Source organism: Sphingomonas sp. BT-65, assembly GCF_026107375.2.
GTDB lineage: Bacteria > Pseudomonadota > Alphaproteobacteria > Sphingomonadales > Sphingomonadaceae > Sphingomonas.
The window spans coordinates 1,638,756-1,696,178 of the sequence record NZ_JAPCIA010000001.1; the positions used below are offsets into that span (position 1 = coordinate 1,638,756).

The 57,423-nt window shown below is 68.4% G+C and carries 51 protein-coding genes (2 of these 51 running past the window's edge); 33 read left to right on the plus strand and 18 right to left on the minus strand.

From position 1 onward, the window contains the following. Positions 1-21: the 3' end of a trimeric intracellular cation channel family protein gene (locus OK349_RS07825; protein WP_265117254.1), read on the plus strand. It extends 624 nt beyond the left edge of the window; only the last 21 of its 645 coding nucleotides appear in the window; its start codon lies beyond the left edge, outside the window; the stop codon is at positions 19-21. Positions 22-23: 2 nt separating this feature from the next. On the opposite strand, the gene OK349_RS07830 is transcribed toward OK349_RS07825, so the two are convergent. The 3 genes from OK349_RS07830 to sppA form a co-directional block, all read right to left on the minus strand. Next, positions 24-410: a hypothetical protein gene (locus OK349_RS07830; protein ID WP_265117255.1), complete on the minus strand. Its 387-nt coding sequence runs from the start codon at positions 408-410 to the stop codon at positions 24-26. 70 nt (positions 411-480) lie between these two features. Next, complete coding sequence (locus OK349_RS07835; protein WP_265117256.1) at positions 481-1,038, minus strand: GNAT family N-acetyltransferase; 558 nt, start codon at positions 1,036-1,038, stop codon at positions 481-483. Next, the gene (gene sppA / locus OK349_RS07840) at positions 1,035-2,936 is read right to left on the minus strand and encodes a signal peptide peptidase SppA (RefSeq protein ID WP_265117257.1); all 1,902 of its coding nucleotides are present in this window, start codon (positions 2,934-2,936) and stop codon (positions 1,035-1,037) included. Before sppA ends, OK349_RS07835 begins: the two co-directional genes overlap by 4 nt. Positions 2,937-3,187: 251 nt before the next feature. Here sppA and groES point away from each other — a divergent pair, with 251 nt between their 5' ends. From groES to OK349_RS07870, 6 genes are all read left to right on the plus strand, one after another. Then, positions 3,188-3,475 (plus strand): co-chaperone GroES, encoded by a 288-nt coding sequence (gene groES / locus OK349_RS07845; protein ID WP_265117258.1) that lies wholly within the window; start codon positions 3,188-3,190, stop codon positions 3,473-3,475. A 62-nt stretch (positions 3,476-3,537) separates the two neighbouring features. After that, complete coding sequence (gene groL, locus OK349_RS07850; protein ID WP_265117259.1) at positions 3,538-5,175, plus strand: chaperonin GroEL; 1,638 nt, start codon at positions 3,538-3,540, stop codon at positions 5,173-5,175. Between the two features lie 121 nt (positions 5,176-5,296). Then, positions 5,297-6,484, plus strand: coding sequence for a GNAT family N-acetyltransferase (locus tag OK349_RS07855; RefSeq protein ID WP_265117260.1), 1,188 nt, complete (start codon positions 5,297-5,299; stop codon positions 6,482-6,484). Next, entirely contained in the window at positions 6,481-7,371 is an 891-nt protein-coding gene (locus OK349_RS07860; protein WP_265117261.1) for a cupin-like domain-containing protein, read from the plus strand. Before OK349_RS07855 ends, OK349_RS07860 begins: the two co-directional genes overlap by 4 nt. Continuing rightward, on the plus strand, positions 7,368-8,420 hold the full coding sequence (locus tag OK349_RS07865) for a GNAT family N-acetyltransferase (RefSeq protein ID WP_265117262.1): 1,053 nt from the start codon (positions 7,368-7,370) through the stop codon (positions 8,418-8,420). The genes OK349_RS07860 and OK349_RS07865 overlap by 4 nt, the downstream gene beginning before the upstream one ends. Before the next feature lie 197 nt (positions 8,421-8,617). After that, the gene (locus OK349_RS07870) at positions 8,618-10,258 is read left to right on the plus strand and encodes a DUF6311 domain-containing protein (RefSeq protein WP_265117263.1); all 1,641 of its coding nucleotides are present in this window, start codon (positions 8,618-8,620) and stop codon (positions 10,256-10,258) included. Here the strand turns inward: OK349_RS07870 and OK349_RS07875 are convergent. Next, positions 10,255-11,319 carry a mannose-1-phosphate guanylyltransferase/mannose-6-phosphate isomerase gene (locus OK349_RS07875; RefSeq protein WP_265117264.1) on the minus strand — a complete coding sequence of 355 codons (1,065 nt, stop codon included), beginning with the start codon at positions 11,317-11,319 and terminating at the stop codon, positions 10,255-10,257. The genes OK349_RS07870 and OK349_RS07875 overlap by 4 nt on opposite strands. Before the next feature lie 160 nt (positions 11,320-11,479). Here OK349_RS07875 and OK349_RS07880 point away from each other — a divergent pair, with 160 nt between their 5' ends. The 4 genes from OK349_RS07880 to OK349_RS07895 all read left to right on the plus strand — a co-directional run bounded on the left by OK349_RS07880 (position 11,480) and on the right by OK349_RS07895 (position 18,473). Further along, a complete protein-coding gene (locus OK349_RS07880) occupies positions 11,480-12,868 on the plus strand; it encodes a TIGR03013 family XrtA/PEP-CTERM system glycosyltransferase (RefSeq protein WP_265117265.1) in 1,389 nt (462 codons plus the stop codon). Between the two features lie 121 nt (positions 12,869-12,989). Beyond that, the gene (prsK, locus tag OK349_RS07885) at positions 12,990-15,026 is read left to right on the plus strand and encodes an XrtA/PEP-CTERM system histidine kinase PrsK (protein WP_265117266.1); all 2,037 of its coding nucleotides are present in this window, start codon (positions 12,990-12,992) and stop codon (positions 15,024-15,026) included. Then, positions 15,023-16,375 carry a PEP-CTERM-box response regulator transcription factor gene (gene prsR, locus OK349_RS07890; protein WP_265117267.1) on the plus strand — a complete coding sequence of 451 codons (1,353 nt, stop codon included), beginning with the start codon at positions 15,023-15,025 and terminating at the stop codon, positions 16,373-16,375. The genes prsK and prsR overlap by 4 nt, the downstream gene beginning before the upstream one ends. Positions 16,376-16,424: 49 nt before the next feature. Further along, a complete protein-coding gene (locus tag OK349_RS07895) occupies positions 16,425-18,473 on the plus strand; it encodes a tetratricopeptide repeat protein (RefSeq protein WP_265117268.1) in 2,049 nt (682 codons plus the stop codon). 7 nt (positions 18,474-18,480) lie between these two features. On the opposite strand, the gene OK349_RS07900 is transcribed toward OK349_RS07895, so the two are convergent. Then, positions 18,481-18,921 carry a hypothetical protein gene (locus OK349_RS07900; RefSeq protein WP_265117269.1) on the minus strand — a complete coding sequence of 147 codons (441 nt, stop codon included), beginning with the start codon at positions 18,919-18,921 and terminating at the stop codon, positions 18,481-18,483. A gap of 88 nt (positions 18,922-19,009) precedes the next feature. Here OK349_RS07900 and OK349_RS07905 point away from each other — a divergent pair, with 88 nt between their 5' ends. Both OK349_RS07905 and OK349_RS07910 read left to right on the plus strand, forming a co-directional pair. After that, entirely contained in the window at positions 19,010-19,819 is an 810-nt protein-coding gene (locus OK349_RS07905) for an ATP-binding protein (protein ID WP_265117270.1), read from the plus strand. A 30-nt stretch (positions 19,820-19,849) separates the two neighbouring features. Further along, positions 19,850-20,743, plus strand: coding sequence for a diacylglycerol/lipid kinase family protein (locus tag OK349_RS07910; RefSeq protein ID WP_265117271.1), 894 nt, complete (start codon positions 19,850-19,852; stop codon positions 20,741-20,743). Positions 20,744-20,886: 143 nt separating this feature from the next. On the opposite strand, the gene OK349_RS07915 is transcribed toward OK349_RS07910, so the two are convergent. After that, the gene (locus tag OK349_RS07915) at positions 20,887-22,665 is read right to left on the minus strand and encodes an ABC-F family ATP-binding cassette domain-containing protein (protein ID WP_265117272.1); all 1,779 of its coding nucleotides are present in this window, start codon (positions 22,663-22,665) and stop codon (positions 20,887-20,889) included. Positions 22,666-22,783: 118 nt separating this feature from the next. On the opposite strand from OK349_RS07915, the gene OK349_RS07920 reads away from it, so the two are divergent. The 3 genes from OK349_RS07920 (at position 22,784) to OK349_RS07930 (ending at position 25,236) form a co-directional block, all read left to right on the plus strand. Next, positions 22,784-23,092, plus strand: a complete 309-nt coding sequence (locus tag OK349_RS07920; protein ID WP_265118561.1) for a hypothetical protein — start codon at positions 22,784-22,786, stop codon at positions 23,090-23,092. A gap of 25 nt (positions 23,093-23,117) precedes the next feature. After that, the gene (locus OK349_RS07925; protein ID WP_265117273.1) at positions 23,118-23,792 is read left to right on the plus strand and encodes a response regulator transcription factor; all 675 of its coding nucleotides are present in this window, start codon (positions 23,118-23,120) and stop codon (positions 23,790-23,792) included. Between the two features lie 136 nt (positions 23,793-23,928). Next, complete coding sequence (locus OK349_RS07930) at positions 23,929-25,236, plus strand: sensor histidine kinase (RefSeq protein WP_265118562.1); 1,308 nt, start codon at positions 23,929-23,931, stop codon at positions 25,234-25,236. A 430-nt stretch (positions 25,237-25,666) separates the two neighbouring features. Here OK349_RS07930 and OK349_RS07935 read toward each other — a convergent pair whose 3' ends face one another. Next, complete coding sequence (locus OK349_RS07935) at positions 25,667-26,656, minus strand: LLM class flavin-dependent oxidoreductase (protein WP_265117274.1); 990 nt, start codon at positions 26,654-26,656, stop codon at positions 25,667-25,669. 257 nt (positions 26,657-26,913) lie between these two features. Between OK349_RS07935 and OK349_RS07940 the strand changes: the two genes are divergently transcribed. Together OK349_RS07940 and dapD are read left to right on the plus strand one after the other, a co-directional pair. Beyond that, the gene (locus OK349_RS07940) at positions 26,914-27,579 is read left to right on the plus strand and encodes a pyrimidine 5'-nucleotidase (RefSeq protein ID WP_265117275.1); all 666 of its coding nucleotides are present in this window, start codon (positions 26,914-26,916) and stop codon (positions 27,577-27,579) included. Continuing rightward, the gene (gene dapD, locus OK349_RS07945) at positions 27,576-28,394 is read left to right on the plus strand and encodes a 2,3,4,5-tetrahydropyridine-2,6-dicarboxylate N-succinyltransferase (RefSeq protein ID WP_265117276.1); all 819 of its coding nucleotides are present in this window, start codon (positions 27,576-27,578) and stop codon (positions 28,392-28,394) included. The genes OK349_RS07940 and dapD overlap by 4 nt, the downstream gene beginning before the upstream one ends. 9 nt (positions 28,395-28,403) lie before the next feature. Here dapD and OK349_RS07950 read toward each other — a convergent pair whose 3' ends face one another. Then, positions 28,404-28,769 (minus strand): winged helix-turn-helix transcriptional regulator, encoded by a 366-nt coding sequence (locus OK349_RS07950; RefSeq protein ID WP_265117277.1) that lies wholly within the window; start codon positions 28,767-28,769, stop codon positions 28,404-28,406. Between the two features lie 137 nt (positions 28,770-28,906). Between OK349_RS07950 and OK349_RS07955 the strand changes: the two genes are divergently transcribed. From OK349_RS07955 to OK349_RS07970, 4 genes are all read left to right on the plus strand, one after another. Continuing rightward, positions 28,907-29,896 carry a zinc-dependent alcohol dehydrogenase family protein gene (locus OK349_RS07955; RefSeq protein WP_265117278.1) on the plus strand — a complete coding sequence of 330 codons (990 nt, stop codon included), beginning with the start codon at positions 28,907-28,909 and terminating at the stop codon, positions 29,894-29,896. Positions 29,897-29,977: 81 nt separating this feature from the next. Next, positions 29,978-31,348, plus strand: a complete 1,371-nt coding sequence (locus OK349_RS07960) for an amidohydrolase family protein (protein ID WP_265117279.1) — start codon at positions 29,978-29,980, stop codon at positions 31,346-31,348. Between the two features lie 78 nt (positions 31,349-31,426). Beyond that, entirely contained in the window at positions 31,427-32,191 is a 765-nt protein-coding gene (locus OK349_RS07965; RefSeq protein ID WP_265117280.1) for a tryptophan 2,3-dioxygenase, read from the plus strand. Beyond that, entirely contained in the window at positions 32,188-33,327 is a 1,140-nt protein-coding gene (locus OK349_RS07970; RefSeq protein WP_265117281.1) for an aminotransferase class V-fold PLP-dependent enzyme, read from the plus strand. The genes OK349_RS07965 and OK349_RS07970 overlap by 4 nt, the downstream gene beginning before the upstream one ends. 34 nt (positions 33,328-33,361) lie before the next feature. Here the strand turns inward: OK349_RS07970 and OK349_RS07975 are convergent, their stop codons facing one another. Both OK349_RS07975 and OK349_RS07980 read right to left on the minus strand, forming a co-directional pair. Continuing rightward, the gene (locus tag OK349_RS07975) at positions 33,362-33,811 is read right to left on the minus strand and encodes a CoA-binding protein (protein WP_265117282.1); all 450 of its coding nucleotides are present in this window, start codon (positions 33,809-33,811) and stop codon (positions 33,362-33,364) included. Positions 33,812-33,814: 3 nt separating this feature from the next. After that, positions 33,815-34,777, minus strand: a complete 963-nt coding sequence (locus tag OK349_RS07980; protein ID WP_265117283.1) for a P-loop NTPase — start codon at positions 34,775-34,777, stop codon at positions 33,815-33,817. 70 nt (positions 34,778-34,847) lie between these two features. Here OK349_RS07980 and hflK point away from each other — a divergent pair, with 70 nt between their 5' ends. From hflK to OK349_RS08005, 5 genes are all read left to right on the plus strand, one after another. After that, complete coding sequence (hflK, locus tag OK349_RS07985) at positions 34,848-35,999, plus strand: protease modulator HflK (protein ID WP_265117284.1); 1,152 nt, start codon at positions 34,848-34,850, stop codon at positions 35,997-35,999. Next, positions 35,996-36,859 carry a protease modulator HflC gene (gene hflC, locus OK349_RS07990; protein ID WP_265117285.1) on the plus strand — a complete coding sequence of 288 codons (864 nt, stop codon included), beginning with the start codon at positions 35,996-35,998 and terminating at the stop codon, positions 36,857-36,859. Before hflK ends, hflC begins: the two co-directional genes overlap by 4 nt. Before the next feature lie 213 nt (positions 36,860-37,072). Then, positions 37,073-38,596, plus strand: a complete 1,524-nt coding sequence (locus OK349_RS07995) for a Do family serine endopeptidase (protein WP_265117286.1) — start codon at positions 37,073-37,075, stop codon at positions 38,594-38,596. A gap of 62 nt (positions 38,597-38,658) precedes the next feature. Beyond that, positions 38,659-40,323: a DUF853 domain-containing protein gene (locus OK349_RS08000; protein WP_265117287.1), complete on the plus strand. Its 1,665-nt coding sequence runs from the start codon at positions 38,659-38,661 to the stop codon at positions 40,321-40,323. Positions 40,324-40,443: 120 nt separating this feature from the next. Next, a complete protein-coding gene (locus OK349_RS08005; protein WP_265117288.1) occupies positions 40,444-40,674 on the plus strand; it encodes a hypothetical protein in 231 nt (76 codons plus the stop codon). A 44-nt stretch (positions 40,675-40,718) separates the two neighbouring features. Here the strand turns inward: OK349_RS08005 and OK349_RS08010 are convergent, their stop codons facing one another. From OK349_RS08010 to queF, 3 genes are all read right to left on the minus strand, one after another. Then, positions 40,719-41,999, minus strand: coding sequence for a glycoside hydrolase family 130 protein (locus tag OK349_RS08010; RefSeq protein ID WP_265117289.1), 1,281 nt, complete (start codon positions 41,997-41,999; stop codon positions 40,719-40,721). Positions 42,000-42,037: 38 nt separating this feature from the next. Continuing rightward, a complete protein-coding gene (locus OK349_RS08015) occupies positions 42,038-44,317 on the minus strand; it encodes a glycosyltransferase family 4 protein (protein WP_265117290.1) in 2,280 nt (759 codons plus the stop codon). Positions 44,318-44,460: 143 nt separating this feature from the next. Then, a complete protein-coding gene (gene queF / locus OK349_RS08020) occupies positions 44,461-44,907 on the minus strand; it encodes a preQ(1) synthase (RefSeq protein ID WP_265117291.1) in 447 nt (148 codons plus the stop codon). A gap of 72 nt (positions 44,908-44,979) precedes the next feature. On the opposite strand from queF, the gene sseA reads away from it, so the two are divergent. From sseA to OK349_RS08040, 4 genes are read left to right on the plus strand one after another with little or no spacing between them, the layout of a single operon-like run. After that, positions 44,980-45,816: a 3-mercaptopyruvate sulfurtransferase gene (gene sseA, locus OK349_RS08025; RefSeq protein WP_265117292.1), complete on the plus strand. Its 837-nt coding sequence runs from the start codon at positions 44,980-44,982 to the stop codon at positions 45,814-45,816. Then, positions 45,771-47,006, plus strand: a complete 1,236-nt coding sequence (gene metC, locus OK349_RS08030; protein WP_372340542.1) for a cystathionine beta-lyase — start codon at positions 45,771-45,773, stop codon at positions 47,004-47,006. Before sseA ends, metC begins: the two co-directional genes overlap by 46 nt. Then, entirely contained in the window at positions 47,003-48,334 is a 1,332-nt protein-coding gene (locus tag OK349_RS08035) for a mechanosensitive ion channel family protein (protein WP_265117294.1), read from the plus strand. Before metC ends, OK349_RS08035 begins: the two co-directional genes overlap by 4 nt. 5 nt (positions 48,335-48,339) lie before the next feature. Beyond that, complete coding sequence (locus tag OK349_RS08040; protein WP_265117295.1) at positions 48,340-49,473, plus strand: GNAT family N-acetyltransferase; 1,134 nt, start codon at positions 48,340-48,342, stop codon at positions 49,471-49,473. A gap of 3 nt (positions 49,474-49,476) precedes the next feature. Here OK349_RS08040 and OK349_RS08045 read toward each other — a convergent pair whose 3' ends face one another. The 3 genes from OK349_RS08045 to OK349_RS08055 form a co-directional block, all read right to left on the minus strand. Next, entirely contained in the window at positions 49,477-51,177 is a 1,701-nt protein-coding gene (locus tag OK349_RS08045; RefSeq protein ID WP_265117296.1) for a hypothetical protein, read from the minus strand. 86 nt (positions 51,178-51,263) lie between these two features. Continuing rightward, a complete protein-coding gene (locus tag OK349_RS08050) occupies positions 51,264-53,021 on the minus strand; it encodes a hypothetical protein (protein WP_265117297.1) in 1,758 nt (585 codons plus the stop codon). Between the two features lie 28 nt (positions 53,022-53,049). Beyond that, complete coding sequence (locus tag OK349_RS08055; protein WP_265117298.1) at positions 53,050-53,649, minus strand: class I SAM-dependent methyltransferase; 600 nt, start codon at positions 53,647-53,649, stop codon at positions 53,050-53,052. Between the two features lie 169 nt (positions 53,650-53,818). Between OK349_RS08055 and OK349_RS08060 the strand changes: the two genes are divergently transcribed. Further along, on the plus strand, positions 53,819-55,027 hold the full coding sequence (locus OK349_RS08060) for a glycosyltransferase family 2 protein (RefSeq protein ID WP_265117299.1): 1,209 nt from the start codon (positions 53,819-53,821) through the stop codon (positions 55,025-55,027). On the opposite strand, the gene OK349_RS08065 is transcribed toward OK349_RS08060, so the two are convergent. Beyond that, a complete protein-coding gene (locus OK349_RS08065) occupies positions 55,024-56,268 on the minus strand; it encodes an argininosuccinate synthase (protein WP_265117300.1) in 1,245 nt (414 codons plus the stop codon). The two genes, OK349_RS08060 and OK349_RS08065, sit on opposite strands and share 4 nt — an antisense overlap. Before the next feature lie 119 nt (positions 56,269-56,387). Between OK349_RS08065 and OK349_RS08070 the strand changes: the two genes are divergently transcribed. Then, entirely contained in the window at positions 56,388-57,344 is a 957-nt protein-coding gene (locus OK349_RS08070) for a phosphatase PAP2 family protein (protein ID WP_265117301.1), read from the plus strand. Here the strand turns inward: OK349_RS08070 and OK349_RS08075 are convergent. Beyond that, a protein-coding gene (locus OK349_RS08075) for an MATE family efflux transporter (protein ID WP_265117302.1) crosses the window boundary here: on the minus strand, positions 57,341-57,423 show its 3' end. It continues 1,252 nt past the right edge of the window; the window shows 83 of its 1,335 coding nt (coding positions 1,253-1,335); its start codon lies off the right edge, out of view — the gene reads right to left on this strand; the stop codon is at positions 57,341-57,343. The genes OK349_RS08070 and OK349_RS08075 overlap by 4 nt on opposite strands.

The following is a 57,423-nucleotide window of genomic DNA, read 5'->3' on the forward strand; positions in this document are numbered from 1 at the left end:
GCCTATCGCGGCAAGCGCTAGGTCTAGGGCTCCAGCAGCCACGCGACCGCTTCCTCGCGTACCCCGAAGATGCCGAAATCGGGCCGCACCTTCTGGAGGCGCTTGACCTGCATCCGTCCCGTCGCATTCGTCACGACGAACGCGACCTTGCGCGCCCAGAGCGCGCGCACCGCCGGATTGTCGAAGGTATGCATCAGCATGTCGATCGTCGCCGTCGGCACCGCCGCCACGCCGCTCACGTCATACAGCGTCACATGCTGGCCGACCTCGTCCCCGAACGTCCGGATCGCGGCGCGCAATTCCTCGCCCACCCAACCGGCATCCTCTGGCGAGAGGATCGCATGCACCTCGACGATCACCAGCTTGCGCGGGCGGTCAACCACGATCCGGTGCGTGAGGGGAGTCTGCATGGCGCGCCAAGCTTAGCGCGCTACCGCTACCAAGTCATTCTTAACGTGGAAAGAATGGCGATGCGCGCCGTCAGTCGCGCACCACGCCGACTTCGCTGAACGGCTTGGGCTCGACCGGCGGCGTCACCGCATCGTTGAGCTCGCACTGCCAGATGCCGATGTCGATCCAGCGCCCCTCCTTGAACCCGATCTCGCGCAGCTGGCCGGCGCGGCGGAAGCCGACCTGTTCGTGCGCGCGGATCGAATTGTCGTTGGGCAGCGAGATTACGCTGACCGCCTGGGTGAAGCCCTGCGCACGCAGCGTGTCGACCAGCGCCTCGTACAGCAGCCGCCCGATCCCCTGCCCCTGCACCGCGCCGGCGACATAGACCGAAGTCTCGACGACATAGCGATAGGCGGCGCGCTCGCGGAAGCGCGTGGCATAGGCATAGCCGAGCACGCCCTTGCCCTCGCCATTGGTCGCCACGATCCACGGATAGAGGCCGTCGGAGGACTCCATCCGGCTGCGCATCTGCCGCGCGTCGGGCGGATCGAACTCGAAGCTCACCGTGCCGGTCAGCACATAGGGTGCATAGATCGCGGCGATCGCTGCGGCGTCGGCGGGCTCGGCGGCGCGAAGCTGGATCACAGGCCGATCCTCGCGAGCACGAGGTCGATCAGCCGGGCATCCGCGCGCATCGTCGCTGCCGCCGGGCCGAACGCCCCGCATTCCAGGCAGCGCGCCTGCATCGACGAGCCCGTCGCCAGCCGCTTGGCGTCGCCCAGCGCCTGGCCGAACACCGCGCGCCGCTCGGCCGCGATGCGGGCATAGATGTCGCCGCCGCTCTCGGCCGGAGCCGCCTCCTCGTCCTCTTCCTCGCCGCTGCCCGCGGCAAAGCCCGCCAGCAGCTGCTCGAACCAGCTCGGCTGCTTCTCGAGATACACCGCATGGACCTTGGCGGGATCGAGCTTGGCGCGCTTCGCCGCCTCCGCGACCGCATCGGAGAGATTGCCGAACCGGTCGACCAGCCCGAGCTGGCGCGCGGTGCCGCCGTCCCACACCCGGCCCTGGCCGATCTCGTCCACCCGCTGCGGCGTCAGCTTGCGCGACTGCGACACGAGGCCGACGAAGCGGCGATAGCCCTGCTCGATGCCCGATTGCAGGATGCGGTCGGTCACCTCGTTCGTGCCGGCGTAGAAATCGGGCTGGCTGGTCAGCGGCGTGGTCTTCACCCCGTCGCTGGTCACGCCGATCTTGGCGAGCGTGTTCTCGAAGGTCGGTATGATGCCGAAGATGCCGATCGATCCGGTGATCGTGTTGGGCTCGGCGAAGATCACGTCGCCCGGGGTCGACACCCAATAGCCGCCCGACGCGGCGAGGCTGCCCATCGAGACCACCACCGGCAGCCCCTGCGCCTTGGCCTGGAGGATCGCCTGGCGGATGCGCTCGGATGCCAGCGCCGAACCGCCCGGCGAGTCGACGCGCACGACCAGCGCTTTCAATTTCTTCTCGGCCAGCCCCTTGAGCAGCAGCGCCGAGACGGTGTCGCCGCCCGCGGTGCCCGGGCCAGCCTTGCCGTCGACGATCTCGCCCGCGACAGTGATCACGCCGACCGCGTCGCCAGTCTTGGGCGCGGGGTTGGCCTCGAGCCAGTTGGCGAGCTTGATCGCCTTGAAGTTGCCCGCCGGCTTGCCCGCATCGGCGCCTGCGATCTCGGCGACGCGCTTGCCGAACGCCAGCCGGTCGCCGCGCTTGTCGATCAGCCCCATCCGCTCGTTGGCGAGCGCGATGTCGCCGTTGGCGGCCGCGACCACCATATCGGGCTGCGTGATCGTCTCGCGAATCCGCGCCTTGGGCCGCGCCTTGGCCACCGCCTCCTGCCACTGGCCGAAGATCGCGCCATAGAGCGCTTCGTTGGCCTCGCGCGCCTCGGGCGACTGGCCGGTCAGGATATATGGCTCGACCGCCGACTTGAACTTGCCGACCTTGTAGACGTGCGTGGTGACGCCGAGCTTGTCGATCAGCCCCTTGTAATAGAGGCGCGATCCGCCTGGGCCCGTGAACAGCGTGCCGCCCAGCGGGTTGACCCAGACCTCGCTCGCATTGGCGGCCAGCAGATAGCCGCTGTCGGTATAGCCGGTGGCATAGGCCAGCACCGGCTTGCCCGCCGCGCGCACCCGCGCCACGGCCTCGCCGACTTCGGCGACCGCCGCCGGATAGCCGCCCATGAACCGGTCGAGATCGAGCACCACCGCCTTGACGCGGCTGTCGCCCTTGGCGGCGTCGAGCGCACGCACCAGGTCGCGCATGCGATACTCACGGGGGCCCTCGTTGCCGCCCAGCGCGGCGAACGGATCGGCCTCGCTCGGCTGCTCGACGATCATGCCATCGATGTTGAGCACCAGCGCTCCGTCGCGCACCGCCGCCGGATTGGGCCGGGCGGACAGGATCGCGAACAGCGCGATGAAGAACAGCAGCATGAACAGCAGGACCAGCGCGTCCTTGATGCCAACCAGCAGCTTCCATGCGCCGCGAACCAGTTTCACTTGCTTGTGCTCCTCGGATTGCCCCGCGTCCCTTGACGCACAGGCAGGGCCTCGGAGCAACCCCTAACCGCCCTGTGTTACCAAAGCAACACAGAGGTGGGCGGGAGCCGCTCTTCTCCTCCGACTGATTCTTTCGCCCGCCCCGCCGCAGACCCGTTGACGGCGCCCCGAGGTACATCCATATGCCAGCCGCTGGCACTCGCTTCAGGGGAGTGCCAACAACGCTATCAACCACTGTTCAGGAGCGCTCCATGAACTTCCGTCCGCTGCACGACCGCGTGCTCGTTCGCCGCGTCGAGGCCGAGGCCAAGACCGCCGGCGGCATCATCATCCCCGACACCGCCCAGGAAAAGCCGCAGGAGGGCGAAGTCGTCGCCGCCGGCTCGGGCGCCAAGGCCGAGGATGGCAAGGTGACCCCGCTCGACGTCAAGGCGGGCGACCGCATCCTGTTCGGCAAATGGTCGGGCACCGAGGTCAAGGTCAACGGCGAAGACCTGCTGATCATGAAGGAATCGGACATTCTCGGGATCATCGGCTGACCGCCTGACAACCCGTCATTCGTGTCACTTCGTCAACTTCCAGTTTTTGAAAGGGCAGTCACATGGCAGCCAAGGACGTCAAATTCTCGCGCGACGCGCGCGAGCGCATTCTCAAGGGCGTGGACATCCTCGCCGACGCGGTGAAGGTCACGCTGGGGCCCAAGGGCCGCAACGTCGTGATCGACAAGAGCTTCGGCGCGCCGCGCATCACCAAGGACGGCGTCACCGTCGCCAAGGAGATCGAGCTCAAGGACAAGTTCGAGAACATGGGCGCGCAGATGGTGCGCGAAGTGGCCTCGAAGACCAACGACATCGCCGGTGACGGCACCACCACCGCGACCGTGCTCGCCCAGGCGATCGTGCGCGAGGGCATGAAGTCGGTCGCCGCCGGCATGAACCCGATGGACCTCAAGCGCGGCATCGATCTCGCCGTCACCAAGGTCGTCGAGGACGTCAAGGCGCGCTCGAAGGCCGTCAGCGGTTCGAACGAGATCGCCCAGGTCGGCATCATCTCGGCCAATGGCGACCGCGAAGTCGGCGAGAAGATCGCGGAAGCGATGGAGAAGGTCGGCAAGGAAGGCGTGATCACCGTCGAAGAGGCGAAGGGTCTCGAGTTCGAGCTCGACGTCGTCGAGGGCATGCAGTTCGACCGCGGCTACCTCAGCCCGTACTTCATCACCAACCCCGAGAAGATGGCGGTCGAGCTCACCGATCCGTACATCCTGATCCACGAGAAGAAGCTGTCGTCGCTCCAGGCGATGCTGCCGATCCTCGAGGCCGTGGTACAGTCGGGCCGCCCGCTCCTGATCATCGCCGAGGACATCGAGGGCGAGGCGCTGGCCACGCTCGTGGTGAACAAGCTGCGCGGCGGCCTCAAGGTCGCGGCGGTCAAGGCGCCGGGCTTCGGCGATCGCCGCAAGGCGATGCTCGAGGACATCGCCGTCCTGACCAAGGGCGAGGTGATCAGCGAGGATCTCGGCATCAAGCTCGAGAGCGTCACGCTCGGCATGCTCGGCACCGCCAAGCGCGTCACGATCGACAAGGACAACACCACCATCGTCGATGGCGCCGGTGAGCATGACGCGATCAAGGGCCGCACCGACGCGATCCGCCAGCAGATCGAAGTCACCACTTCGGACTATGACCGCGAGAAGCTCCAGGAGCGTCTGGCGAAGCTGGCCGGCGGCGTCGCCGTGATCAAGGTCGGCGGCGCTTCGGAAGTCGAGGTCAAGGAGCGCAAGGACCGCGTCGACGACGCGCTGCACGCAACGCGCGCGGCCGTCGAAGAGGGTATCGTCCCCGGTGGCGGCACGGCTTTGCTCTATGCGACCAAGGCGCTCGACGGCCTCCAGGGCGAGAACGAGGACCAGACTCGCGGCGTGGACATCGTCCGCAAGTCGCTGACCTCGCTGGTTCGCCAGATCGCGCAGAATGCCGGCCACGACGGCGCGGTCGTGTCGGGCAAGCTGCTCGACCAGACCGACACCTCGTTCGGCTTCAACGCCGCGACCGACGTGTACGAGAACCTCGTGGCTGCCGGCGTGATCGACCCGACCAAGGTGGTCCGCACCGCGCTGCAGAACGCGGCCTCGGTCGCCGGCCTGCTCATCACCACCGAAGCGGCGGTGAGCGAGCTGCCGGAAGACAAGCCCGCGATGCCGGCGATGCCCGGCGGCGGCATGGGCGGGATGGATTTTTAAGTCCCGCCACCAAGGCAAACAGGAAGGGCCGGCGGAGCGATCCGCCGGCCCTTTCTCTTGGCCGCTTCCCGAAATTTAACGCTTCGCCGCTAGTTGCCCGATGACTGGTGTGGGAGCGGTCATGAACGCGGCGACGGCCATCGACAGAAGCGCAGCGCAGGCGATTCCACCGCCACGCATCGCCGCGCCCGTCGAATTCCTGCCCCTCGGCCCGGTCTCGCCCGCCTTCGCCGCGCAATGGGACGATCTCGCCGCCAACGCCGCCGAGCCCAATGTCTTCGCCGAGCGCTGGTTCGTGTCCGCCGGTGCCGCGCACCTCCATCCCGGCCCGGACGGCCGCCTCCTCGCCGTCCGTGACGCTGGCCAGCTGATCGGCCTGCTCCCGCTCACGACCAAGCCACGCTACGGCCGCCTGCCGATCCGCCACGTCGAGAACTGGCTCCACTATCACTGCTTCCTCGGCGGTCCCTTGCTCCGCCGCGGTCATGAGCAGGCCGCCTGGACGCTGATCCTCGCCACGCTGGATGCCGATCCGCAGGCGACCGGTCTGCTCCACCTCACCGGCCTGGTCGAGAACGGCCCGGTCCACCGCGCCCTGCTCGCCGTTGCGGGCCGCCCGTGCGACACCGTCCACCGCATCGAACGCGCGCTGCTCGAAACCACCCTCTCGCCGCAGGCCTATTACGAAGCCACCGTCCGCAAGAAGAAGCGCAAGGAGATCAAGCGCCTCCAGTCGCGCCTCGCCGAACTGGGCGCTGTCACCAACACGCGCCTGACGAACCGCGACGACCTGCCCGGCTGGATCGACACCTATCTCGCGCTCGAGCAATCGGGTTGGAAGGGCCGCAGCGGATCGGCGCTCGCCTGCCAGCCGCACACCGCCGCCTTCTTCCGCGACGCCCTCACCGGCGCCTTCGACGCGGGCCGGCTGGAGCTGCTGCGCCTCGACCTCGACGAGCGCCCGCTGGCGATGCTGGTCAACTTCCTCGCCGCCCCCGGCTCCTTCTCGTTCAAGACCGCGTTCGACGAGGAATTCGCGCGCTATTCGCCCGGCGTGCTGGTCCAGCTGGAGAATCTCGCGATCCTCAACCGCCCCGGCATCGCCTGGATGGATAGCTGCGCGAGCGCCGACCATCCGATGATCGACAGCCTGTGGGGCGAGCGCCGCGCGATCGTCCGCGTCACGCTCCCCTTCGCCGGCTGGCGCAGCCGTGCCCTGTTCCACGCCGCCCGCGCCGTCGAGCGTGCCGCCGATGCGCTGCGCGCCCGCCGCCAGCGCCCGTCCGCTCCCCCGGAGATCGAAGAATGAACGCCCCCGCATCCCGCCTCGTGCCCGGTACGGTATTCGATGCCGACGCCTGCGCGCGCTTCGCCAACCTCTATCCCGAGCAGCCGGGCAAGATCGCTCATGGCCTCGTCGGCCATCCACTGTTCGAGCTGGAATCGCTGGTCGCGCTGTCGCAGCGCATCCGCCCGGTCGATGTCGAGCAGAACCTCGCCGACCTGCCGATCGAGGTCGATCCGTCGACCGTCCAGCACAATGGCCTGTCGGTCGCGGAGTCGATCCGCTCGATTGAGGCGAACGGCTCGTGGATGGTGCTCAAGTTCGTCGAGCAGGACGCGGTCTACCGCCAATTGCTCGATGAGATCCTCGACGAGCTCGAACCGGTCGTAACTGCCCGCACCGGCGCGATGATCAAGCGCGAGGCATTCATCTTCGTCTCCTCGCCCAACGCCGTGACGCCCTTCCACATGGACCCCGAGCACAACATTCTGCTCCAGCTGCGCGGCTCCAAGACGATGACGCTCTTCCCCGCCGACGATCCCGAGCTGACGCCAGGCGCGCTGCAGGAGGAGTTCCATCGCGGCGCGCACCGCAACCTGCCCTATCGCGACGAATTCCTGGCCAAGGGCCAGCCGATCGAGCTTACGCCGGGCGAAGGCCTCTACGTCCCCGTCAAGGCGCCGCACTGGGTGCAGAACGGCCCAGCCACCTCGGTGTCGCTGTCGGTCACTTGGCGCTCCGAATGGAGCTATCGCGAATCCGATGCCCATGCCTTCAATCGGCTGCTCCGCAAGGCGGGCCTCAACCCGGCGATGCCGGCACGCCATCCCGGGCAGAATCTGTTCAAGGCCTATGCCTGGCGCGCGCTCGCCAAGGCGAGGCGCCTGACCGGAAACCCCGAGCCGCAATGAACGCGGCGCTGCCCCTCGCCGCCCTGCGCGACGACGTGCGAATCCTCGATTCGCTCGACGATCTCGCGCGCGATGCGGCCGGGGCGCTCGATCGCGCGGCGCAGCCCGGATTCTACGACCGGCACGACTGGCTCGCGCTGACTCACGCGCACATCTACCCGGGCGAGCCGCTCGCGATCGCGGCGGTGCACGAGCCGACGGCCTCGGCGTGGCTGCCGCTGCGCGATTGCGGAGCCGGCCATGGCCGCGCGCTTGCCAGCTGGTACACGCTCGCCTTTGCGCCGCTGTTCACGCCGGACGCAGATGCCGAGGCCCAGGCCCGCCTGCTGGGCGAAGCCGCGCGCCTGCTCCGCCGCCGCTTCGACACGCTCAGCCTGTGGCCGCTCGAAGCCGAGACCGCCGCGCAGATCCAGCACGCCTTCCGCGCGCAGGGCTGGCTCGCCGCGCAGCATGTCGAGGCCGCAAACTGGGTCGCCGACACCGCCGGCCTCGATTTCGAGGCCTATTGGGCCAACCGCCCGTCCAAGTTGCGCAACACCGTCCGCCGCCGCACCAAGAACTCGCCCTTCACCACGCAAGTGCTCGACCGCTTCGACGATGCCGCCTGGGATGCCTATGAGGCGGTCTACGCGCAGAGCTGGAAACCGGACGAGGGCGCGCCCGCCTTCCTCCGCGCCGCCGCCGCGCAGGAGGGCGCCGCCGGCACGCTGCGCCTCGGCATCGCCCGGCGCGACGGCGTGCCGGTCGCCGCGCAATTCTGGACGGTCGAAAACGGCACCGCCACGATCCACAAGCTCGCCTATCTCGAAAGCGAGCGCGAGCATTCGCCGGGCACGCTACTCTCGGTGGCGATGTTCCGCCATGTCCTCGACCAGGACCGCCCGGTGGTGATCGACTATGGCAATGGCGACGAACCCTACAAGGCGGAGTGGATGGACCGGCGGCGCAAGCGCTATCGCCTGCGCCTCTACAATCTGCGCAGCATCGGCGGCCTGTCACAGGGCGCGGCCCGCGCGGCCCGCGCGGTGCTGCGCCGCATCACGCGCTGACCGGCACACCGAACCCCATTTTTCATCGAACACACGCTGGCCAAGTCATGCCGCCGCATCGTCCGCGCGGTCTGGGACCTTGCAATGTTGGAATTGCTTTGCTTGCCTCGCCGCCATGCCGTTCCCGATGCTCACCCGGTTCAGCCTTCACCTTCGCGGCGAAGCTGTGGCAGGGGGCAAGCCGGGGGGGACGTAGTGTGAGTTTTGACAGCTTCCGGCGCGGCAGCGGCCTGGCTACCACGGATTCGTTCGGGCCGCTGGCGCTGCTCGCCGCGCTCGCGCTGGCGTTGTTCGGCGTGTTCTTCCATTGGCAGATCCTCGACATCTCCAATGTCGCCTGGTTGCTGCGCGGCAGCGACAATGGCGAGAATGCGCTCGGCCTCCACGCCTGGCTGCACGATCCCGCGCCCGGCTTCCTGCATACCCGCCTGCTCAACGCGCCCGAGGGGGTCGGGCTGCTGTTCACCGACAGCAATCCGCTGCTCTCGATGCTGGCCTTTCCCTTGCGCAGCCTGCTGCCTGCGGACGCGCAACTGATCGGCTGGTGGCTGCTCGCCTGCCTGTTTCTCCAGCTGTTCTTCGCCTGGCTGCTGCTGCGCCGCCACGCCCCCAAGGCGCTGGCGCTGTGGTGCGGCGTGCTGCTGCTCGCAGCGCTGCCGACCTTGTTCAACCGCGTCGTCCATGTGAACCTGATGGCGCACTGGCTGATCCTGTGGTCGCTGTGGCGCTTCACCGATCCTGCGCGTGCCGGCTCGAACAACGGCTGGGCGGTGCTGATCGCTGTCACCGCGTTCATCCACTCCTATCTGCTGGTGATGGTCGGCGCGATCTGGGCGAGCGCGATGCTCGAGCGGCTGTGGAATGACCGCCGGGGAGCACCCCGTCTTCTCGCCGAATGCGCCGCGATCCTCGCAATGGTCGGCGGCATCGCCTGGAGCCTGGGCGTGTTCGAGCCGCACTGGCCCTCGGGTAATTACGGCGCGTTTGCGATGCCGCTCGACGCGCTGTGGAACCCGGGGGTCGAGACCTATTCGACCTTCCTGCCCGCGATCGAACAGCGCCCCGGGCGCGGATTCGAGGGGTTCCAGTATCTGGGACTCGGCCTGCTGATCTTGTTGCCGCTCGCGGCGATCCTCGCGCGTCGCCTGCCCCGCCCGGCGGCGGATGCGCCCGACAGCCTTGCGCGGCTCAAATGGCTGGTCCCGGCGCTCGCCGTCCTCACCCTGCTCGCGATCAGCACCTATCCCGATTTTGCCGGACAGAAGCTTCCGCGATTCCAGCTACCCGCCGACCTCGCCATGACACTCGACGCGGTCCGCGCTTCGGGCCGGTTGTTCTGGCCGGTCGCCTATGTGCTGGTGTTCGCTGGTATCCGCATCCTCTACCGCCTGGAGCCGCGCCGCGCCGGCCTCGTCATCGCCGCGCTCGCGGTCGTGCAGGCGGCCGATCTCATCCCGATGGCGCGATCGATCCGCGCCCAGAGCACCGAAGCACGCGGCGCGCCGCTCTACGTCCGCACCGCCTCGCCCGAATGGGACCGGCTGGTCGCGCAGGCGAAGGACATCGCCTTTGTCCCGGGCGACGTGACCAAGGGCCTCGGCGTCTTCCAGGAAGTCGCGTGGCGCGCGGCGAGGGCGCGGGTCCCGGTCCGCGCCGTCTATGCCGCCCGCCCCTCGCTCGCCAGCAATGCGCGCCAGAACGCGGAAACCGACGCCTTCCGCAGGGGCGAGGTGGTGCCCGGCCGCCTCTACATCCTGATCGACGGCGAGCCGATCCCGCCCCCGCTGCTCGCCCGCGCGCGGCCGCTCGACGGGGTCACGATCGTGTTTGAGCCCTAGCTGCTATGCTTCATCGCCTCGATGATGCGCTTGACGTCCTGGCTGCGGCCGCGCGGCAGGATCAGCACATCGTTACCATCGGCGACCACGATCAGGTCGGAGACGCCGACCAGCGCGACGCGCTTGCCCTCGCCGGCGCGCACCAGACAGTCGACGGTGTCGATCGCCACCACCTCGCCGCGATGGGCATTGCCTGCCGCGTCGCGGTCACTGATCGCGTGCAGCGCGTCCCAGCTGCCGACGTCGGACCAACCCATGCTCACCGGCACCACCGCAACCCGCGTCGCCTTCTCCATCACCGCATAGTCGATCGAATCAGACGGCGATTTCGCAAACTCGGCAGCGTCGGGAAGGACGCGCGTGCCCTCGCGCACCGCCCGGTCCATCGATGCCCGTGCCGCCGCCAGCATATCCGGCGCGAATGCGGCGAGCGCGTCGAGATAGGTGTTCGCCTGGAACAGGAAGATGCCGCCGTTCCACGCATGATCCCCCGCGGCAATCATTGCTTCGGCAAGTTCGCGCTTGGGCTTCTCGACGAAGCGCCGGACTTGGTGGATCCCCGCGCCGATCGCGTCGCCCACCTGGATATAGCCATAGCCGGTCTCGGGCGCGTCAGGCGCGATGCCGAACGTCACCAGCCACCCCTCGTCCACGGCGGGCATCGCGGCGTGGATCGCGGCGTGGAAGGCAGCGACGTCGCCGATCACATGGTCCGAGGGCATCACCAGCAGCGGGTCGCTCCCGCCTCCCGCAGCGATCGCCGCAAGCGCGATCGCGGGCGCGGTGTTGCGCCCCATCGGCTCGAGGATCAGCGCCTGCGCCCGTGCCTCGACCGCGCCGAGCTGTTCCTCGACCATGTCGGCGTGCAGCGCGTTGGCGACGATGATCGGCGCGGCGAACCGCTCGCCCGCCGGCGTGCGGCGCGCCGTCAGCTGGAGCATCGTCTCCTCAGCCGTCAGCGCCATCATTTGCTTGGGCCGCTCGGGCCGCGACATCGGCCACAGCCGGGTTCCCGAACCGCCGGAAAGGATCACGGGGACAATCGGCTTGTGGTCGGTCATGCAAATCCTCCTGACCGCGCGCTCTAGCTGGGCGCGTTCGTCGCGCCAAACACTTATCGCAGCCCGGATTTCCTGGCGTTCAGCATTTCTTCGTCAATTTCGCCGACACGGGCGTGCGGTGTCGGATTTGTTTACACTCGCCGTGTAGGAATTGGCCGTCATGATCCGCCTGTTCAAACACTATATCCCCAATGCGGTGCTGCTGCTGGCGCTGTTCGACGTCGCGCTGCTGGTGGTCGCGGCCGAATTCGGCTGGATCTATCGTGCGCACCAGATCGGGATGAAGGTGGAGCCGATCCACACGCGCATCTTCCAGATGACGAGCTTTGCCGTCAGTCTCGAGATCGCGATGATGGCGGTGGGCGTCTATGGCGCGGATTCGCTGCAGTCGATCCGTGTCGCCACCGCGCGGCTGCTGGTCGCGGTGTCGCTCGGCACGATCTTCCTGTCGGTGATCTTCTTTCTGTTTCCCGCGCTCACCTTCTGGCGCTCGAACTTGCTCTACGCGATGCTCGCCGCGCTGGCGTTGCTGTTTCTGCTCCGCCTGCTGCTCGGCAAGACATTGGGCAGCCAGGTGTTCAAGCGCCGCGTCGTCGTGCTCGGCGCCGGCGCGCGCGCCGAGCGGCTCAAGGCGCTGTCCAAGAAGCCCGGCGCCGGCTTCGTCGTGGTCGGCTATGTTGCGATGAGCGAGCCCAACCGCACGATCCCCGAGGCGATCGCGCGCGACGCGATCTACAACCTCGCCGACCATGTCGTGCTGCTCAACGCCAGCGAAGTGGTGCTCGCGCTGGAAGAGCGCCGCAACGCGCTCCCGCTCAAGGACCTGCTGCGGATCAAGACCACCGGCGTCCATGTCAACGAGATCTCGACCTTCCTCGAACGCGAGACCGGGCGCGTCGACTTGCAGTCGGTCAATCCGAGCTGGCTGATCTTCTCCGACGGCTTTTCCTCGGGCCGGATGCTGTCGAGCCTGTTCAAGCGCCTGTTCGACATCGCCGCCAGCCTCGTCCTGCTCGCGATCAGCCTGCCGCTGATCCTGCTCGGCGCGCTCGCGGTGAAGGCGGAGAGCAAGGGCCCGGCCTTCTACCGCCAGCGCCGCGTCGGCCTCTACGGCCAGGGCTTCGACATCATTAAGCTGCGCTCGATGCGGGTCGACGCCGAGGTCGCCGGCCAGGCCGTCTGGGCCGAGAAAGACGATCCGCGCATCACCCGCGTCGGCCGCTTCATCCGCAAGGTCCGCATCGACGAGCTGCCGCAATGCTGGAGCGTGCTCAAGGGCGAGATGAGCTTCGTCGGCCCGCGTCCCGAGCGGCCCCAGTTCGTCGAGGATCTCGAGCAGCAGATCCCCTATTATGCCGAGCGCCACATGGTGAAGCCCGGCATCACCGGCTGGGCGCAGATCAACTATCCCTATGGCGCGTCGATCGAGGACAGCCGCCACAAGCTCGAATACGACCTCTATTACGCGAAGAACTACTCGCCCTTCCTCGACGTGCTGATCCTCCTCCAGACGCTCCGGGTCGTGCTGTTCCCGGACGGCGCGCGTTAATGTTTGGCGTGTCCACGCTGCGGCGCCGGCCCGCTCCCCCACCCGGCCACCCAACGGCAGTATCATATGGGTGGCCGGGTGGGGGAGCGAGCCGGTGCCGTTCACCTGACAAAGAATGCCCATGGTCGCCACATTGATCCTGTGGAGCCACGCGCTTGCCGCGCTGCTGTTCGGCGCGCTCGGCCTGTGGGCGCTGCGCCGCGCCGAACCCGGCGTGCCGCGCAAGCCGCTCGCCGCCGCGCTTGCGCTGACCGCGCTCTGGGCGCTCGCCGTCGCCGGGATCGGCGAATCCGACCTGGTGACCAAGATCGCCGAGGGCGGGCGCAACCTCGCCTGGCTCGGCTTCATGATCGTGCTTCATCGGCGCAGCGGCTCAGAACGCCCGCCGGCGGCGATCGGCACCGTCTATGGCGTCGTCGTGGTGGTAATCCTGATCGCGCTCGCGCTTCATATCGTCGCTGTTGCCGCGCCGGACATGACTGCCGACGTCACCCGCGCTGCGCTGCTGCTGCGCATGATGGTCGCGGTCGCCGCGCTCGTCCTGGTGCAGAGCCTGCACAGCGCGATCGCCGCGCCCGGCCGCACCGGCATGCGCCCGATCGTGCTCGCGCTCGCCGCCATGTGGCTGGTCGACATCAACGTGCTGAGCGTCGCCTGGCTCACCGCCGGCTGGCCGATCGAACTGGTCGCGGTGCGCGGCCTCGCCATGGCGCTGATCGCCGCCGCGATCGCCGCGGGCCTTCAGCGGCGCGGCGAATGGCCGATGCAGCTGTCGCGCACGGTCGCCTACCAGTCGCTCTCGCTCGTCGCGATCGGGCTCTATTTCGCGCTGCTCGCGCTCGCCACCACCGCGCTTGCCGCGATCGGCGGCGACAATGCGCGGCTGCTCCAGACCGCCTTCGTGTTCGGCTCGACCGCGGCGATCCTGACCCTGGTCTCCAGCCCGTGGCTGCGCGCCTGGATCAAGGTCAAGCTCGCCAAGCATTTCTTCCGCCACCGCTACGACTATCGCGCCGAATGGCTGCGCTTCACCGAGACGCTCGGCGAGCCCGAGGGCAGCGCTCCGCTCGACGAGCGCATCGTCAAGGCGCTGGCCGACCTCACTGATTCGTCCTCGGGCGTGCTGCTGGTGCCGCAGGGCGAAGGGCTCGGCGTCGGCGCCGCCTGGAACGTCGCGCGCGACGATCTGCCCGCCACCTATGGCCAGGACTGGCCGCAAGCCGCGCTCGACCCGGCGCTGATCGTCGAGCTCGACAATGAAGACGCCGCCGCGGCGATCCCGCCGTCGATCCGCACCTGGGAGCCGGCCTGGGTGATCGTGCCGCTCCCCCATCACAGCCGCCTCGCCGGCGCGATCGTGCTCGCTCGCCCGCCGGTGCCGCGCGCGCTCGACTGGGAGGATTTCGACCTGCTCAAGGCCGCCGGACGCCAGCTCGCCAGCTACCTTGCCGAGGAACGCGCGCTCGAGGCGTTGGCCGAGGCCGAGCGGTTTGAGGAGTTCAACCGCCGCTTCGCCTTCATCATGCACGACATCAAGAATCTGGTGAGCCAGCTCACGCTGGTCGCACGCAATGCAGAGCGCCATGCTGACAACCCCGCCTTCCGCGCCGACATGGTCGCGACGCTGCAGGATTCGGCCGGGCGGATGAACGACATGCTCGCGCGCCTTTCGCAGCATCACCGTGTCCGTACCGAAGCGCCGGTCGCGGTGCCGCTCGCGCCGCTCGCCCGCCGCGTCGCCAAGGCGCGCCGCGCGCAGCACCCGGTCGAGGTGATCGTGGCGGGTGATCCGCTGGCGATCGCCGATCCGGCGATGCTGGAGACATTGCTCGGCCACCTCGTCCAGAACGCGGTCGAGGCGAGCGCCCCCGACGCCCCGATCACGATCGCGGTCGACGCGCAGGCGCGCGAAGCGCGGATCGAGGTGATCGATCGCGGCGCCGGCATGTCGCCCGCCTTCGTCCGCGACAAATTGTTCAAACCCTTCGTCTCGTCCAAGCCCGGCGGCTTCGGCATCGGCGCGTTCGAAGCGCAGAAGCTCGCCGCCGAGATGGGCGGCCGGATCGAGGTGGAGAGCAGCGAGGGCAAGGGCTCGCGCTTCCGCGTGGTGCTGCGTGCGGCGGGCGGCGCGCACGGTGAAGTTGGACGAGCGGCATGAGCGACAAACCCAAACTCCTCATCGTCGAGGACGATGCCGGCCTCCAGCGCCAGCTGCGTTGGGCCTATGAGGGCTATGAGATCCTCACCGCCGGCGACCGCGAGAGCGCGATCGCGATGCTCCGTGCCGAGGAGCCGGCGGTGGTCACCCTCGACCTCGGCCTCCCGCCCGATCCCGACGGCACCAGCGAGGGCTTCGCCGTCCTCGAGACGATCCTCGCGCTCAAGCCCGACACCCGCGTCATCGTCGCCTCCGGCCATGGCGAGCGCGAATCGATGCTGCGCGCGATCTCGATGGGGGCGTGGGATTTCTACCAGAAGCCGATCGACATCGACGCGCTCGGCCTGATCGTCGCGCGCGCCTTCCACGTCCATGCGCTGGAGGCCGAGAACCGCCGCCTCGCCGCCAAGGCCGAGGGCGGGGCCGCGCTCGGCGGGATCATCACCGGCTCGGCCGAGATGCTCAAGGTCACGCGCACGATCGAGCGCGTCGCGCCGGCCGACGTCTCGGTCATGCTGCTCGGCGCCAGCGGAACCGGCAAGGAGCTGCTCGCCCGCGGCCTGCACGACGCGAGCCACCGCAAGGGCCAGTTCGTCGCGATCAACTGCGCCGCGATCCCCGAGACCCTGCTCGAATCCGAGCTGTTCGGCCACGAGAAGGGCGCGTTCACCGGCGCGGTCAAGACCACCGAGGGCAAGATCGAGCAGGCGCAGGGCGGCACTTTGTTCCTCGACGAGATCGGCGACGTGCCGCTGCCGCTCCAGGTCAAGCTGCTGCGCTTTCTGCAGGAGCGCGTGATCGAGCGTATCGGCGGGCGCAAGCCGATCGCGGTCGATACCCGCGTGGTCTGCGCGACGCATCAGGATATCGACTCGATGGTCGCCGCCGCGACCTTCCGCGAGGACCTCTATTACCGCCTCGCCGAGATCGTCGTGCGCATCCCCTCGCTCGCCGAGCGTCCCGGCGACGCCGGCCTGCTCGCGCGCCACCTGCTGCACAAGCACGCCACCGCGATGAAGCTCGGCAACAAGAGCTTCGCGCCCGATGCGCTCGCCGCGATCGACGCCTGGCACTGGCCGGGCAATGTCCGCGAGCTCGAGAACCGCGTGAAGCGCGCCGCGATCATGGCCGACGGCAAGCTCGTCACCGCCGCCGATCTCGACCTCGAATCCGCCGGCGACGACGCCGGCCCGATCAACTTGAAGGCCGTGCGCGAGGCAGCGGACCGCCGCGCCATCGCGCAAGCGCTGTCACGCGCCGACGGCAACATCTCCGGCACCGCCCGCCTGCTCGGGATCAGCCGCCCCACCCTCTATGACCTGATGAAGGCCTATGACCTCCAGCCCTGAACCCCGCGCCCGCCGCCGCCGTCGCGGCAGTGGCGCCGCCAAACGCGGCATGAACCTCCGTCGCATCGTCGTGTTCGCGCTGTGCATCGGCGCGTTCGGCGTGGCGCTGCTCGCCTTCCGCTCCGTCGTCACCGGCGGCCCCGACCCGGAGGCGGCGCGCGCCGCGCTCGCGCGCAGCGAGGCCTATCTCAAGGCGAGCAACGCCTCGGCCGCGCGCAGCCAGGCGTTCAGCGCCGTCCGCGCAGATCCGCGCTGGGGCGAGGCGCATCTCGCGCTCGCCCGCGCGTCGCTGGCGCTCGACGAGGGTGTCGCCGGCGAGGCCGCGCTGCGTCGCGCGATCGACAGTGGCATCGATCCCAAGCGCGCCCACGCGATGATGGCGCTCGCGATCCTGCTCCAGGGCGATCCGCGCCGCGCGCTCGCCGAGAGCGACAAGGCGCCGCAGACCGACCGCCTCGACGCGCTGCGCGTCCGCACCCGCGCCTTCGCCGCGATGGGCAACCTCGCCGCCGCGCAGCAGGCCGCGCTCGCCGCCGTGCAACTCGCCCCGCAAAGCGCCGGCGCCTGGACCGAGCTCGGCCGCTTCCGCCTCAACGCCGGCGACGTCGTCGGCGCGATCGAGGCGGCGGGCAAGGCGACCGCGCTCGACAAGGGCAATACCGACGCGCTGATCCTGCGCGGCGAGCTGGTGCGCGCGCAATATGGCCTGGTCGCCTCGCTTCCCTGGTTCGAGGCGGCGCTCAAGCGCGATCCCTATCGCCACGCCGCGCTGATCCAATACGCCTCCACGCTCGGCGACGCGGGTCAGACTCGCGCGATGCTCGCGGTCACGCGGCGCGCGATGGAAGTCCGACCGCGCAGCCCGCAGGCTTTCTACCTCCAGGCGGTGCTCGCTGCTCGCGCCGAGCAGTTCGGCCTTGCCCGCGACCTGCTCCAGCGCGCCGGCAGCGGCGTCGCCGCGCTTCCCGGCGGCCTGCTGCTCGGCGGGTCACTCGACCTGCAGGAGGGCCGCTACGAGCGCGCGATCGAGAAATTGCGCAACCTCGTCAGCCTCCAGCCGATGAACATCACCGCGCGCAAGCTGCTCGCCACCGCGCTGCTTCGCTCGGACGCGTCGAAGAACGGCATCGAAGCGCTGCTCCCCGTAGTCGCCCGCGGCGATGCCGACGCCTATGCGCTCAGCCTCGTCGCGCGCGGTTACGAGCGGATCGGCGACCGCCAGACCGCGGCGCGCTATTTCGACCGCGCATCCTATCCGGCGCGCGACGGCGCCGCGTGGTTCAGCTCGGACGACGCGCTCCCGATGCTCACCGCCGCCGCGCAGCGCGCACCCGCCGACGATCCCCGCGCCGCGATCCCGCTGATCCGCGGGCTGATCGACGGCGGCGACAAAAGCGCGGCGCTCGCCAAGGCGCAGGAGATCGCCCAGCGCAACCCCGGCGCCCCGGCCGCACACAGCCTTGTTGGCGACACGCTGATGCTGCTCAAGCAGCCCGGCGAAGCCGTGCGCTACTACAAGGACGCCGCCAGCATCCGCTTCGATGAAGCGACGATGCTCCGCCTGGTCGAGGCGCTCGACCGTTCCGGCCAGCGCCAGGAGGCGTCGACCACGCTCGCTTTGTTCCTGTCGCAGAACCCGCTCAACCTCGCTGCGCTGCGCCTCTCGGCGAGCTGGCAGACAGCGGCGGGCGACTATGACGCCGCGATCGATTCGCTCGAGGCGGTACGCCTGCGCACCGGCAACCGCGACGCGGGCCTGCTCGCCGACCTCGCCTTCGCCTATGCCGGCGCGGGCGAGCCCGAGCGCGCCGCGCATTATGCCGAGGCCGCCTATCTCCTCGCACCATCCAACCCCGCTGTCGCGGGCGTGATGGGCTGGACACTCGCCGAGAGCGGCGATCTCGAGGGCGGGATCGAGCTGCTGCAGAAAGCGGTCGCGCTCGCGCCGCGCCACCCGATGCTGCGCTGGCAACTGGCGCAGGCCTATGCCGAGGCGGGCCGCAATGCCGATGCGAAGGCGCAGGCGCAGGCCGCGATGGCGATCCCCGGCTTCGCCGACCGCAGCGCCGCCGAGGCGCTGATCGCCAAGCTGGCCTGATCCAGGCTCAGCGCGGGAGGGCGCGCACGCCGAGTCGCGACAGCGCCTGAACCAGCGCAGCGGGGTTGCGGAGCTTGAGCTTCAACGATCGCTCGTCAGGGCCGTGGCGGATCACGACATTGTTGACCCAGCCGGTATCGAGAAGCGCGACGCTATGGATCGAGCGAACCGGGATGCGATGATCCAGCCGGTAAATCTCTGGCAGGAAGCCGAGGGTGAATGGAAAGAAGGGCGTCACCTCCAACGCTTCAGAGGTGACGGAGACCATCAGACAGTTGTTCGCCCATGTGCTCGACGCGAAGCGTTCGGCGAACAAGGCATCAGGCGGCAATCGCGGTCTGATCGGCTTGCCGTTCGATTTTCGATAGACCACCGAGGCACCGGAAACCAGCACGAGCCAGCCAAGGCCCGCGGCAAACGCCCAAATCGGAAGCATCTGTTCGTCCATCTTCCAACGCTAGCTGTCGCAAGGGTCAAGCTCAATGCGATGCCGCGCACCATTGCCTCTCCCCTTCCCACCCCTTAACGCCGCCCGCATGAGCGACCCGCTGGACCGCATCGCCGCCGCGCTCGAGCGGCTTGCCCCGCCGCCGCCGCCGGTGCCCGATCTCGCCGCGCACCCAGCTTACATATGGCACCGCGGCTTCCTTCAGCCCGCGCGCGCCTTCGCCCCGCTTCCGCTCGACGAGCTGGTCGGGATCGACGCGCAGAAGGCGACCCTGCTCGAAAATGTCCGCCGCCTCGCCAATGGCCTTCCCGCGCACGACGCCCTGTTGTGGGGCGCGCGCGGCACCGGCAAGTCCGCGCTGTCCAAGGCTGCGGTCGCCGCGGTGCAGGCCGAGGGCGGTCAGATCGCGCTGATCGAGGCGCAGGCCGACGCGCTCGACACGCTCCCCGCGCTGTTCGCGCTCATCGACGACGCGCCTCGGGCCTTCGTCATCTTCCTCGACGATTTGGGCTTCGACGCTGCCTCGGACGGGCGCGCGTTGCGCTCGTTGCTCGAAGGCGGGGCCGAGGCGCGCCCGGCCAATGCTCGCCTTTTCGTCACGTCGAACCGCCGCCACCTGATCCCACGCGACATCGCCGAGCAGTCGAGCGCGATCAACCCGCGCGACAGCGTCGACGACAATCTCGCGCTCGCCGACCGCTTCGGCCTCAGCCTTGGTTTCCACGCGATCGACCAGGACACCTATGTCGCGATCGTGCGCACCTATGCGCAGGACCACGGCCTGCCCTTCGATGCGGCCGAAGCGATCAACTGGGCCACCCGCCGCGGCAGCCGCTCGGGCCGCGTCGCCTGGCAATATGTCGTCGACCTTGCGGGCCGCTCGGGGAAGCGGCTCTGAACCGCTTCCGCTCCCGGCCGTTGTAGCGGCGTGACGACGAACCTCCCCGTCCCGCGCGAGGCGGTCCTGATCGTCAACGCCCGCTCGCGCCGCGGCGCAGCCTTGTTCGAGCGCGCGCGCCACAAGATCGAGGCGGCGGGCATCCGCCTCCTCGCCGCCCACCCGGTCCATGATCCCGATCTGCTCGATGATACCGTGCGCGACGCGATCCGCTCCGGCGCGCCGATGGTGATCGTCGGCGGCGGTGACGGCTCGCTGTCCGGTGTGGTCGACGACGTCGTCGGCAAGGACGTGGTGTTCGCCGTGCTCCCGCTCGGTACCGCCAACAGCTTCGCGCGCACGCTCGGCATCCCGCTCGACCTCGATGGCGCGATCCGCGCGATCGCCACCGGCAAGCGCCGCCGCGTTGACCTCGGCATGATCGACCATGATTATTTCGCCAACGCCGCCGCGATGGGCCTGTCGCCGATGATCGGCGAGTCGGTGCCGCACAACCTCAAGAAATATCTCGGCCGCATCGGCTATCTCGCCTGGGCGGTGTGGTGCTTTGCGCGCTTCCGTCCGTTCCGCGTGTTCGTCGACGATGGCGAGCGCACCCACCGCATGTGGGGGAGCGAGGTGCGCATCCTCAACGGCCGCTTCCATGGCGGCGTCGAGATGAGCGACAACGCCTGCGTCGAGAGCGGCGAGATGGTCATCCAGGTCGTCACCGGCCGCAATCGCTGGCGCCTCGCCTGGGACTGGTACGCGCGCTTCTTCCGCCTGCGCACCCGCGACCAGACGGTGCGCGAATTCCGTGGGCCGGAATTGAAGCTCGATACACGGCCCCACCACCGCATCTCGATCGACGGCGAGGTGTTGGCGCGCACGCCGGTAACGGTGCGAGTCGCCGAGCGGGCGATCGACGTGGTGGTGCCGAGCTAACTCCTCCCCTGCCCTGCAGGGGAGGTGGCATCGCAAAGCGATGGCGGAGGGGCCGCCGCGCAGACGGCGGGCTACGCCCGCCGCCCCTCCACCAGCCTGCGGCTGGTCCCCCTCCCCTGAGCAAGCTCGGGGGAGGAATAATCTTACCCCAATCCCTCGACCATCTCCGCCAGCTCCAGCCAGCGCAGTTCGGCCTCGTCCTTCTCGTCGCGCGCCCTGGCGATCCCGGCCATCAACTTGTCGAACCTGCCCGGGTCCTTGGCATAGAGATCGGGGTCGGCCAACGCCGCCTCGTCCTTGGCGATCGCCGCGTCCAGTTCCTCGATCCGCTTGGGCAGCAGGTCGTAGTCGCGCTGGTCCTTGTAGCTGAGCTTGGTCTTGGGCTTCGGTGCCTCGACCACCGGCGCGGCCTTGGGGGCCGCCTTCCTCGCCTCGGTCCGCACCTTCCGCTTGGCTTCCCAGTCGGCATAGCCGCCGACCACCATGTCGACCGTGCCCGATCCGTCGAGCCCGATCGTCATCGTCACCGTGCGGTCGAGAAAGTCGCGATCGTGGCTTACGATCAGCACCGTGCCGTCATAGTCCGCGATCACCTCCTGCAGCAGGTCGAGCGTCTCGAGGTCGAGGTCGTTGGTCGGCTCGTCGAGCACCATCAGGTTCGATGGCCGCGCGAACTCGCGCGCCAGCAGCAACCGCGAACGCTCGCCGCCCGAGAGCGTGCCGACCTTGGCCTCGACCATCGTCGGCTCGAACAGGAACTCCTTGAGGTAACCGTGGATATGCTTGCGCGTGCCCAGCACCTCGATCCACTCGCCGCCGTCGGCGACCACCTCGCGCACCGTCCTCTCCGGCTGCATCCGGCTGCGCTGCTGGTCGATGATCACCGGATCGAGCGTCTTGGCGAGCTTCACGCTGCCCGTGTCGGGCGCGATCTCGCCGGTCAGCAGCTTGAGCAGGGTCGACTTGCCCGCGCCGTTCTTGCCGACGATGCCGATGCGGTCGCCGCGCGTCACGCGCAGCGTCAGGTCGCGGATGATCGTGCGGTCGCCATAGCTTTTCGACGCATGCTTGGCGTCGATCACCACCTTGGTCTTCGAATCGTCCGCCGCCGTCGCCAGGTTGGCCGCGCCCGCCGGCCCGGTCATCGCCGCGCGCTCGGCGCGCATCTCGTAGAGCTTGGTCAGCCGCCCCTGGTTGCGCCGCCGCCGCCCGGTGACGCCGCGCTGCAGCCAATGCTCTTCGAGCTTGAGCTTCGCGTCGAGCTTCTCCGCCGCGCGCTGCTCCTCGGCATAGACGGCTTCGGTCCACGCCTCGAACCCGCCGAACCCGACCTCGGCCCGCCGCATCGAACCGCGGTCGAGCCACAGGGTCTGCCGCGTCAGCCGGGTCAGGAAGGTGCGGTCGTGGCTGATCACGATGAACGCGCCGCGATAGCGGCTCAGCCACTCCTCCAGCCATTCGATCGCATGGATGTCGAGATGGTTGGTCGGCTCGTCGAGCAGCAGCACGTCGGGGTCCATGGCCAGCGCCCGCGCAATGCCCGCGCGGCGCCGCTCGCCCCCGCTCGCGGTCGCCGCCTCGCGCATCAGGTCGATGCCGAGCTGGTCGGCGATCGCTTCTGCCTCGTGCCGCGCCGGCGCGTCGTCGCCCGAGAGGACATAGTCCATCAGCGCGACGCAGCCGGTCATGCGCGGCTCCTGCTCCAGCATCACCACGCGCGTGCCCGGCTGGATCGTCCGCCGCCCCTCGTCCGAATCGATCTGCCCGGCGATCAGCCGCAGCAGCGTGGTCTTGCCCGCGCCGTTGCGCCCGATCAGCGCCAGCCGGTCGCGCGCGCCGACATAGATGTCGAGATCACGGAACAGCCAGCCCGATCCCTGGATCAGGCCGAGCTTCTCATAGGAAAGGACGGGAGCAGCCATAGCGTGGCGCAGGTAGGCGGGCGCACGCCCGGGAGCAACCCGCTTACGGCTTGCCAGCGGCTGACCCCTGCATTCATAAGCTATTCAACGGTTCAGACCTATGCCACTCCCCGTGAAGATGTTCGGATTACTCTGTCTCGGCGCGTCGCTTGCCGCAGCCGCACTCCCGGCGCACGCTTCGCCACAGGTGCGTCGCGCCGACCAGGAGGCCGCGCGCGAAGGGCGTATCCAGGGCAAGTGGCTCCCGCTGCGCGACATCGAGGCGCGGGTCGTGCCAGCCATGACGCGCAAGGGCGCGCAATATATCGGCTTCGACTTCGATTCGGCCACGGGCATTTACACGCTCAAGTTCCTGCGCAATGGAAATGTCATCTGGGTGGACGTCGATGCCCGTTCGGGCCGGGTCATGGGCCAGTCGGGCGGCTGACGCAGCCAACGAAGGAAGAAGACCAATGCGCGTTCTGATCGTCGAGGACGAACCCAATCTCCGCAACCAGCTCCAGGCGACGCTGGAAGGCGCGGGCTATGCCGTGGACACCGCGGGCGACGGCGAGGAAGGCCATTATCTCGGCTCGACCGAGGCCTATGACGCGATCGTGCTCGATCTCGGCCTGCCCGAGGTCGATGGCCTCACCGTGCTCGACCGCTGGCGCAAGGAGGGCAAGACCACGCCGGTCCTCGTCCTCACCGCGCGCGACAGCTGGTCGGACAAGGTCGCCGGGCTCGATGCCGGCGCCGACGACTATGTCGCCAAGCCCTTCCAGTCGGAGGAGCTGATCGCCCGCCTGCGCGCGCTGATCCGCCGCGCTTCGGGCAACGCCTCGGCCGAGCTCACCGCGGGCGACATCCGCCTCGACACCCGCTCGGGCAAGGTCACCAAGGGCGGCGACCCGGTCAAGCTGACCGCGCAGGAGTATAAGCTGCTCTCCTACCTGCTCCACCACAAGGGCAAGGTTGTCAGCCGCACCGAGCTGATCGAGCATATCTACGACCAGGATTTCGACCGCGATTCGAATACGATCGAGGTGTTCGTGACGCGCATCCGCAAGAAGCTCGGCCCCGACGTGATCACCACGATCCGCGGCCTCGGCTACAGCCTCGAAGAACCGGCGGAGGCCGGTGCCTGAGCTTCCGTTTGGCCTGACCTTCGACCGCCGCTTCCCGTTCGTCCACCGCGCGGCGGCGGTACCGGCGCTCGAGTCCCTGCCGGGCGATCCCGCCCCGCGGCCCTATGTCCGCACCACTGGCTCGCTCAGCCGGCGCATGATCCTGATCGCGGCGGCGTGGATCACGCTGCTGCTCACCGGCGGCGGCTTCGCGCTCGACCGCGTGCTGACCGGCGCGATCACGCGCAATTTCGACGACGGGCTCGAATATCTCCTCACCTCGCTGATCGTCTCGGCCGAGATCGGGCCCGAGGGCGAGATCGTGTTCAACCGCCAGCTTTCCGACCAGCGTTTCCTCGAACCCTATTCGGGCCTCTACTGGCAGGTCACCGGCAAGGGCTACGAGCCCTTCCCCTCGCGCTCGCTGTGGGACCGCCAGCTGCGCATCGATCAGGCGCATCAGGACCAGGAGGTCCACACCTACGATTCGGACCAGTTCCAGGACCACCGGCTGCGCGTCGTCGAGCGTGACCTCAAGCTTCCCGGATCACCGATACGCTGGCGCTTCCAAGTAGCGCAGAGCCGCGACATGCTCGACGCGCAGATCGACGCGCTGCGCCGGACGCTGGTGCGCAGCTTCCTGCTCCTCGCCGCCGGCCTGATCGTGATGGCCGCGCTGCAGACCTGGTACGGGCTCATCCCGCTGCGCAAGCTGCGCCTCGCCATCCAGCGGCTGCGCACCGGCGACACGCCGCGGATCGAGGGCGCGATGCCGGCCGAGGTCGCGCCGATGGTCGAGGAACTCAACGCGCTCGTCGCGCACAACGACAAGCAGGCCGAGGAGGCTCGCCGCCACGCCGGCAACCTCGCCCACGCGCTCAAGACCCCGCTCACCGTGATCATGAACGCCGCCACCGCGGAGGCGCAGGACCTGCCCGCAACCGTGGTGCGCGAGGCGCGCACGATGCGCCGCCAGGTCGACCACCACCTCGCCCGCGCCCGCGCGGTCGGCCGCCGCGGCTCGGCGCACAGCCGCGCGCCGGTGTGGCCCAGCGTCGAATCGGTCGAGCGCGCGGTCGCGCGCCTCTACCCGCATGTCCGCATCGACACCGATGGCCCCAAGGACCTCGTCGCGCATATCGAGCGCCAGGACCTCGACGAGATCATGGGCAATCTAGTCGAGAACGCCGCCAAGTACGGCGGCGGCAGCGTGTTCGTGACGGTCAGCGCGCAGGCCGGCTTCGTCGAGATCATGATCGAGGACGACGGCGTCGGCATCCCCGAGGCCGATCGCATCCGCATCTTCGACCGCGGCGTGCGCCTCGACACCGGCAAACCCGGCACCGGCCTCGGCCTCGCCATCGTCCGCGACGTCGCCGAGATCTACGACGGCACGGTGAGCCTGGAGGAAAGCGAGGACTTGGGCGGGCTCTTGGTCAGGCTGAGGCTGCCGGCGGCAGGGTAAAGCGAAGACCACCCTTCCCTATTCACCGTCACCCTGAACTTGTTTCAGGATCCATCTCTCCACGGGCGACTGAGCCGCTGGTGGCATGATGGATGCTGAAACAAGTTCAGCATGACGGCCCTATTTGGGTGAACCTAACCCATTACCCCGCTAAACCGCCAGCGGCCGGTCACCGGGCTCAGCACCAGATCGCAGCCGCAGTCACGGCACTTGGTCTCGAATTCACCGCGACCGGGCCGGTCGCGGCGGCGTGGGCGGTGGATGCCGAGATGGCACCGAATCCCGGCTTTGGGTGTGGCAGGCTTGGGCGGTGGCATCGCCGTCTGCTCCTCGTTCAGCCCCCTGAACGTGCCCCTGTCATCGCGGTTGGTGCCCGGCGATCAAGGCAGCTTTCGGGCGGCGGCTTGGTCAAATGCGGCGCTCGCCGGAATCAAAGCCCCCGCATTGCCTCGGCGGCGATCGACAGGCTGCGCTTGCGGGCGTCATGATCGTAGATCGAGCTCACCAGCATCACCTCATCCACCCGCGTCCGCGCGATGAATTTCTCGAGCCCGTCGCGTACCTTCTCCGGCCCGCCGATCGCGGTACACGACAGCACCTGGTCGAGCATCGCCCGCGCCTGCGGCGGAATCGTGTCGAGATAGCCCTTCACCGGCGGCGGCATGCGAATGCCGGTCCCCGTCGTCCGCAGGGCCACGAAGGTCTGCTGCATCGACGTCGCGAGCAACTCCGCTTCGTCATCCGTGTCCGCCGCGAACACGTTGAACCCCGCCATCGCATGCGGCTTGTCGAGCACCGCCGAAGGCCGGAAATGCCGCCGATAGACATCGAGCGCCTCGTCGAGCGATCCCGGCGCGAAGTGCGAGGCGAAGGCATAGGGCAGTCCGAGCGCCGCGGCGAGCTGTGCGCCGAACAGGCTCGATCCGAGGATCCACAGCTCGGGTCGCGCGCCGCCCCCAGGCACCGCGGCAATGCCGGTTTGCCCGTCATCGGCGAAATAGCTCTGCAGCTCGACGATATCCTGCGGGAAGGCGTCGGAACTGCTCTCCAGCGTCCGGCGCAGCGCCCGCGCGACCTTCTGGTCGCTGCCCGGCGCGCGGCCGAGCCCCAGGTCGATCCGTCCCGGGAACAGCGCGTCGAGCGTGCCGAACTGCTCGGCGATCACCAAAGGCGCATGGTTGGGCAACATGATCCCGCCAGCACCCACGCGGATCGTCGAGGTCGCCGCCCCGACATGCGCGATCACCACCGATGTCGCCGCGCTCGCGATCCCCGGCATCCCATGATGCTCGGCGACCCAGTAGCGGCTGAACCCCTCGGCCTCGGCATGCCGCGCCAGATCGGCGGCATTGGCGAAGGACTGGCTGGCGTTGCCGCCTTCGACGATCGGGACGAGATCGAGCAGGGAATAGGCTGTCATGGCGCGGGAGATGGGAAGCGGATCGCGCCGCCGCTAGCCAAGGATGGCTTCACGATGGACAATCAATTCCTCCCCTTCAGGGGAGGTGGCATCGCGAAGCGATGACGGAGGGCCCGCCGTCGTCAGACGGCGGGCTGCGCCCGCCGCCCCTCCACCAGCCTGTGGCTGGTCCCCCTCCCCTGAAGGGGAGGAATGATAACTGGCAACGAATCCTATCCTTTCCTCCCTCGCCCCACTCCCCTAAACGCCGCCCCACGATGCGCCCCGAACTCGCCCATATCGACGCCTGGCTGTTCGATCTCGACAACACGCTCTACCCCAAGAGCGCGGACCTGTTCGCGCGGATCGACGCGCGCATCGGCGCCTATGTCGCGCGCGTGCTCGACCTCGACCCGGCCGAGGCGCACCGCGTGCAGAAGGGCTGGTTCATCTCGCACGGCACCACGCTCGCGGGCCTGATGGCCGATCATGGCGTCGACCCGCACGAATATCTCGCCGACGTCCACGACATCGAGATGGACGTGCTCGAGCACGACGCCCCGCTCGCCGCCGCGATCGCGCGGCTGCCCGGGCGCAAGATCGTCTTCACCAACGCCGATGCGCCCTATGCGCAGAAGGTGCTCGGCCGCCTCGGCCTCGCCGAGAGCTTCGAGGCGATCCACGACGTTCACGCCAGCAACTATGCGCCCAAGCCGCACCCCGACGCCTATCGCAGCGTGTGCGAGGCGTATCTGATCGACCCCGCCCGCGCCGCCTTCGTCGAGGACATGGCGCGCAACCTCGCCCCGGCCAAGGCGATCGGCATGACCACCATCTGGGTCGACAACGGCTCGGAGCAGGCGCCGGACGCCGATCGCAGCTATATCGACTTCACCACCCACGATATCCGCCACTGGCTCGAAACCATCCTGGAGCAAGCATGACCGACCTCGCCGCCACGATCGACGCCGCCTGGGAAGACCGCGCGAACATCTCGACCGCGAGCCAAGGCGCGGTGCGCGAAGCGGTGGCTGAGGCGCTGCGCCTGCTCGACAGCGGCGAAGCCCGCGTCGCCGAGCCCGCCGCCGACGGCTGGCAGGTCAACCAGTGGCTCAAGAAAGCGGTGCTGCTCTCGTTCCGCCTCAACGACAATGACGTAATCGGCACGCAGAACGGCGATTGGGGCTTCGACAAGGTCCCGCTCAAGACCGCGGGCTGGGACGCCGCGCGCTTCCGCGCCGCCGGCTTCCGCCAGGTGCCGGGCAGCGTGGTGCGCTACGGCGCGCACATCTCGAAGAATGTCGTGCTGATGCCGAGCTTCGTGAACATCGGCGCCTATGTCGGCGAGGGCTCGATGGTCGATGGCTGGGCGACGGTCGGCAGCTGCGCGCAGATCGGCAAGAACGTCCATCTTTCGGGCGGCGTCGGCATCGGCGGCGTGCTCGAGCCGCTTCAGGCCGATCCGGTGATCATCGGCGACGGCGCATTCATCGGCGCGCGTGCCGAGGTCGCCGAGGGCGTGCGCGTCGGCGAGGGCGCGGTGCTCTCAATGGGCGTCTATCTCGGCGCCTCGACCAAGATCATCGACCGCGCCACCGGCGAAGTCCATCGCGGCGTGGTCCCGCCCTATGCGGTGGTCGTCCCTGGCACGCTCCCCGGCAAGGACGGCGGCCCCGGCCTCTATTGCGCGGTGATCGTCAAGACGGTGGACGCGCAGACCCGCAGCAAGACCGGGATCAACGAGCTGCTGCGCGACTGACCGGCCATGTCAGGCGGCGAGATGATCCTCGCGCGCCGTCAGCTTGCGGCGGCTGAGCCAGCCATGGCCCCAGTCGCGCAGTCCGAGCAGCACCGGCTCGAGTGAGCGCCCCTCCGCGGTGATCGAATATTCGACCCGCGGCGGCACCACCGCATAGACGGTGCGCTCGACCAGCCCGTCCTCCTCCAGCTCGCGCAGCTGCTTGATCAGCATGCGCTGCGAACAGCCGTCGAGCTCACGCCGCAACGCGTTGAACCGCCGTGTGCCGCCGAGCAGGCGATAGAGGATCATCCCTTTCCACTTGCCGCTGATCAGGTTGAGCGCGGCATAAAGGGTGCAGCCGGGCACCTGGTCATAGTCGTGCAACTTCTGCATGGGCGCTCCGCGGACGGTATATTCCGGGGCACTATGTGCATCCGATTACCGTATTTTCAATTCGCCCGGCACGCACATTTCCCTCGCTCCCCGCCGCGCCGATCCCCGGCCCGGCGTCGCTTCAGGGAGTGGAATGCATGCCGCGACACGTTGAATTCGAACAAACCGGCGGACCCGAGGTGCTGCGCTTCGTCGAGGCCGAGGTCCCCGAACCCGCAGCCGGCGAGGTCCGCATCGCGGTGAAGGCGATCGGCCTCAACCGCGCCGAGAGCCTGTACCGCTCGGGCACGTATATCATCGATCCGGTCTTCCCGGCCCGGCTCGGCTCGGAAGCCGCCGGCGTGATCGATGCGGTCGGCCCGGGCGTCGAGGGCCTCGCGCCGGGCGATCGCGTCGCGGTGGTCCCGGCGTTCAGCTATCACGACTACGGCATGTACGGCGATCTCGTGCTCGCGCCCGCCCGCGCGGTGGCGAAGCTGCCCGACACGCTCGGCTGGGTCGATGCCGCTGCGGTGTGGATGGCCTATGTCACCGCCTGGGGCGCGCTGATCGATACCGCCGGCCTTCGCGCGGGTGAGACCGTGCTGATCCCCGCCGCGTCGAGCAGCGTCGGTCTCGCCGCGATCCAGGTCGCCAACCGCATCGGCGCCGTCCCGGTCGCGCTGACCCGTACCTCGGCCAAGGCCGCCGCGCTGCGCGAGCAGGGTGCCGCGCATGTCATCGCGACCGACGAGGCGGATCTTGTCGCCGAGGTCGAGCGAATCACCGGCGGCGCGGGCGCGCGCGTAGTATTCGATCCGGTCGGGGGACCCGGCTTCGCCCGGCTGACCGCGGTCACCGCGACGCGCGGCACGATCATCGTCTACGGCGCGCTCGATCCGCGCGAGACGCCGCTCCCGGTGGGCCAGGTACTGGGGCGCAGCCTGACGGTGCGGGGCTACCTCATCTATGAGGCGACTCAAGACGATGCGAAGCTCGCCGCGGCCAAGGCGTTCGTGCTCGACGGCCTCGTCAGCGGCGACCTGCACCCGCGCATCGACCGGACCTTCCCGTTCGACGCGATCGCCGACGCGCACCGCTATCTCGAAGGCAATGGCCAGATCGGCAAGATCGTGGTGACCATGTAGCGCGAGGGGCAGCGGAATTGCGCGCCCGGCGGCGCGCAATTCCGCTGTCGTCTCCGGCGCATGCTGCGCTAGGCAGTGCGCATGCGATCCTTTTGCCTATCCGCCTGGCGCCACGTCCTCCTCGCGCTGTCCCTGCTCTTCGCGCTCGCTCCGGCGGCCGCGCAACCCATCACGCGCATCGCCTTCGTCAATGCCAATGTCGTGCCGATGGACCGCGAGCGCGTGCTGCGCGGGCAGACCGTGCTGGTCGAGAATGGCCGCATCGCCGCGATCGGGCCGCGCCTCGCCATCCCCGCCGACGCCCGTCGCATCGACGCACGCGGCATGTGGCTCAGCCCCGGACTCGCCGACCTGCACACCCATGTGCAGACCCGCGACGATCTCGCCATCTATTTGTCCTATGGCGTCACGACGGTGCTGCACATGGGCGAGGCGTCGAACGCCTTTGCCGGCCGCACCCGCATCGCCGCGAACACCGCCGCGATCCCCGCCCCCCACATCTACAACGCGCTCGCGGTCGACGGCTCGCCGCGCTACGGCCACCTCGTCGTCACCACGGCCGAGGAAGCGCGCGCCGCCGTTCTGCTCGCTCGCGCTAACGGCTATGCCTTCATCAAGGTCTACAACAATCTTTCGGCCGACAGTTTCGCCGCGCTGATCGCCGCCGGCCGCGAGCTCGGCGTCCCGGTCATCGGCCACACCGTCACCGCGATGGGCGGGCTCGAGCGCCAGCTCGCCGCGGGCCAGCTGCTCGTCGCCCATGCCGAGGAGTTTCTCTACAGCCACTTCTTCGCGCCCGACGCCGATTCCGGTCAGCGCGTTCCCGATGACAGCGCGATCCCCGGCGCGGTCGCGATGGTCAAGCGCCACGGCGCCTTCGTCACCGCCGATCTCGTCACCTACGGCACGATCGCCGAGCAATGGGGCAAGCCGCCCGCCGTACAGGCCTACCTCGCCAGCCCCGAGATACGCCTGCTCTCGCCGCGCTACCGGCTTGACTGGCCCAATGCCGGCTACGACAAGCGCGAGGGGGATCTGATGCCCCGCGCCGCCTTCCTCGCCCGGCTGGTCAAGGCGCTCGCCGACGGCGGCGTGCCATTGGTCGCCGGCACCGATGCGCCGACCATCCCCGGCCTGTTCATCGGCACATCGCTCCACCGCAACCTCGCGCTGCTCGAAGCCGCCGGCCTCAGCCGCTACCAGGCACTCGCCACAGCCACGCGCAACGCCGGCGCCTTCGTCGCCCGCGCCCGCCCGGACGAGCAGCCGTTCGGCACGATCGCCGTCGGCAACCGCGCCGACCTGATCCTCACCCGCGCCAACCCGCTCGACGATCTCGCGACGTTGCGCCAGCCCGCCGGCGTGATGGCGCACGGCGTGTGGCGCGACCGCGCCGAACTCGACGCGCTGCTCAAGCCGATCGCCGATCGCTACGCCGCCGCCGCACGCTGAGCCGCGCTTCCCTCCGCACAACGGCCGCTCTAGGAACGGTTGCATGCGATACGAACCCCTGTTCCAACGGAGCCCGGCATGAGCGATGGCATGACCTATGGGCGCTATCTCGCGCTCGACCAGCTGCTCACCGCTCAGCATCCGATCTCCGACGAGCATGACGAGCTGCTGTTCATCGTCATCCACCAGACCAAGGAATTGTGGCTCAAACAGGCGATCGCCGAGCTCGAGGTGGCGATCGACCTCGTCCGCAGCGACAAGCTGGTCGAGGCGTACAAGGGGCTTGCCCGGGTCAGCCGCATCCAGGCGGTGATGACGCTGTCGTGGGACGTGCTCACTACGATGACGCCGAGCGACTATACCCGCTTCCGCAGCGTGCTGGGCAGCAGCAGCGGCTTCCAGTCGGACCAGTTCCGCGCGGTCGAGACGCTGCTGGGCGTGCGGGGCGGCGGGGTGCCCGGCCCGCTCACCACCGCCTTTGCCGCAAAGCCCAGCCTGTGGGACGAAGCCAATGCCGCGCTCGCCCGCGCCGGATTCGAGCTGCCTGAGGGGGCGCTGCACCGCGACTGGGCGAAACCCTACAAGCCCAGCGCCGAGGTCGAGGCCGCCTGGGCAGAAGTCTATCGCGATCCGGCCCGCTGGTGGGAGCTCTATCAGCTCGCTGAGAAGCTGGTCGATATCGACGACGCGCTCGCCACCTGGCGGCACAAGCATGTCCTCACCGTCAGCCGCGTGATCGGCATGAAGCCAGGCACCGGCGGCACCCCCGGCGTCCCCTATCTCGAATCGACCCTGTCGAAGCGCGCCTTCCCCGAGCTCTGGACCCTGCGAACGTTACTGTGACCTACAAGCACCTCTTCCAGCGCGCCCTCGCCGCCGCGCCCGAGCGGCTGCACTTCGCCGCGCACAGCCACCACCTCTGGCCCGACGCCTCGTGGCTCGGCCATCAGGCGGCGTGGGAGGACGGCGTGCGCCTCGCCGACCATAAATGGGGCCGGGTGATGGACGAGATCCTCCCCGCTGCGCAGCGCCACGTGGCCGACGAGCTGCGCCTGCCGGATCCGTCGAGCATCGTCTTCGCCGGCAACACCCACGACTTGCTGCTGCGCATCGTCTCGGCGCGCAGCGAGCATCCCGTCCGCATCCTCACCAGCGACGGCGAGTTCCACAGCTTCCGCCGCCAGTCGCAGCGTTGGCTCGAATCCGGACGTGTCACCCTCGACGTCATCCCCAATGGCGAAGGCTTCGCCGACCGCTTCCTCGCCGCCGCAGGCACCGGCAATCACGACCTGATCTTCGTCAGCCAGGTGATGTTCGAGACCGGCGCAGTCTTCGCGCCGCTCGCCGATCTCGCCGCACTCGCCCGCCCCGACGGTCCCTGGGTGGTGATCGACGGCTATCACGGCTTCATGGCGATCGAGAATGACCTCTCGGCCATCGCCGACCGCATCTTCTACATCGCCGGTGGCTACAAATATGCGATGGCGGGCGAAGGCGCCGCCTTCCTCCATTGCCCGCCCGGCTTCGGCCCGCGGCCCGAGATCACCGGCTGGTATGCCGAGTTTGCCGATCTCGAAAAGGCCCCCGGCCGCATCGGCTATGCCGCCGACGCGATGCGCTTCATGGGCTCGACCTTCGATCCCAGCGGGCTCTACCGCTTCGTGGCGGTGCGCGACATGCTGGCGGCCGAGGGTATCGCGACCGCCACGGTCAACGCGCACGTCGCACCGCCGCGCGAGCAACTGCTGGCTGGTCTCCCCGCCACGCCGCTCGCCACCGCGCAGCTGCTCAACCCCGGCGGCGACCCCCGCGCCCGCTTCCTCGCTTTCCGTTCACCCCACGCGCCCGGATGGAAGGCCGCGCTCGAAGCGCGGGACATCGTCACCGATGTCCGCGGCGACGTGCTGCGCATCGGCCTCGGCCTCTATCACGACGAACGCGACGTCCGCCGCCTCCTCGGCGCGCTGGCCGCCATCTAAAACTAGTCCTCCCCCGGAGGGGGAGGAATGACAGTCAGTTCGATCCTGAATGTTCCTGCCCAACCTTGGCGACGCCTAGCCGCGGGATCTCGATCGCCGGGCAGCGGTCCATCACCACCTTCAGCCCCGCCATCTCGGCGCGCTCGGCGGCTTCCTCGTTGATGATGCGCAGCTGCATCCACACCGCCTTCGCGCCCACCGCGATCGCCTCATCCACCGCTTCGCCCGCGGCCAGTGGGCGGCGGAAGATGTCGACGATGTCGATCGGCTCCCCGATATCGGCCAGCGCGCCGAACACATATTCGCCATGGACATGCTCGCCCACGATCTGCGGATTGACCGGGATCACGCGATAGCCGCGCCCCTGCAGGAACTTCATCACGCCATAGCTCGGCCGGTCGGGCCGGTCGGAGGCGCCGACCATCGCGATCGTCCGTGCGCTTTCGAGCAGCGCCTTGATGTCCTCGTCGCGCGTGAGCGGCATGATCTAGCCTCCGTTGGCAGTGATCCAGTCGTGCACCCGGCTGGCTATCACAGTGAACGCCGCCGCTTCCGGCCCGTTCCCCGCCGCGGGCGGCGTGCCCGAATCGGACGCTGTGCGAATCGCGATGTCGAGCGGGATCCGCCCCAGGAACGGCACCCCCAGCTTCGCCGCCGCCGCCTCCGCGCCGCCCTGCCCGAACGGATCGGAGACCTCGCCGCAATGCGGACAGGCATAGCCCGCCATGTTCTCGATCAAGCCGATCACCGGCACGCCCGCCTTGGCGAACAGGTCGATCGCGCGCGTCGCGTCGATCAGCGCCAGGTCCTGCGGGGTCGAGACGATCACCGCCCCCGCCGGCCGGTGTTTCTGGATCATCGTCAGCTGCACGTCGCCCGTGCCCGGCGGCAAATCGATCACCAGCGTGTCGGCTGCGCCCCAATGCGCGTCGACCAGCTGTCCCAGCGCCCCCGCCGTCATCGGCCCGCGCCACGCGATCGCCTGTCCCTCCGCCACCAGCCCGCCCATCGACAGCAAGGGCACGCCATAGGGCGTCGCCAGCGGCACCAGCTTCTTGTCATGCGCCTCGGGCTTTTTCCCTTCGATCCCCATGATCTTGGGCTGCGAGGGCCCGTAGATATCGGCATCGACCAGCCCGACGCGCCGCCCCAGCCGCGCCAGCCCGATCGCGAGGTTCGCCGAAATGGTCGACTTGCCCACCCCACCCTTGCCGCTCGCCACCGCGATCAGCTTGCGGTTCACCCGCTGCGCCGTCCGTGCGATCCGCACTTCCTCGATGCCAGGCAGCGCCGCGGCGGCACGGATGTCCGCCTCCAGCGCATCCTGCGCGCCCTCGGGCAGCCCCGTCACGTCAAGGATGATGCTCGCCCGCGCCCCCTCCACCCGCACGGTGGCGCGCCCCGCGGCGACGGGGGCGAGGACGGCTTCGAGCGCAGCTTTATCGGTCATGATGGCCAGATAGGCCGGGTTTCGCGCCACGCCACTGTAAATCCGCGGATGGGACCCTATAAAGACACGCATGGTGAACCTCAGCGGTTGGATCGCACGCGCTGGCGTGCTGTGGAACGAGAACAAAGGCCCCCAAAGTCCATGGGGCGGCGGCGGCAAGGGTGGCAATGACGGCGGCGACGCCGGCAAAGGCGGTAGCAATGGCGAGGGCGGCAATGGCGGCCCGCGCAATCCCTGGGCGTTTCCCCCGGAGGGCAAACGCCCCGGCCGCGGCAGCGTCACCAGCCTCGACGATTTCCTGAAGCGCGCGCGCAAGGGCGGCGGTGGCGGTGGTCTTCCGACCGGCATGCCCGGCAAGCCGGTGATCCTCGCCGGCCTCGCGATTCTCGTACTGCTGTGGATCGCCTTCACCAGCTTCCACGTCATCGCGCCCGAGCAGCGCGGCGTGGTCGCGCTGCTCGGCAAATATTCGCGCACGCTCGATCCCGGCATCGGCATCACCCTTCCGGCGCCGCTCCAGAGCGTGCAGAAGATCGACGTCCAGGCGATCCGCACCGAGGATTTCCCGGCGACCGCGGGCGAGAATCTGATGCTGACCCAGGATCAGAACATCGTCGACCTCGCCTATTCGGTGCGGTGGGACATCCAGAATCCCGAGGACTTCGTGTTCCAGATCGCCAATCCCGAGCAGACCGTGCGCGCGACCGCGGAGAGCGCGATGCGCGCCGCCGTCGCCGGGGTGACGCTCAACGAGGCGATCGGCCCGGGCCGCACCGTGATCGAGGCGCGCGTGCAGCAGGCGACTCAGGCGATCCTCGACGAATATAATTCGGGCATCCGCATCCAGGGCGTGGCGATCCGCGGCGCCGCGGCGCCGGGCGCGGTGGACGAGGCGTTCAAGCAGGTCACCGCCGCGCAGCAGGAGGCCGAGGGCGCCCGCAACCAGGCGCGCGCCTATGCCCAGCAGATCATCGCGCTGGCGCAGGGTGAGGCGGCGCAGTTCGACAAGATCTACGAGCAGTACAAGCTCGCCCCCGAGGTGACTCGCCGCCGCCTTTACTATGAAACGATGGAGTCGGTTCTGGCCAAGTCCAACAAGACGATCGTCGAGGCGCAGGGCGTGACGCCGTACCTGCCGCTTCCTGCCCCGCGCGGGGGGACGGTGCAGCCGCAGGTCCAGCAACAGGCCCAGCAAGCCCAGCCGCAGGGAGGCGCCCAGTGAGCGGCTTCCTCACCCGGCCCGTGCTGTTCGGCGGCCTCGCGCTCCTCGCGCTGTTCCTGCTGCTCAACACGATCAGCATCGTGCCCGAGACCAAGCAGGCGGTGATCCTGCAGCTCGAGCAGCCGGTGCGCACGATCAACCAGTATCAGAAGGGCGAGCAGTTCGGCGTCACCACCGGCGCCGGGCTGATCGCCAAGGTGCCGTTCATCCAGCGCATCGTGTGGGTCGACAAGCGCGTGCTCGACATCGATCTCGAGAACCAGCCGGTGCTGTCGACCGATCAGCTGCGGCTCGAGGTGGACGCCTTCGCGCGCTTCCGCGTCGTCGATCCGCTGCGCATGGTCGTCACCGCCGGCACCGAGAGCCGCGTCGCCGACCAGCTGCGCCCATTGTTCGGCTCGGCATTGCGCGCCGAGCTCGGCAAGCGACCCTTCGCCTCGCTGCTCAGCCCGGAGCGCACTGCGGTGATGGACAACATCCAGGCCGGCCTGCAGCGCTATGCCAGCCAATATGGCGTCCAGATCGTCGACGTGCGCATCAAGCATGCCGATCTGCCCGACGGCAGTCCGCTCGACTCGGCGCTGCAGCGCATGCGCACCGCGCGCGAGCAGGAAGCGACCACGATCCGCGCCAACGGCCAGAAGGACGCGCAGATCATCCGCGCCGAGGCCGATGCGCGCGCCGCGCAGATCTATGCGGTGAGCTTCAACAAGGACGCGCAATTCTACGATTTCTGGCGCGCGATGCAGTCGTACCGCACCACCTTCATCGGCGATCCGCGCCAGAAGCAGGGCGAGACCTCGATCATCCTGTCGCCCGACAATGACTATCTACGCGAGTTCCGGGGACGGGGGCGCTAATGCCGGGGCGCATCGATCTTCAGCAGAATCTTCTCCTGCCCCGCAGGGGAGGATTGATTGAAGTGGAATCGTCGGGACCTTACGGACCCCGGCGCCTTTCGGTTCGTTCATATTCAATCGCCGTTCAGCTATTCTAGGCGAGTAATACACATGACTAACCTCCAGCCCGGCAAAGGCACGATGACTCCAGGCAAGACCAAAGGAACCAACCCCGTGCGTTACGCATATGCGATCACCTCGGCCCTCCTGATCGGCGGCGCGAGTGCGGCGCTCATCATGCAGAACCCGGCGGGCGCGCAGACCGCGCAGAACGAGCCCGGCGCGATCACCGCCGCGGCGCCCCGCGCCGGCGCACCGATGAGCTTCGCGGAGATGGTGGCGAAGCTTCAGCCCGCCGTCGTCAACATCTCGACCACGCAGCGCGTCCAGGTGTCGAGCAACCCGCTCGCGGGCACGCCGTTCGGCGACCTGTTCGGCGGACAGCAGGGCGGTGGCCGCCCGGTGACCCGCCAGGCCGAATCGCTCGGCTCGGGCTTCATCGTTTCGGCCGACGGCTACGTCGTCACCAACAACCACGTCATCTCCGCCGGCCAGCGCGGCGCGGTGGTCGAATCGATCAAGGTCACGCTGCCCGATCGCCGCGAGTTCACCGCCAAGCTGATCGGCCGCGATCCCGCGACCGACCTCGCGGTGCTCAAGATCGAGGGGAACAACCTGCCTTTCGTCAAGTTCGGCGATTCGGACCGTGCGCGTGTCGGCGACTGGGTCGTCGCGATCGGCAACCCGTTCGGCCTCGGCGGCTCGGTGACTGCCGGCATCATCTCGGCGATGCACCGCGTGACCGGCCAGGGCGGCCCGCTCGACCGCTTCATCCAGACCGATGCCTCGATCAACCGCGGCAATTCGGGCGGCCCGATGTTCGACCTCAACGGCAACGTGATCGGCATCAACTCGCAGATCCTCTCGCCCACCGGCGGCAATGTCGGCATCGGCTTCGCGATCCCCGCTACCGAGGCCAAGCCGATCATCGACACGCTGATGAAGGGCAGCACCGTCCAGCGCGGCTATCTCGGCGTCGGCATCCAGCCGCTCGACGAGGATCTCGCCAAGTCGTTCGGCGTGCCCAAGGGCAAGGGCGAGCTGATCGCGCGCGTCGAACCCGGCGAGGCCGCGGCCAAGGCCGGGATCAAGCAGGGCGACATCATCACCAAGGTCGATGGCAAGGACGTGACGCCGGACACCACGCTCTCCTATCTCGCCGCGAACCTCCGCCCGGGCACGCGCGTGCCGGTCGAGCTCGTGCGCGACGGCAAGACCCAGACGGTCCAGCTCACCATGGGCACGCGTCCGCCGGAAGAACAGCTCGCCGGCTTCGATCCGGATGCCGATGAAGGCACGCCGAACAGCGGTGGCGATGGCGAGCAGGGCACGCAGAGCGCCGCGGTGTCGACCGGGATCAACGTCACTGCGCTCACCCCGCAGATCGCCCGCAACATCGGCATCGATCCGACCACCAAAGGCGTGGTCATCGTCGGCGTCGATCCGTCGAGCGACGCCGCGCAGAAGGTCCGCCGCGCCGATGTGATCGTGTCGGTCAACCGTACCGCGGTCACCACGCCGGCGGAGTTCAACCGGATCGTCGGCCAGGCGAAGAGTTCCGGCGCTGCGCAGGTGGTTCTGTACGTCACCCGCCGCGGCGGCGGTGCCGCCTATGTCGCGGTCGATCTGACCAGCTGATTTTTCGCTGACCGGACGTAACGTCCCCGTTATGCTGCGCTCCTGACTAGTGGGAGCGTGGTATGACGGGTGAGACGGAGCTGTTCATCGGAGCTGGTGCAGGCGGCGGGCAGCGCCAGTCGCTGGTGCTCAAGCGCGCCAACCGCCACGGCCTGATCGCCGGCGCGACCGGCACCGGCAAGACCGTGACGCTCCAGGGCCTCGCCGAGAGCTTCAGCCGCGCCGGCGTCCCGGTGTTCGCCGCCGATGTGAAGGGCGACCTCTCAGGCATGGGCATGGCCGGCTCAGCGACCGCCAAGGCGCACGAAGCGTTCACCGCGCGCGCCGCCGAGATCGGCGACGCCGAGTGGAAATACGCCGCCGCCCCGGTCCAATTCTGGGACCTGTTCGGCGAGCAGGGCCACCCCGTCCGCACCACCGTCTCGGAAATGGGCCCGCTTCTGCTCTCCCGGCTGATGGGGCTCAACGACGTGCAGGAAGGCGTGCTCGCCATCGCCTTCCAGGTCGCCGACGATGACGGTCTGCTCCTCCTCGACCTCGACGATCTCCAGTCGATGCTGGTCCATTGCGCCGAGCGCGCCGACGAGCTGACCGCAAAATATGGCAACGTCGCCAAGACCAGCGTCGGCGCGATCCAGCGCCAGCTGCTCCAGCTGCGCAGCGAGGGCGGCGCGCATTTCTTCGGCGAGCCCGCGCTCGACATCAACGACTTCATCAAGCTCGACGACAACGGCCATGGCGTGGTCAACATCCTCGCCGCCGACAAGCTCATGGCCTCGCCGCGGCTCTACGCCACCTTCCTGCTGTGGCTGCTCTCGGAGCTGTTCGAGACGCTCCCCGAGGTCGGCGACCCCGACAAGCCCAAGCTCGTCTTCTTCTTCGACGAGGCGCACCTGTTGTTCGAGGAGGCGCCCAAGGCTTTGCTCGACAAGGTCGAGCAGGTCGTCCGCCTGATCCGCTCCAAGGGCGTCGGCGTCTATTTCGTGACGCAGAACCCGATCGACATCCCCGAGGACGTCGCCGGCCAGCTCGGCAACCGCGTCCAGCACGCGCTGCGCGCTTTCACCCCGCGCGAGCAGAAGGCGATCAAGTCCGCCGCCGAGACCTTCCGCGCCAACCCCGGCGTCAATGTCGAGACCGCGATCACCGAACTGAAGGTCGGTGAGGCGCTGGTCTCGCTGCTGATGGCCGACGGCGCGCCCTCTCCGGTCGAGCGCACGCTGATCAAGCCGCCCTGCTCGCGCGTCGGCCCGGTCACGCCGGAGGAGCGCAAGGTGCTGATCGACACCGACATCGTCGGCAGCAAGTACGACACGCTGATCGACCGCGAATCCGCCGAGGAGCTGCTCGCCGCCAAGGGCGCCGAGGCTGCGGCCGCCGCGGCCGAAGCCAAGGCGACGACCGAAGCGGAGAAGGCCGCCGCCACCAAGGCCAAGGAAGATGCGCGTCTCGCCAAGGAAGCCGAGCGCCAGCGCCTCGCCGCGCAACGCGAGGCCGACCGTCAGGCCCGGCTCGGAGCGCAGGCCCAGCGCCAGGCCGAGCGCGAGGCGGCCAACAACCCGTGGAACCGCGCGATGAAGTCGGCGACCCAGTCCGCCACCTCCGCCGCCGGCCGCGCCGTCGCGGGCGAGGTCTCGAAGGCGATCTTCGGCAAGAAGTCGGGCGTCGGCGCCAGCATGGTCGGCGGCATCGTCCGCGGCATCCTGGGCGGGCTGTTCAAGGGTTAACGAGCCCAATCCCGACCAATTGTCACCCCGGCCTTGTGCCGGGGTCCACCGCAACGCGGGCGTTGAGCAGGAGACTCGACGGTAGCCGGTGCGGCACGGTGGATCCCGGCACAAGGCGGGATGACGGACAGCCGCATCACCTCGCGCAGCGACTTGATCGGGACGCCACCAACGTCATCCCCATTGTACATTGTGGACATTTCTAACCGGACTGGCGAAAGTCCAAAAGGCACAAAACCGAACTTCGGCATCGACATGTTCCGCATGCCGCACTTCATTCAGCCGCGCCGGCTCCTAATTTCACGGGCCGAAACCACGCATTTCCGCGCCTTTCAGCTGGGTGCCACGTGAAACCTATTTGGTTATATTTCCGCCAGCTTCGGGCGGAAATCCACTCACATCACCTCGAGCAGCGACTCGATCGAGACGAAGGCGAACGCCACCGAGCTGTCCGCCACGCCATAGGGGATGAAGATCCGGTCCCCGTGCCGGATCGCACCGCACGAATAGACGACGTTGGGCACATAGCCCTCGCGATCCTGATCCGCCGCGGCCAGGATCGGCTCCTTGGTGCGGCCGATCACCTTGGAGGGATCGTCCTTGTCGAGCAACGCCGCGCCGATCGAATATTTGCGCATCGCGCCGACGCCGTGCGTGAGCATCAGCCAGCCCTCGTCGAGCTCGATCGGCGGGCCGCAATTGCCCATCTGCACCAGCTCCCACGGGTGCATCGGCTTGATCAGCTTCACCCCCTCGTCCCAATGGGTGAGCTTGTCGGAGGCGAGCAGGTAGATGTTCTCGCCGTCCTGCCGGCCGATCATCATGTATTTGCCGCCGATCTGGCGCGGGAACAGGCCCATGCCCTTGTTGCGCGCGGCGCTGCCCGTCATCGGCACCAGGTCGAACTCGCGCCAGTCGCGCGTGCGCAGCATCTCCGACTGAATCACCGATCCGTTATAGGCGGTGTAGGTGCCGATCCATTCATGGCTGCCGTCCGCATGCTCGAACCGGACCAGGCGCATATCCTCGAGCCCGTTGGACTGCGCCTTGGTGATCGGGAACAGCAAGGTGCCCGACAGCGTCGAATCGCGATGGCGATAGACGATCACCGGCCCCTCGGGCGCCTCCAGCTCGTCGCCGATCGCATCGGCCGCGGTCGCGAAGGGTGGCTCGGGGGCGAGCGTCAGCTCGTTCTTGTCGGTGATGATCCCCTCGCGGAACGCGACCGAGGAGATATGCCCCTCGCCCACCGCGCGCAGCGACATCAGGATTCGCAGCGATCCGTTGGGCATCCCCGTCTGATCGTGATGCGGCACTGCGCTCGGGTTCATCAGCGCCGCAGCGGCGTAGCTGTATTCATGGCAGAAATAGGCGCCGATCAGCTGGCGCTTCTCGTCCCCGATCACGCTGCCGTCGAGCCCCAGCTGCGCCTCGATCTCGTCATAGCGGGTCATGAACACGCGGCGGGTCTGCCAGTGCCGCGCCTCGAAATCCTTGAGCACCACCTCGAGCTGCGCGCGCGCGTCGCTAGGCGACATGTCAATCACCGCCCGCACCAGCCGCTCGGTGCGGCTCGGCGTGGTGCCATTGGCCTGCCAGGCGATGTGGAACGGCCGCACCACCACCCGCGAGGGGTCCGCCCGCAGCCGCAGCGGATGTTGAAACAGGTCGAGCATTCGCCCCCCGGACACGAACCCGCCGTAGCGCGCTACTATTAAGCGACGGCTCGTTGCGGTCCTGCCACGATTTCCGCGCGTTTTGAAAGAGCCGAAATCGCGCAATTCGCCAATTGGAGCGCCAGGATCGACTCCGCGCCCTGGTTGCGGTTGAGCCCGCTCGGCGTCAGCCCGTCGAAACAGCCGCCGTCACGCGCGGTCGCGAGCGGCAAGCCGAGGTCGTTCTGCCCCAGGTACCAGCGATAGGCGCGCACCGCCTCGTCGGCCCAACGCTTGTCGCCGGTTGCGCGGAACGCGGCAAGACACGCATCGATCGTCGCCTGCGCCTCGAGCGGCTGCTGGTCGAAGGGCAGCGGGTCGGCATAGGGGCGCCCGAAGCTGTCGGTACCTACCGCGCGGAAGCCGCCATCGGGCGCGGTCTGCCGCGCCGCGATCCAGTCGAGCGTCTTGAGCCCGCAGGCGAGGAACTCTTTGCGGCCGAGCGCCACGCCGGCGCGGATCAGCGCCTCGGGCAGCCGGGCATTGTCATAGGCCAGGACGATCTCGAACCATTCCCATTCGGGCCGGCGCGCCTCGTCGAGCAATGTCATCAACTCCCCACCGAACCGGTCGAGGATCTTGTGCGACAGGATATGGCCTGGATGCGCGTCCAGCATCGCGGCGGCGCCGAGCATCGCGAAGGAGAGCGCGCGCGGGCTGCCGAACTCAAAGCTCATCGCCGCAGTCTCGGCGAACAGCATGCGCGCCCAGTCGCGATACTTGGCGTCGCGCGCCTCGGACGCGGTGACGCCGAGCGCCCACAAGGTCCGCCCGTTCGAATCTTCCGATCCCGCCTCCTCGCACCATTTGCGATCGAAGCTCATGAAATTGCGGAAGCGCCCCTTGTCCGGGTTCCACGCGAACTGCAGGAACGCGGCATAGATGCTGGTCCATCGGTCGCGTTCGGCTGCGTCGAGCGGATCGATCCGGCTCATCAGGATCAGCGCGCGGGCATTGTCGTCGATGCAATAGCCGTGGCGCCGGTCCGGCACCGCATAGATCGAATGCTGGAACATGCCGGTGGAGTCGCTCATCCGCTCGACCGCGCGGAAATCGGGCGTCAGCGGCTCGAAGGTCGGCGCGGGAGCGACGGCGGCAAGGCGCTTGGGCTGCGCGCGCAGCGCCGCCGCGATCTGTTCGACCGCTGCTTCGGCAAGCCGCGGCCAGATCATCGTACGGCCCCGGGCATAAGCACGTTCTGCCAGCGACTCGCGCCGCGCGTCGTCGTCGAGCAGCGCATTGATCGTCTCGGCGAACGCACCGCTGTCGCCGAACGGGACGAGCACGCCATGATCGTCGCCAAGGATCTCGGTGGCATGGACATAAGGAGTCGACACCACCGGCTTGCCCACGCCCACGGCATAGGAAAGCGTGCCCGAAGTGATCTGCGCCGGGTTGAGATAGGGCGTCGCGTAGATATCCGCAGCCTGGAGATAGTCGAGCAGTTGGTACTGCTCGACAAAGGCATCGACGAACGCAACGTTGCGCTCGATGCCAAGGCTCGCGGCTAGCGCGTGCAGCCGGTCGCGATAGGCCTCCCCCTCGTGCTCGACCAGGTTGGGGTGAGTCGCGCCGAGCACGACATAGAGCGAGTCGGGATGTTGTTCCGCCACCGCGGGCATCGCCGCGATCAGCGTCTCGATCCCCTTGCTCGGCGCGAGCAGGCCGAAGGTCAGGATCACCTGGCGCCCCTCCCAGCCGAAACGGCGCTTGAAGCCGGCGGGGTCGGCCAGCGGCCGGTCGGGCACACCATGCGGGATCATCGTGATCTTGCGCTCGTCCACGCCGTGCACCCGGCGCAGGATCTCGCGGCCCTTGCCGGCCATCACGATTAGCCGCGCCGCACGGCGCAGCAGCGCATCCATCACCCGGCGCTCGTCCTCGCTCGGCGATTCGAGCAGGGTGTGGAGCGTCGCGATCACAGGCAGCGTGGTCCGCTCGAGCAACGCGATCAGATGCTCGCCCGCCGCGCCGCCATAGATGCCATATTCGTGCTGGACCCAGATCGCCTGCGCGCCCGAGGCCTCGATCATCCGTGCGGCGCCGAGATAGGCCGATCGCTCATGCTGCGCGATCGATCCGGTGACCTGCGGCGGATAGGTGTAGCGGCCGGGATGATCGTCCATCGCCCAGACATCAACCCGCATGTCCGGGAAGCGCGCCTTGAGCGCATCATAGGTATCGGTGGTGTAGGTCGCGATGCCGCACTTGCGCGGAAGGAAGTTGCCGATCAACGCGATGTGATCGATCCGAGCTGGCAGGTCAGTGCCTCGCGCCATCCCAAAAATCCTTTCGCATGAGCAACATAGGGTAAGCGCCTATGGCGCCTGTCCGTTCTCCCAAACGTCAGGGTTTGAATATGGTTGCAGTGATGTTGCAATGCAACATGCAGAGTCGGCGATGAGTGGAATTAATCCGGCGTTCAGCCGCGTCCGCGGTAGCCCGGAATATCCTGCGCCGGGATCCATACGCCCTCCGGCGGCGCGCCGGATTGCCAGAAGACGTCGATCGGAATACCGCCGCGCGGGTACCAATAGCCGCCGATGCGTAGCCATTTGGGCTTCATCTCGACGAACAGCCGCTGGCCGATGCCGACGGTGCAATCCTCGTGGAAAGCGCCATGGTTGCGGAAGCTGCCGAGGAACAGCTTCAGGGACTTGGATTCGACGATCGTCGCGCCCGGCACATAGTCGATCACCAGATGCGCGAAATCAGGCGCGCCGGTGATCGGGCAGAGCGAGGTGAATTCGGGCACGGCGAAGCGCACGCAATAATCGGTGCCCGTACGCGGATTGGGGACATAGTCGAGCACCGCCTCGTCGGGGGATGCGGGAAGCGCGCTCTGCTGGCCAAGATGCTTGGGAGTCATGCGCGCCATTTAGAGGCTCGGGAGCGATCTGGAAACTCGACGGTTGCACCCTCGATCATTACGGAAGTGAGGATGGACGCTCTGGTCACCACCGAATGGCTCGCCGCTGAGCGCGACGCCCCCGATCTCCGCATTCTCGACGCAACCTGGTTCCTGCCCGCCGACGGACGCAACGCCGCCGCCGAGTTCGAGGCGGGGCACATCCCCGGCGCTGCCTTCTTCGACATCAGCGCGATTTCCGACCGGTCGAGCCCGCTGCCGACGATGCTGCCGACAGCCGAACGGTTCGCCATGCAGGTCGGCGCGCTGGGCGTCGGGGACGGCGACCGCATCGTCCTCTACGACGATTCGCCCCACCACACCGCGGCGCGCGCGTGGTGGATGTTCCGCAGCTTCGGGATCGCCGCAGCCTTGCTCGACGGCGGCTTGGCGAAATGGCGGGCCGAAGGGCGCGCTTTAGAACAGGGGCCGGTGAGGCCCGCGCCACGCACGCTGACCGCCCGGTTCGACCCAGCCGGCGTGCGCACGATCGATCAGGTGAAGGCGAATCTGGCCAGCCATGCCGAGCAGCTTGTCGACGCCCGTTCGACCTCGCGCTTCAACGGCAGCGAGCCGGAGCCGCGCCCCGGCGTGCTTCCCGGCCATATCCCGGGGAGCGCGAGTATCCCGCAGGGCGAGTTCTTCAACCCCGACGGCACCTGGAAGCACCTGGCGATGCTACGTGCACTATTCGAGGCGGAAGGGATCGAGGTCGAGCGACCGGTGGTCACCACCTGCGGATCGGGCATCACCGCCGCCGTTCCGGCCTTCGCGCTCCACCTGCTCGGCCATCGCGCCGCGCTCTACGACGGCAGCTGGAGCGAATGGGGCGCCGACCCCGCCACCCCCAAGGCGACGGGGGCAGCGTGAGCGATTCGGACAGCAAGAAGGGGGATGGCACCCGCGTCGTCGGCGCTGGCCGGCGCAAGGAGTGGACCCAGGGCATCGTCAACCCGCCGGTGTGGCGTGCCTCGACCATCCTCTACGACAATGTCGCGGAACTCCGCGCCAATGCCGGCCGCGACACCCATCACCGCCTGTTTTACGGCCGCCGCGGCACCCCCACCCAATGGAGCTTGGCCGAGGCGCTGACCGAGCTCGAGCCGGGCGCCGCCGCAACCTTCCTATACCCTTCGGGCGTCGCCGCGGTCTCCGCCGCCCTGCTCTCGATCCTCTCGCCCGGAGACGAGCTGCTGCTCGCCGACAGCGTCTATGATCCGACGCGCAGCTTCGCCACGGGCTTCCTCAAGCGCTTCGGCGTTACCACGCGCTTCTACGATCCGATGATCGGTGCCAGTATCGCCGACCTCATCGGCGACAAGACCCGCGCGATCTTCATGGAAACGCCTGGCAGTCTGACCTTCGAGGTGCAGGACGTGCCCGCGATCGTCGCCGCGGCCAAGGCACGCGGCGTCGTTACCCTGCTCGACAACACCTGGGCAACGCCGTTGCTGTTCCCGGCGATCGAGAAGGGCATCGACCTCTCGATCCTCGCCTGCACCAAGTACGTCGTCGGCCATTCGGACGTGATGCTGGGCAGCGTCACCGCGACCGAGGAGCACTGGCACCAGCTCCGCGCCACTAGCTTCCAACTCGGCCAGACCGCCAGCCCCGACGATGCCTGGCTCGGCTCGCGCGGGCTGCGCACGATGGCGGTGCGGCTCAAGCACCATGGTGAAGTTGCGCTCGAAGTGGCGCGCTGGCTGGAAACGCGGCCCGAGGTGGCGCGGGTACTCCACCCGGCCCTGCCTTCATGCCCCGGTCACGAGTTCTTCGTTCGCGACTTCAAGGGCCCGGCCGGCCTCTTCACCTTCATCCTGCGCGGCGGTGGCGAGGCAGCGCGCGCCGCGCTGATCGACGGGCTCGAACTGTTCGGCATCGGCTATAGCTGGGGCGGGTTCGAGAGCCTCGCCATCCCGGTCGATCCCGAACGCATCCGCACCGTGACGCGCTGGGAGGCCGAGGGGCCAGCGGTCCGGCTTCAGATCGGGCTCGAGGATCCGGCCGACCTGATCGCCGATCTCGCCGCCGGGCTCGACCGCTTCCGGGCGGCGGCATGACCCAGCCGGCACTGATCCCGCCCGCGCTGGCCCGCTGGCTCGCCGCGAACGGGATCCAGATGCCGAACCATGCCGAGCTGATCGAGGGTGCGATCGCCGGCGGTCTCGCCATCCTCGCGCTCACCGCCGGGTGGCTGGCGGGCCGCAAGTTCGGCCCGATGCTCGCCGAGCTCTGGAACCGGCACGTCGGCGCGCATGTCGAGGGGCTGGCGCATCGCATGCACACGATCGTGCGCCACGGCAGTGCCGCGCTGCTGCTCGCGATCCTCGCCAATGCCGCGCCTTGGGGCGGGTTCGCAGCGCTGCTGCTCGGCATCGCGCTCGGCGCCGCGACGGGGATGTTCACGCTCGTCTTCCTGCGTGGGCTGCACACACCACGCTGGGTGGCCTGGCTCACGGCCGCAATCGTCTTTGTCGCGATCCTCAGCCACGCGATCGGCGGGTTCAACGTCATCACCACCACGCTCGACCGCATCGGTGTCGATGTCGGCTCGCGTCGCTTGTCGCTGCTCGCCCTCGTCACCGTGCTGGTCACCGCAGTCGCGCTCTATGCCGGCGCGCGGCTCGCCAACCGCGTGATCGGCCACTCGATCGGGCAAGCCCGCGGGTTCGATCCGACGCAGAAGCTGCTGTTCCAGAAGGTCGCGAGCATCATTGTCGTGGTGGTCGCCTTCTTCTTCGGCATCGACCTGCTCGGCATCGACCTCACCAGCTTCGCGGTGTTCTCGGGCGCGTTCGGTCTCGCCATCGGCTTCGGGCTGCAGAAGACGATCGGCAATTTGATCGCGGGGATCATCCTGCTGATGGACCGCTCGATCAAGCCGGGCGACGTGATCGTCGTCGGCGACAGCTTCGGCTGGGTCAACAAGATCGGCGTGCGCGCGGTCAGCGTGATCACTCGCGACGGCAAGGAGCATCTGATCCCCAACGAGAATCTGATGACTCAGGAGGTCGAGAACTGGTCCTTCTCCGACCGCAACGTCCGCGTCCGCATTCCCGTCGCGGTCGGCTATGAGACCGACCTCAAGCTCGCGCAGGAACTGATGCTGAAGGCTGCGGTCGACAGCCCGCGCGTGCTGACCAGCCCCAAGCCCAATGTCTGGCTGACCAGCTTCGGCGACTATGCCGTCGAGCACGAGATCCTCGCCTGGATCAGCGACCCCGAGGGAGGCGTCGGCAATGTGAAGAGCGATGTGCTCAACCGCCTGTGGGACCTGTTCAAGGCCAACGGCATCGAGATTCCGGTGCCGCGGCGCGAGATCATGGTGAAGAGTTGGCCCGAAGATGGCGCATCCCCGGTTCAACTCGCGCCCGATACGCCTAAATAGGGCACGTGTCCGCGCCCGTTACCGCCCGCATCGCCGAAGGAGTCGCGTCGATCCCGGCGGAGCAGTGGGACGCCTGCGCAGGCGATGCGAACCCGTTCGTCTCCCATGCCTTCCTGTCCACGCTTGAACGCTCGGGCTCGGCGACGGCGGAGACTGGCTGGCAGCCGCTGCCGATCGTGATCGACGATCCTTGCGGCGCCCCTGCTGCGATTGCCCCGACCTATGCCAAGTCGCACAGCCAGGGGGAGTATGTCTTCGATCATGCCTGGGCCGAAGCCTGGGAGCGCGCGGGCGGCCGCTATTATCCCAAGCTCCAGGTCGCGGTGCCCTTCACTCCCGTCCCCGGCCCGCGCCTGCTGTTGCGTGATCCAGCGCCGGCCCCGGCGCTGATCGCGGGGATCGAGGCGGTGACCGACCAGAATCGTCTCTCCTCCGCGCACGTCACCTTTCTCGACGAAGCGCAGCTGCCGCTGTTCGAGCAAGCGGGCTGGCTGATCCGCACCGGCACGCAGTTCCACTGGTACAATGAGGGCTATGCCTGCTTCGACGACTTCCTCGCCGCCCTCTCCTCGCGCAAGCGCAAGGCGATCCGCAAGGAACGCGAGCGTGCCCGCGAGGGCCTGACCTTCCGCCACCTGACCGGCGCCGCGATCAGCGAGGCGCATTGGGACGCCTTCTGGGCCTTTTACCAGGACACCGGCAGCCGCAAATGGGGCCAGCCCTATCTCACCCGCCCCTTCTTCTCGATGTTGGGCGCAGCGATGGGCGACAAGGTGCTGCTGATGCTCGCCGAGCGCGGCGGGCGGCCGGTCGCCGGCGCGCTCAACTTGATCGGCGGCGATGCGCTCTATGGCCGCTATTGGGGCTGCACCGAGGAGGTGCCATTCCTCCATTTCGAGCTGTGCTATTATCAGGCGATCGAGGCGGCGATCGCGCTGCGCATGGCCCGCGTCGAGGCCGGCGCACAGGGCGAGCACAAGCTGGCGCGCGGCTATGTGCCCGTTGCCACCTGGTCGGCGCACTATCTCCCCGATCCCAACTTCCGCCGCGCCGTGGCCGAATATCTCGAGCGCGAGCGCGCCGCGGTGGCGCATGAGCAGGAGTTCCTCGGCGAGCTGACGCCGTTCAAACGCGGCTAGGCGTCAGACTTTCTTCTGCGCCCGCTCCCAGGCTTCCAGCTGCTTTTCCTTGTCGCGCTTCAGGAAGTCGCGGATCTTCTCGATCTGGCTGCGATAGGGGCCGAGATCGACCGGATTGAGCTCCGCCGCCGGCGTGCCGTGATCGATCTTGAACAGCACGCTGTTGCCGTCGCGCCAGATCGGGATCAGCCCCGCCTCCAGGCGCTTGTCATAGGGCGGGGGGCTGATTACCCAGAGATAGTCGTAAGCGTGGCGGGGGAAGCGCGCGAGACTGACCGCAACGGGGCGCCACCACTCGCGTGGACACTTGGTATCGGTGACAATTTGCGAGGGATCGTGGCTGAACCCGCGCGCCTGCTTGTAGCGTACCGTCAGCAGCTGGCCGCCCGCCATCGACCATTGGTCGTTGGTGTAGGCGAGGCGCCGCACCATCGCCATGCCGGGCAGGTGCTGAAGGCGCGTCATCTTCCATTCGTTGTAGCAGGTCTCGCCGACGAAGCTCAGCAGCTTGGCGCCAACCGGGACGTGCTCGAGCGCCTTGAGCTCGCGGTCATAGGCCTTGTCGTAGAGCACATAGCTCCAGGTCGTCGCGCCCATGCGGACGAGGAAGAAGAGCAGGCCAGCCGCTGCGAGCACGTTCGCGCCGCGCATCGTCATGCCCGGCTTGGGCCTGAGCGCGATCACCGCGATCGCGAGCATATAAGGGGCGAGCCGCATGTCGGCATAGGCCGAGCCGAACACGATGCGCGGCAACAGGATGAACACCGCGATCAGGAACAGCGCGGAAATGCCGAGGTGGCGCGAATAGCCGACATTGGGGTCGCGCACGCCCTTGAACAGGATCAGGAACAGCACGCCGAGGCACGCGATGTCGAACAGCTGCCAGCGGTCGCGCAGCACCATCAGCATCCACCAAGCCTTGGCGCGCCAGTTGAACCAGTCGCCGGTCTGGCCGCTGACGTGTCCGCCGGTGCGCCACGCAAGCATGAGCAGCGCCGGCGGCGCGAGGACCAGGCAGTGGACGCCCGCCCAGATCCACGGCACCACCCAGCGCCGCACGAAATCGGCATGCCAGGGGCCGGTGCGCGGCCCGTGCTTGTCGTGCTGGCGGATCAGCTCGGCGGCGAAGCAGAGCACCCCGAGCGTGCCCCAGCCGAAGGTGTGGGTGACCCAGATGATCAGGCCGATCGGCATGAACAGGATCGCGCGCAGTCGGATCTTGCCCAGCCGCGCCAGCCGCAGCCACAGCGCGAAGGCGTTGAGCGCGAGCGCCATCGACAGCGAGAAGTTCGCGAAGCCGAAATGGAAGGCGTAATTGTAGGCGAGCGGCAGCGCGAACAAGGCGGTGGCGGGGATTCGCCCATGCACCTCGCGCGCGATCCACAGCAGGCCGGTGACGGTCAGCACGGGGATCGTGATGATGATCAGCTTCACGGCGAGCTCGAGCCCGAAGATCGGCTCCAGCGGGATGATCAGCAGGTCGAGCCCGAGATTGCCGATCAGGCTCCACTCGAACCGGTACCAGTCGTTAAGCCACGGCACCTCGCCATGCGAGAGCTGGACGCGATAGCGCGCCATGTGGCCGGGGAGGTCGACCATTGGCGGGATATCCGGCCACAGCAAAGGTACCGCCGCGGCGATTGCCGCGAACAACACGAACCAGCGCGTCTGCCACCAGCGCGGCGTATCCAGGCCCCCTTGCATCGGGCGCACTTACTGCGCCGTACGCCCCGGCGGCAAGCGGCTTGGTGCGCGGCCCGCCGTATTGCGTGCCGGACCGGACCGGAGAATCAGCGGATTCGATAGAATTGCAGTCCCGTATCGCGCAACGGCAACGGCTCCGCCCAATCCGGGGGCTCGCCCCGATTCAGGCGCGCCGCAAGGCTGCCGGGATAGCGCCGCGAAACGCCGAGCTCCCCGAAATCGCCGGGGCAGAACAGCAAGTAGCGCACACGCCACGCCGCAGCGATCGCGCGGGCGCGCTCCGGCGGCGCGAGGAAGAATGCATAGGTCGCCCGATTCCCGGCATTGTTGCGGTGATAGCTGGCCCCCATCGCGCCATGATGGCTGCCGCCGATCACGCGCGCGCCATGGTTCATCGCGGTCATCACCGTACCGGGAGGATAGGCGTCGAGCTGATGCCACACGTCACCCGACTGGCACGATTTCACCGCCTCGCGCGAAGCGGTGACGGCTGGACGCAGACGGCCTTCGATCTCGGCCGACACGACGAGCCAGAGCACGCCCGCGGAGGCGCACCACGCCCCCAGCGTCGCCGCGGTCCGCCAGCGCGGCGCGGCGCGCGCGACAAGCACCAGTTGCGCCAGCATCGGCGCCGCCACCGCCGCGCCCAGATACGCCCCCCGCAACTGCGAGAAGGTGATCGCGATGCACATTGCGTAGAGTGCAGCCAGTGGGAGCGCCGCCCAGCGCTGCGCGGCTTCGGCGCGGCGCAGGTAGAAGAACGATGCCGCGGCCGCAATCGCGAGCAGCGCGATCGCCTGCACGGCCAGGGCGACCGAGGGTTGCGCCAGCAATCCGGTCGCTTCCAGTATCGAATCGATGATCGCGTGGCGCAGGAACGGCTCCATGGCGGCGTAGGGACCGCCAAGACATGCCGGATAAGCCACCAGCGTCACGATCCCGGCAGCACCGCCAAGCGCTCCGCCGACGCCCAGCCGAACGCGCCACCCGCGCAGATATGGGGAAAGCATCCCGATCGCCAGCCACGCGAGGCCCGCGCCCAGCGCGGCGGTCACCGAGGCGGGGGTGAAGGCGTCGCACCATTGCGCGGTCCAGTAGCTCGGCCGCGCGACGGCCAGGAGCAACAGCGTCACGGCGGTGAGCGCGCCGCCAAGGCCAAGCGCGCGCATCCGCTCGCCATTCCCGAACACCAGCCATCGCAGGAACAGCGTGCCGATCAGGACAAGCCCGTGCGGCGCGGTCTCGAGACCGATCCCGAAGCTCAGCGCGATCGCCGCGCCCAGCAATGCGCCGCTGCGCCAGCCTCCCGGCCGCATCACCGCCAGCACCGCCAGCTGCACCAGAACGACCTGCAGCGCATGGTGGTCGATCCGCCCGGGCAGGAACAACGCGTTGGCCGGATAGGCGAGCGCCGCGATGACGATCGCCGGGAGCGCCGCCTGCGCGCCGCCCAGCACCCGCGCCATCCGTGCCGAGAGGAACAGGTAGAGCATGAAAAGCGACGCCGGATAGACGATGATCATGGTCAGCTCGGCGGCATGCCGGCCGACCAGCGGCGCGAGCGTCGCCAGCAGCGCCGCGGGCGCCAGATCGTTGATCCGCGACCAATGCATCGGCGCGCCGAAAGGCGGCGCGAGCCGATATTGAGTCCAGTCGTTGAAGGCCTGCCCCGCCACCCAGTCGCGAATCTGGGCAAGCCGCATCATGTCGTCGGTGTCGGGCAGGTTGAGCCAGCGGAGCTGCGCCCAGTCACGCGCCGCCCAGCAGGCCGTGAGGAACAGGGCAGCCACGATCGCGGCGAGCAGGTCCCGGCGCCGCCCGGTGCGAATGTCTTGCCCCGTCATGGCGCTGCGCCTCGCCTGAGCCCGGCCGTCAGGCCGCGGCACGCTGCAAGATGGTGACGAAATGCAGCTTGCGGTCGAACAGCCAGCCGAACGGACGCGGATACAACCCCAGCCGATCGGCGAAGTGATCGGTGCTCAGGCCATGCGCGTCCCACAGCCCTATCCATTCGCGCCGCGACAGATAGTTGTAGGGCAGACGCACGCCATGGGCGGCATTGCCCACCCAGTCCATGAGGCGAAGCGTGAAACCGGCGGCGAAGCCGTCGCGGAAATGATCCTTGACCACCAGCCGTTTCGCCACGCGCGCCGCCTCGGCCATCACCGCACCCGGATTGTCGGTATGGTGGAGCACATCGATGATCACCGCGGCGTCGAAGCTGCCGTCCTCGAACGGCAGGGTCACGCCGTCATAGCGATGCACGAGGATCGCGGTATCGGGGCGGACGAGCACGTCGACGCCCTCAATCTGCACGTCGGGCCGCAGGGCCATGACGAGCTGCGCGAGATCGCCGCTGCCCGCCCCCACGTCCAGCACGCGGGCATTGCGCGGCAGCCGCTCCGCGACCATCGCGGCCAGCCGGCGCACACGCCGGCCAAACACCAGCTTCTCATGCAATTGCTGCAGCATTCCCCGTCCCCCAAAAGGCTCGATCGCACCCTTGACGCGAGTGGCTTGAAAGGTGGTTAACGCCGCCCGCCGCGAGATCCCGCTTCCGGCATGCGGACCCGATCGCGTTAACCAAGTCTTGGCTTTCGCGTGTGCATTGCTGGCTCTCGACTCAGGGGGCGGGACAATCATGGCAGCAGCGCAGGCGCTTCGCGACGAGCAGTGGGATCTTCCGCCCGGCGACTCGTCCCCGGCAGTCGAGCTGTCGATCGTCATGCCCTGCCTCAACGAAGCGGAGACGCTGGCGCTCTGCATCCGCAAGGCGAAGGCCTTCCTCGACGAATATAATATCGCGGGCGAGGTGATCGTCGCCGACAACGGCTCGACCGACGGATCGCAGCAGATCGCCAACGCGCTCGGCGCGCGAATCGTGCATGTGCCCGCGCGCGGCTATGGCGCGGCGCTGATCGGCGGGATCGAGGCGGCGCAGGGCCGCTATGTCGCGATGGGTGACGCCGACGACAGCTATGATTTCGGCGCGCTGATGCCGTTCCTCGACGCGCTGCGCCAGGGCGGCGACTTGGTGATGGGCAACCGCTTCCAGGGCGGGATCGCGGCCGGCGCGATGCCGCCGCTTCACAAATATCTCGGTAATCCGGTGCTGAGCTTCCTCGGCCGCGCCTTTTTCGGCACGCCGATCGGCGACTTTCATTGCGGCCTGCGCGCGTTCCGCCGCGACAGCATCCGCGCGCTCGGCCTCACCGCGCCGGGCATGGAGTTCGCGAGCGAGATGGTGGTCAAGGCCGCCATCGCGAAGCTCGACATCCGCGAGGTGCCGACTACGCTCCAGCCCGACGGCCGCAGCCGCCCGCCGCACCTGCGCACCTGGCGCGACGGTTGGCGGCACCTGCGCTTCCTGCTGATCTACGCCCCGCGCTTCCTGTTCCTCTATCCCGGCCTGGCGCTCGCGCTCGCGGGACTCGTCGGCGTGCTGGGGCTCATTCCCGGCGACATCCGCATCGGCGAGGTCGAGCTCGGCGTGCACACAATGATCTTCGCCGCGATGGCGGTGCTGATCGGCTCGCAGCTCGTCGGCCTGTCGGTGCTCGCCCGCCGCTATGGCGTGATCGCCGGCATGTGGCCCGAGAGCGGGCTGATGCGCCGGATCCGCAACTGGTTCAGCGTCGAGCGCGCCTGCGTCGCCGGCGGCCTGATGCTGGTCACCGGCCTCGGCGGCGCGATTGCCGCGACCTTGGCCTGGGCCAGCGCCGGCTTCGGCGACATGAACCCCGCCGCGCTGATGCGCGTGACGATCCCGTCCATGCTGCTCTGCTGCCTCGGCGTGCAGACCGCGGTGACCGCCTTCTTCGCCGGCCTGCTCGACCAGCCGCGGGCTTAGCCTTCGCGCCGTCCCAGCAAGCGCAAGCGCAGCGCGTTCAATTTGATGAAGCCCGCCGCGTCGCGCTGGTCATAGGCGCCCTGGTCATCCTCGAAGGTCACCACCTTCTCGCTGTAGAGCGAATTGGGCGACTTGCGGCCGACGACGATCGCGCTGCCCTTGTAGAGCTTGAGCCGCACCGTGCCCGAGACGTTCTGCTGGCTATGGTCGATCGCCGCCTGCAGCATCTCGCGCTCGGGCGCGAACCAGAAGCCGTTGTAGATCAGTTCGGCATAGCGCGGCGCCAGCTCGTCCTTGAGGTGCGCGGCGCCGCGGTCGAGCGTGATCGATTCGATGCCGCGATGCGCGAGGTGATAGATGGTGCCGCCCGGCGTCTCGTACATGCCGCGCGACTTCATGCCCACGAAACGGTTCTCGACCAGGTCGAGCCGCCCGATGCCGTGCTTGCGGCCGAGCTCGTTGAGCGCGGCAAACAGCGTGGCGGGCGACATCGCCTGACCGTTCAGCGCGATCCCATCGCCCTTGTCGAAGTCGATCGTGATGTACTCCGGCGTGTCCGGTGCATCCTCGGGGTTCACCGTGCGCGAATAGACATAGTCGGGCACTTCCTCCCACGGATCCTCGAGCACCTTGCCCTCGGAACTGGTGTGGAGAAGGTTCGCATCAGTCGAGAAGGGCGCCTCGCCGCGCTTGTCCTTGGCGACCTGGATCTGGTGCTGCTCGGCAAACTCGATCAGCTTGGTGCGGCTGGTCAGGTCCCACTCGCGCCACGGCGCGATCACCTTGATGTCGGGGTTGAGCGCATAGGCCGACAGCTCGAAGCGGACCTGGTCGTTGCCCTTGCCGGTCGCGCCATGGCTCACCGCGTCCGCGCCGACTTCCGCCGCGATCTCGATCAGCCGCTTGGAGATCAGCGGGCGCGCGATCGAGGTGCCGAGCAGATAGAGCCCCTCGTAGAGCGCGTTGGCGCGCATCATCGGGAAGACGAAGTCGCGGACGAATTCCTCGCGCAGGTCGTCGATGAAGATGTGCTCGGGCTTGACCCCGGCGTTGAGCGCCTTCTGCCGCGCGGGCTCGAGCTCCTCGCCCTGGCCGAGATCGGCGGTGAAGGTCACCACTTCGCACTGATATTCCTGCTGGAGCCATTTCAGGATCACGCTGGTGTCGAGGCCGCCCGAATAGGCGAGCACGACCCGCTTGATGCCCGACGTTCCGTCGGCGGGGTTGCTCTTGTCGGCCATCGTCTTCGTCGCTCCAGAGGAAAAGTCGCGTGGCCTCTAGGGCGGCGGGGGCGGTTCCGCAACATCGATGACCCGCGGCATAGACGAAGGGTTAAGCTCGACGGCCTAGAGGGACAGCGATGAGCGGATCAGGCATCGCGATCGGCCAGCGGCGGCTGGCGATCCTGGGCGAGCGTAGCGGGCGGCCGGCGCTCGATGCGAACGCGTTCCCCGCCTATCGCCTGCTCGGCCTGCAGACCATGCTCGTCGTGCTGCTCCTCGCCGCGCTCGGCTTCACCTATCGGGGCGAGGACATCAACCTGATGATCGCGGTGCTGGCCGCGATGGCCGGGATCGCGGCGCTGCTGCGCTGGCGCGATTCGCCGCGCCTTGCCGCCGCGATCGAGGGCTGCGCGATCCTGGTCGCCGCGAGCATGGCCGTGGCCTGCCTCAGCCTGCTGCTGGCGACGCTCGGCTATCCCTATCGCGACACGGCGCTGCAAGCCGCGGACGAATTGCTGCTTCCCTTCCTATCCTGGCCGGACCTCGCGCGCTCGCTGGCGGGACAGGCCGAGCTCACCGCCGCGATGTGCCGCGTCTACTCGACCTTGCTGTGGCAGCCCTTCGCGCTGGTCGCCACGCTCGCGGCGCTGGGCAAGGTCGAGCTGCTGTGGCGCTTCCTCCATGCCTGGGCGCTCGCCCTGATCGCGTGCGTCGCGATCTTCGCGCTGGTTCCGGCCGAGACCGCCTATGTCCATTACGGGTTCGTGCCCGCCGACCTGCCCTACCTCACGGTCAATGCCGGTTGGTGGCCCGCCGAGATCCTGGAGAAGGTGCGGACCGGGCAGCTCCGCGAGCTGGGCGCCGCGCAGATTTCCGGCCTGATCACCTTCCCCAGCTTCCACACCGCGGCCGCGGTCCTGCTGGCGTGGGGGTTCCGGCGCGTGCCGTTCGCGGGGCCGTTCTTCGTGCTGCTCAACGTCGCGATGATCGCCACCGTCCCGCTGATCGGCAGCCACTATTTCGTCGACGTGCTCGGCGGCATCGCCGTCGCGTTGCTCGCAATTGCCGGAAGCCGGACGAGCCTCGGGCACTAGGTCTTGCGCTGGTCCGCCACACCGGCGAACAGCCGCGGCAGATAGGCGCCGAGGCTCATTGCCCGGTAGAAATAGCTGG

Coding starts and splice junctions, on each gene's coding strand:
- OK349_RS07830 (WP_265117255.1), bottom strand. CDS start 410: ATGCAGACTCCCCTCACGCACCGGATCGTGGTTGACCGCCCGCGCAAG.
- groES (WP_265117258.1), top strand. CDS start 3,188: ATGAACTTCCGTCCGCTGCACGACCGCGTGCTCGTTCGCCGCGTCGAG.
- groL (WP_265117259.1), top strand. CDS start 3,538: ATGGCAGCCAAGGACGTCAAATTCTCGCGCGACGCGCGCGAGCGCATT.
- OK349_RS07855 (WP_265117260.1), top strand. CDS start 5,297: ATGAACGCGGCGACGGCCATCGACAGAAGCGCAGCGCAGGCGATTCCA.
- OK349_RS07860 (WP_265117261.1), top strand. CDS start 6,481: ATGAACGCCCCCGCATCCCGCCTCGTGCCCGGTACGGTATTCGATGCC.
- OK349_RS07865 (WP_265117262.1), top strand. CDS start 7,368: ATGAACGCGGCGCTGCCCCTCGCCGCCCTGCGCGACGACGTGCGAATC.
- OK349_RS07875 (WP_265117264.1), bottom strand. CDS start 11,319: ATGACCGACCACAAGCCGATTGTCCCCGTGATCCTTTCCGGCGGTTCG.
- OK349_RS07880 (WP_265117265.1), top strand. CDS start 11,480: ATGATCCGCCTGTTCAAACACTATATCCCCAATGCGGTGCTGCTGCTG.
- prsK (WP_265117266.1), top strand. CDS start 12,990: ATGGTCGCCACATTGATCCTGTGGAGCCACGCGCTTGCCGCGCTGCTG.
- prsR (WP_265117267.1), top strand. CDS start 15,023: ATGAGCGACAAACCCAAACTCCTCATCGTCGAGGACGATGCCGGCCTC.
- OK349_RS07895 (WP_265117268.1), top strand. CDS start 16,425: ATGAACCTCCGTCGCATCGTCGTGTTCGCGCTGTGCATCGGCGCGTTC.
- OK349_RS07900 (WP_265117269.1), bottom strand. CDS start 18,921: ATGGACGAACAGATGCTTCCGATTTGGGCGTTTGCCGCGGGCCTTGGC.
- OK349_RS07905 (WP_265117270.1), top strand. CDS start 19,010: ATGAGCGACCCGCTGGACCGCATCGCCGCCGCGCTCGAGCGGCTTGCC.
- OK349_RS07915 (WP_265117272.1), bottom strand. CDS start 22,665: ATGGCTGCTCCCGTCCTTTCCTATGAGAAGCTCGGCCTGATCCAGGGA.
- OK349_RS07920 (WP_265118561.1), top strand. CDS start 22,784: ATGTTCGGATTACTCTGTCTCGGCGCGTCGCTTGCCGCAGCCGCACTC.
- OK349_RS07925 (WP_265117273.1), top strand. CDS start 23,118: ATGCGCGTTCTGATCGTCGAGGACGAACCCAATCTCCGCAACCAGCTC.
- OK349_RS07930 (WP_265118562.1), top strand. CDS start 23,929: ATGATCCTGATCGCGGCGGCGTGGATCACGCTGCTGCTCACCGGCGGC.
- OK349_RS07935 (WP_265117274.1), bottom strand. CDS start 26,656: ATGACAGCCTATTCCCTGCTCGATCTCGTCCCGATCGTCGAAGGCGGC.
- OK349_RS07940 (WP_265117275.1), top strand. CDS start 26,914: ATGCGCCCCGAACTCGCCCATATCGACGCCTGGCTGTTCGATCTCGAC.
- dapD (WP_265117276.1), top strand. CDS start 27,576: ATGACCGACCTCGCCGCCACGATCGACGCCGCCTGGGAAGACCGCGCG.
- OK349_RS07950 (WP_265117277.1), bottom strand. CDS start 28,769: ATGCAGAAGTTGCACGACTATGACCAGGTGCCCGGCTGCACCCTTTAT.
- OK349_RS07955 (WP_265117278.1), top strand. CDS start 28,907: ATGCCGCGACACGTTGAATTCGAACAAACCGGCGGACCCGAGGTGCTG.
- OK349_RS07960 (WP_265117279.1), top strand. CDS start 29,978: ATGCGATCCTTTTGCCTATCCGCCTGGCGCCACGTCCTCCTCGCGCTG.
- OK349_RS07965 (WP_265117280.1), top strand. CDS start 31,427: ATGAGCGATGGCATGACCTATGGGCGCTATCTCGCGCTCGACCAGCTG.
- OK349_RS07975 (WP_265117282.1), bottom strand. CDS start 33,811: ATGCCGCTCACGCGCGACGAGGACATCAAGGCGCTGCTCGAAAGCGCA.
- OK349_RS07980 (WP_265117283.1), bottom strand. CDS start 34,777: ATGACCGATAAAGCTGCGCTCGAAGCCGTCCTCGCCCCCGTCGCCGCG.
- hflK (WP_265117284.1), top strand. CDS start 34,848: ATGGTGAACCTCAGCGGTTGGATCGCACGCGCTGGCGTGCTGTGGAAC.
- OK349_RS08000 (WP_265117287.1), top strand. CDS start 38,659: ATGACGGGTGAGACGGAGCTGTTCATCGGAGCTGGTGCAGGCGGCGGG.
- OK349_RS08005 (WP_265117288.1), top strand. CDS start 40,444: ATGACGGACAGCCGCATCACCTCGCGCAGCGACTTGATCGGGACGCCA.
- OK349_RS08010 (WP_265117289.1), bottom strand. CDS start 41,999: ATGCTCGACCTGTTTCAACATCCGCTGCGGCTGCGGGCGGACCCCTCG.
- OK349_RS08015 (WP_265117290.1), bottom strand. CDS start 44,317: ATGGCGCGAGGCACTGACCTGCCAGCTCGGATCGATCACATCGCGTTG.
- queF (WP_265117291.1), bottom strand. CDS start 44,907: ATGACTCCCAAGCATCTTGGCCAGCAGAGCGCGCTTCCCGCATCCCCC.
- sseA (WP_265117292.1), top strand. CDS start 44,980: ATGGACGCTCTGGTCACCACCGAATGGCTCGCCGCTGAGCGCGACGCC.
- metC (WP_372340542.1), top strand. CDS start 45,771: ATGGGGCGCCGACCCCGCCACCCCCAAGGCGACGGGGGCAGCGTGAGC.
- OK349_RS08035 (WP_265117294.1), top strand. CDS start 47,003: ATGACCCAGCCGGCACTGATCCCGCCCGCGCTGGCCCGCTGGCTCGCC.
- OK349_RS08045 (WP_265117296.1), bottom strand. CDS start 51,177: ATGCAAGGGGGCCTGGATACGCCGCGCTGGTGGCAGACGCGCTGGTTC.
- OK349_RS08050 (WP_265117297.1), bottom strand. CDS start 53,021: ATGACGGGGCAAGACATTCGCACCGGGCGGCGCCGGGACCTGCTCGCC.
- OK349_RS08055 (WP_265117298.1), bottom strand. CDS start 53,649: ATGCTGCAGCAATTGCATGAGAAGCTGGTGTTTGGCCGGCGTGTGCGC.
- OK349_RS08060 (WP_265117299.1), top strand. CDS start 53,819: ATGGCAGCAGCGCAGGCGCTTCGCGACGAGCAGTGGGATCTTCCGCCC.
- OK349_RS08065 (WP_265117300.1), bottom strand. CDS start 56,268: ATGGCCGACAAGAGCAACCCCGCCGACGGAACGTCGGGCATCAAGCGG.
- OK349_RS08070 (WP_265117301.1), top strand. CDS start 56,388: ATGAGCGGATCAGGCATCGCGATCGGCCAGCGGCGGCTGGCGATCCTG.